The 44,620-nt window shown below is 45.8% G+C and carries 38 protein-coding genes and 1 rRNA gene; 21 read left to right on the forward strand and 18 right to left on the reverse strand.

The genetic code is table 11. From position 1 onward, the window contains the following. Nucleotides 1-197: 197 nt before the first annotated feature. Nucleotides 198-1,886: an NAD-binding protein gene (locus H6F66_RS16310; protein WP_190423184.1), complete on the forward strand. Its 1,689-nt coding sequence runs from the start codon at nt 198-200 to the stop codon at nt 1,884-1,886. Nucleotides 1,887-1,922: 36 nt separating this feature from the next. Here H6F66_RS16310 and H6F66_RS16315 read toward each other — a convergent pair whose 3' ends face one another. Further along, the gene (locus tag H6F66_RS16315) at nt 1,923-2,795 is read right to left on the reverse strand and encodes an MBL fold metallo-hydrolase (RefSeq protein WP_190423186.1); all 873 of its coding nucleotides are present in this window, start codon (nt 2,793-2,795) and stop codon (nt 1,923-1,925) included. Nucleotides 2,796-2,924: 129 nt separating this feature from the next. Here H6F66_RS16315 and H6F66_RS16320 point away from each other — a divergent pair, with 129 nt between their 5' ends. Continuing rightward, the gene (locus H6F66_RS16320) at nt 2,925-3,806 is read left to right on the forward strand and encodes an ATP-grasp domain-containing protein (protein WP_206755799.1); all 882 of its coding nucleotides are present in this window, start codon (nt 2,925-2,927) and stop codon (nt 3,804-3,806) included. Nucleotides 3,807-3,841: 35 nt separating this feature from the next. Here the strand turns inward: H6F66_RS16320 and H6F66_RS16325 are convergent, their stop codons facing one another. From H6F66_RS16325 to H6F66_RS16335, 3 genes are all read right to left on the reverse strand, one after another. Beyond that, nucleotides 3,842-4,549, reverse strand: a complete 708-nt coding sequence (locus H6F66_RS16325) for an SDR family oxidoreductase (protein WP_190423190.1) — start codon at nt 4,547-4,549, stop codon at nt 3,842-3,844. 181 nt (nt 4,550-4,730) lie between these two features. Beyond that, entirely contained in the window at nt 4,731-5,471 is a 741-nt protein-coding gene (locus H6F66_RS16330; RefSeq protein WP_190423192.1) for a carbonic anhydrase, read from the reverse strand. Between the two features lie 305 nt (nt 5,472-5,776). Beyond that, a complete protein-coding gene (locus H6F66_RS16335) occupies nt 5,777-7,390 on the reverse strand; it encodes an adenylate/guanylate cyclase domain-containing protein (RefSeq protein WP_190423194.1) in 1,614 nt (537 codons plus the stop codon). Between H6F66_RS16335 and H6F66_RS16340 the strand changes: the two genes are divergently transcribed. Next, nucleotides 7,389-7,622 (forward strand): hypothetical protein, encoded by a 234-nt coding sequence (locus H6F66_RS16340; RefSeq protein WP_190423196.1) that lies wholly within the window; start codon nt 7,389-7,391, stop codon nt 7,620-7,622. The genes H6F66_RS16335 and H6F66_RS16340 overlap by 2 nt on opposite strands. A 93-nt stretch (nt 7,623-7,715) precedes the next feature. Here H6F66_RS16340 and H6F66_RS16345 read toward each other — a convergent pair whose 3' ends face one another. Further along, on the reverse strand, nt 7,716-9,356 hold the full coding sequence (locus H6F66_RS16345) for an adenylate/guanylate cyclase domain-containing protein (RefSeq protein WP_190423198.1): 1,641 nt from the start codon (nt 9,354-9,356) through the stop codon (nt 7,716-7,718). Nucleotides 9,357-9,707: 351 nt separating this feature from the next. Between H6F66_RS16345 and H6F66_RS16350 the strand changes: the two genes are divergently transcribed. Then, on the forward strand, nt 9,708-11,153 hold the full coding sequence (locus H6F66_RS16350; RefSeq protein WP_190423254.1) for a protein kinase: 1,446 nt from the start codon (nt 9,708-9,710) through the stop codon (nt 11,151-11,153). A gap of 312 nt (nt 11,154-11,465) precedes the next feature. On the opposite strand, the gene ylqF is transcribed toward H6F66_RS16350, so the two are convergent. Both ylqF and H6F66_RS16360 read right to left on the reverse strand, forming a co-directional pair. Beyond that, nucleotides 11,466-12,335 carry a ribosome biogenesis GTPase YlqF gene (gene ylqF, locus H6F66_RS16355; protein WP_190423200.1) on the reverse strand — a complete coding sequence of 290 codons (870 nt, stop codon included), beginning with the start codon at nt 12,333-12,335 and terminating at the stop codon, nt 11,466-11,468. Between the two features lie 190 nt (nt 12,336-12,525). Then, complete coding sequence (locus H6F66_RS16360) at nt 12,526-12,936, reverse strand: universal stress protein (protein ID WP_190423202.1); 411 nt, start codon at nt 12,934-12,936, stop codon at nt 12,526-12,528. A gap of 177 nt (nt 12,937-13,113) precedes the next feature. On the opposite strand from H6F66_RS16360, the gene H6F66_RS16365 reads away from it, so the two are divergent. From H6F66_RS16365 to H6F66_RS16380, 4 genes are all read left to right on the forward strand, one after another. Next, a complete protein-coding gene (locus H6F66_RS16365) occupies nt 13,114-14,313 on the forward strand; it encodes a phosphoglycerate kinase (protein ID WP_190423204.1) in 1,200 nt (399 codons plus the stop codon). 337 nt (nt 14,314-14,650) lie between these two features. Continuing rightward, nucleotides 14,651-16,069, forward strand: coding sequence for a serine/threonine-protein kinase (locus H6F66_RS16370; protein ID WP_190423206.1), 1,419 nt, complete (start codon nt 14,651-14,653; stop codon nt 16,067-16,069). A 98-nt stretch (nt 16,070-16,167) separates the two neighbouring features. Further along, entirely contained in the window at nt 16,168-17,508 is a 1,341-nt protein-coding gene (locus H6F66_RS16375) for a type IV pilin-like G/H family protein (protein ID WP_190423208.1), read from the forward strand. A gap of 86 nt (nt 17,509-17,594) precedes the next feature. After that, on the forward strand, nt 17,595-18,791 hold the full coding sequence (locus tag H6F66_RS16380; protein ID WP_190423210.1) for a serine/threonine-protein kinase: 1,197 nt from the start codon (nt 17,595-17,597) through the stop codon (nt 18,789-18,791). Nucleotides 18,792-18,934: 143 nt separating this feature from the next. Here H6F66_RS16380 and H6F66_RS16385 read toward each other — a convergent pair whose 3' ends face one another. After that, nucleotides 18,935-21,157 carry a recombinase family protein gene (locus H6F66_RS16385; protein ID WP_190423212.1) on the reverse strand — a complete coding sequence of 741 codons (2,223 nt, stop codon included), beginning with the start codon at nt 21,155-21,157 and terminating at the stop codon, nt 18,935-18,937. Nucleotides 21,158-21,202: 45 nt separating this feature from the next. On the opposite strand from H6F66_RS16385, the gene H6F66_RS16390 reads away from it, so the two are divergent. Further along, nucleotides 21,203-22,576 carry a proton extrusion protein PcxA gene (locus tag H6F66_RS16390; RefSeq protein WP_190423214.1) on the forward strand — a complete coding sequence of 458 codons (1,374 nt, stop codon included), beginning with the start codon at nt 21,203-21,205 and terminating at the stop codon, nt 22,574-22,576. Between the two features lie 88 nt (nt 22,577-22,664). On the opposite strand, the gene hpsU is transcribed toward H6F66_RS16390, so the two are convergent. The 4 genes from hpsU to H6F66_RS16410 form a co-directional block, all read right to left on the reverse strand. Next, nucleotides 22,665-23,255, reverse strand: coding sequence for a hormogonium polysaccharide biosynthesis acetyltransferase HpsU (hpsU, locus tag H6F66_RS16395; protein WP_347269395.1), 591 nt, complete (start codon nt 23,253-23,255; stop codon nt 22,665-22,667). 1 nt (nt 23,256) lies between these two features. Then, nucleotides 23,257-24,207, reverse strand: a complete 951-nt coding sequence (locus H6F66_RS16400; protein ID WP_190423216.1) for a glycosyltransferase family 2 protein — start codon at nt 24,205-24,207, stop codon at nt 23,257-23,259. Nucleotides 24,208-24,280: 73 nt separating this feature from the next. Beyond that, nucleotides 24,281-25,210: a glycosyltransferase family 2 protein gene (locus tag H6F66_RS16405; protein WP_190423218.1), complete on the reverse strand. Its 930-nt coding sequence runs from the start codon at nt 25,208-25,210 to the stop codon at nt 24,281-24,283. Nucleotides 25,211-25,311: 101 nt separating this feature from the next. Then, nucleotides 25,312-26,031, reverse strand: coding sequence for a hypothetical protein (locus H6F66_RS16410; protein ID WP_190423220.1), 720 nt, complete (start codon nt 26,029-26,031; stop codon nt 25,312-25,314). Between the two features lie 213 nt (nt 26,032-26,244). Here H6F66_RS16410 and cobU point away from each other — a divergent pair, with 213 nt between their 5' ends. Both cobU and H6F66_RS16420 read left to right on the forward strand, forming a co-directional pair. Further along, nucleotides 26,245-26,847 carry a bifunctional adenosylcobinamide kinase/adenosylcobinamide-phosphate guanylyltransferase gene (gene cobU / locus H6F66_RS16415; RefSeq protein ID WP_190423222.1) on the forward strand — a complete coding sequence of 201 codons (603 nt, stop codon included), beginning with the start codon at nt 26,245-26,247 and terminating at the stop codon, nt 26,845-26,847. A gap of 304 nt (nt 26,848-27,151) precedes the next feature. Next, the gene (locus H6F66_RS16420) at nt 27,152-27,574 is read left to right on the forward strand and encodes a hypothetical protein (protein ID WP_190423224.1); all 423 of its coding nucleotides are present in this window, start codon (nt 27,152-27,154) and stop codon (nt 27,572-27,574) included. Between the two features lie 60 nt (nt 27,575-27,634). Here H6F66_RS16420 and H6F66_RS16425 read toward each other — a convergent pair whose 3' ends face one another. Next, complete coding sequence (locus H6F66_RS16425; protein WP_190423226.1) at nt 27,635-28,570, reverse strand: ribonuclease Z; 936 nt, start codon at nt 28,568-28,570, stop codon at nt 27,635-27,637. Nucleotides 28,571-28,839: 269 nt separating this feature from the next. Here H6F66_RS16425 and H6F66_RS16430 point away from each other — a divergent pair, with 269 nt between their 5' ends. Further along, nucleotides 28,840-29,973, forward strand: coding sequence for a SpoIID/LytB domain-containing protein (locus H6F66_RS16430; protein WP_190423227.1), 1,134 nt, complete (start codon nt 28,840-28,842; stop codon nt 29,971-29,973). A 365-nt stretch (nt 29,974-30,338) separates the two neighbouring features. Here the strand turns inward: H6F66_RS16430 and H6F66_RS16435 are convergent, their stop codons facing one another. After that, on the reverse strand, nt 30,339-31,658 hold the full coding sequence (locus H6F66_RS16435) for a hypothetical protein (protein ID WP_190423229.1): 1,320 nt from the start codon (nt 31,656-31,658) through the stop codon (nt 30,339-30,341). 75 nt (nt 31,659-31,733) lie between these two features. On the opposite strand from H6F66_RS16435, the gene H6F66_RS16440 reads away from it, so the two are divergent. The 3 genes from H6F66_RS16440 to tnpA all read left to right on the forward strand — a co-directional run bounded on the left by H6F66_RS16440 (nt 31,734) and on the right by tnpA (nt 34,688). Beyond that, on the forward strand, nt 31,734-32,303 hold the full coding sequence (locus H6F66_RS16440; RefSeq protein WP_190423231.1) for a pentapeptide repeat-containing protein: 570 nt from the start codon (nt 31,734-31,736) through the stop codon (nt 32,301-32,303). A gap of 317 nt (nt 32,304-32,620) precedes the next feature. After that, nucleotides 32,621-33,841: a caspase family protein gene (locus H6F66_RS16445; RefSeq protein WP_190423233.1), complete on the forward strand. Its 1,221-nt coding sequence runs from the start codon at nt 32,621-32,623 to the stop codon at nt 33,839-33,841. A 403-nt stretch (nt 33,842-34,244) separates the two neighbouring features. Next, a complete protein-coding gene (gene tnpA / locus H6F66_RS16450) occupies nt 34,245-34,688 on the forward strand; it encodes an IS200/IS605 family transposase (RefSeq protein WP_190423235.1) in 444 nt (147 codons plus the stop codon). A 406-nt stretch (nt 34,689-35,094) separates the two neighbouring features. On the opposite strand, the gene H6F66_RS16455 is transcribed toward tnpA, so the two are convergent. Next, on the reverse strand, nt 35,095-35,571 hold the full coding sequence (locus tag H6F66_RS16455) for a hypothetical protein (protein WP_190423237.1): 477 nt from the start codon (nt 35,569-35,571) through the stop codon (nt 35,095-35,097). 15 nt (nt 35,572-35,586) lie between these two features. Here H6F66_RS16455 and H6F66_RS16460 point away from each other — a divergent pair, with 15 nt between their 5' ends. The 6 genes from H6F66_RS16460 to H6F66_RS16485 all read left to right on the forward strand — a co-directional run bounded on the left by H6F66_RS16460 (nt 35,587) and on the right by H6F66_RS16485 (nt 41,476). Continuing rightward, nucleotides 35,587-35,739 (forward strand): hypothetical protein, encoded by a 153-nt coding sequence (locus tag H6F66_RS16460; protein ID WP_190447399.1) that lies wholly within the window; start codon nt 35,587-35,589, stop codon nt 35,737-35,739. Between the two features lie 257 nt (nt 35,740-35,996). Next, on the forward strand, nt 35,997-36,611 hold the full coding sequence (locus H6F66_RS16465; protein WP_190423241.1) for a Uma2 family endonuclease: 615 nt from the start codon (nt 35,997-35,999) through the stop codon (nt 36,609-36,611). A 9-nt stretch (nt 36,612-36,620) separates the two neighbouring features. Then, nucleotides 36,621-39,266 carry a CHAT domain-containing tetratricopeptide repeat protein gene (locus H6F66_RS16470; protein WP_190423243.1) on the forward strand — a complete coding sequence of 882 codons (2,646 nt, stop codon included), beginning with the start codon at nt 36,621-36,623 and terminating at the stop codon, nt 39,264-39,266. 182 nt (nt 39,267-39,448) lie between these two features. Continuing rightward, complete coding sequence (locus H6F66_RS16475; RefSeq protein ID WP_190423245.1) at nt 39,449-39,970, forward strand: photosystem I assembly protein Ycf3; 522 nt, start codon at nt 39,449-39,451, stop codon at nt 39,968-39,970. A gap of 142 nt (nt 39,971-40,112) precedes the next feature. Then, complete coding sequence (gatC, locus tag H6F66_RS16480) at nt 40,113-40,403, forward strand: Asp-tRNA(Asn)/Glu-tRNA(Gln) amidotransferase subunit GatC (protein ID WP_190423248.1); 291 nt, start codon at nt 40,113-40,115, stop codon at nt 40,401-40,403. 86 nt (nt 40,404-40,489) lie between these two features. Next, the gene (locus H6F66_RS16485) at nt 40,490-41,476 is read left to right on the forward strand and encodes a glutathione S-transferase family protein (protein ID WP_190423249.1); all 987 of its coding nucleotides are present in this window, start codon (nt 40,490-40,492) and stop codon (nt 41,474-41,476) included. 96 nt (nt 41,477-41,572) lie between these two features. Here the strand turns inward: H6F66_RS16485 and aroA are convergent, their stop codons facing one another. From aroA to rrf, 3 genes are all read right to left on the reverse strand, one after another. Beyond that, entirely contained in the window at nt 41,573-42,919 is a 1,347-nt protein-coding gene (gene aroA / locus H6F66_RS16490; RefSeq protein WP_190423258.1) for a 3-phosphoshikimate 1-carboxyvinyltransferase, read from the reverse strand. A gap of 87 nt (nt 42,920-43,006) precedes the next feature. Continuing rightward, a complete protein-coding gene (locus tag H6F66_RS16495; RefSeq protein ID WP_190423252.1) occupies nt 43,007-44,332 on the reverse strand; it encodes a hypothetical protein in 1,326 nt (441 codons plus the stop codon). 178 nt (nt 44,333-44,510) lie between these two features. Further along, nucleotides 44,511-44,620 (reverse strand): 5S ribosomal RNA (gene rrf, locus H6F66_RS16500); the annotation flags it as partial.

Here is a 44,620-nt window from a genome sequence, read left to right on the forward strand (position 1 = left end):
AGAACTTTAACTAATGCGACTGCCAAGGTTAATCTTTGTTTTATTCGCTTGATGATTAAGAGGCTTGCAGCACCTTCTTAGATATCAAACTTAGATGTCAAATGGGTTCTATAAGGCGGTGTATTCAGCTACAGTCCTCAACAGCCGTAGTAAGTCACAATATGCAGTTGCACGATTAGAAGGCAGCGATCTGGTTGATGAAACCTCGAATCATCGTCTGTGGCTTGGGTTCTACTGGGTATAAAATATTTTGTTTACTAAGACAGCAAGGTGCAAGCGTCGTGGGCATCAATGCCGCGCCTTTACCTGGTGAAGAATATGATGTCGTAATTGGAGAATTACGAGCAGCTTCTACTTTAAAAGCAGCCGGGATTCAGGAAGCACACACATTAGTGCTATCTGGGGAAGACGAGGCGCTGAATTTAGCAATCCTCACCCAAGCAAGAATTCTCAATCCGAAGATTCGGATTATCAATAGATTGTTTAATACTAGCTTGGGCGATCGCTTAGACCATACGCTCCCCGAACACGTCACCATGAGCGTTGCTGCCCTTGCTGCGCCCGTCTTTGCCTTTGCCGCCTTGGGAAATCTAGCGATTGGACAGTTGCGGCTGTTTAACCAAACTTGGCCAATCCACGAAGAGTATATTCATGAAAATCACCCTTGGCTAGGTCGCCGATTGAGCGATTTATGGGAGGATCGCGCCCGGATGCTAATCTACTATTTGCCAGTAAATAGTCAGATGGATCTGGTTTCTGCGGTAGTGTATGGGCAAGAATTAGAAGTAGGCGATCGCTTAATCGTTGGCACCCAGCCCAACGTCGCTAGAGAACGCAAACTGGCGCTGCCAAAACTGCTCAAAGTCTTTACCAACCTGCGACAGTTTCAGCAACACGCTCAGCCAGTTTTAATGATGACTCTCGTCCTACTAATCACAATTTTCATCGCCACCCTTACCTTCATCTGTTTCGAGCGACACCATTCTGTTGTTGATTCCCTTTATTTCTCCGTCGGTATGATTACTGGCGCAGGTGGACAAGAGAAAGTAGCAGAAAATGCTCCCGACAGCATAAAAGTCTTCACAGCCATAATGATGCTAGTGGGCGCTGGTGTAATTGGGATTTGCTATGCCCTTCTCAACGATTTTGTCCTAGGAAGCCGTTTCAAACAATTTTGGGATGGCGCACGAGTTCCCCAGAAAAATCATTACATCGTCTGCGGACTCGGCGGCATTGGTGTAAAAATAGCCCAACAACTCCATACCCACGGACATGAGGTTGTCGTAATCGAACGCGACTCCGACAATCGATTTCTCAACACCGTCCGCGCCTTGGGAGTACCAGTAGTTCATGGAGATGCCAGCTTATCTGCCACCCTGGGTGCTGCCAATATCCACAAAGCAAATGCCCTGTTAGCCGTCACCAGCGACGACATGGCAAATTTAGAAATTGCCTTAAGCGCCAAAGGCATTGCTCCCAAGTTGCAAGTTGTCGTGCGTACTCAAGACCCGCAGTTTGCTACCCAAGCGCAACAAGTGTTTGAATTTGAGGCTGTGCTGAGTCCGACAGAATTAGCAGCGCCTTCCTTCGCGGCGGCGGCTTTGGGAGGGCGAGTTTTAGGCAATGGCATGACTGGCGATAGTCTTTGGGTTGCCTTAGCCACGATGATTACACCCGGACATCCCTTTTGTGGTAAGCGCGTTAAAGAGTCCGCAATGGATGCAGATTTCGTGCCTTTGTACATCGAAACCAACTGCCAAACCATCCACGGCTGGAATGTTTTGGAAACTGGACTCGGTGCTGGTGATATTTTATATTTGACTATGCCAGCAAATCGGTTAGAGCAGTTGTGGCGCGTGACACCCTCTCAACTTATAGCCACGTAATTTGGTAATTGGTAATTGGTAATTAAATCAAAACTTTCAATTTGCTTCCATCCAAGCAATACACTGCTGCATCTGCTGGTGCATTGTCTTTGCGTCCGCATGATATCTGCGTCCATGACCAGGTAACACCCACTCGAAGGAGTAGTTCGCCAGTTTTCGCATCGATTTAATCTGTTCTTGCCAAGAGTACCAACACACATCCCGGAAAGCAATCAGCTGATTGAGTCGGGAAGACCAAGCGAGATGATCTCCGGTGTACAAGAATTTATTCTTGTACAGCAAAACTGTGTGACCTTTGCTGTGACCGGGAACTGGGATAATCAATAGATCCGGTGTCAGCTGATAAGGCTCGGTACCAGTTAGCTGAATTTCCACATCACGAGTACCAGAAGTGATATCGTCGGTGTGGAGAATGCGCTGACACCCAAAATGCTCTCTATACTTTTTATGATCCGCCACATCATCTCTGTGGGTCAGGTACATATAACGAATTCCCCCCATCTCCTCTAACCGCTTAACTAAAGGTGGCGTAAACCGGGGAGAATCAACTAAAACATTACCTTCTGGCAGCAAAATCAAGTAACTTGCCGCACCATAGGAATCTTCCGAATGATAGCCGCAATGGTAGACATTTTCTGCGACTAAAATTGGAAAACTCTGCTGCGCTTCTTTGATATCCTTTGGCTTCTCGATTGTACCGATGGAAGCGGTAGGACAAGCGAGGAGAGCTTGGAGACTACGCAATCTTTCTGCCTCATTTTCTGGCTGATGATAAACCGCTGACTGCTCATCAATGCGAGAAAATACTTCTGGAACCATCCAGCGGCACGTATCGCAATCAATACAAGTGCTATCGACGTAAAAATCGCCGTTCACATTTTGGGGACGGCTTTGAGTTAAATGAGCCATAATTATACCTAACGGTGCCGCAATAGACTTTCTACTTTACTCCCCACTCTTGTAGAGACACTAAGCGATCGCGTCTCCCTCTATTTCCTATCTTACACAAACCTTTTCGGTGTCAGAGCGATGATTGTTTTGAGCGAATCATCAGAACAAATAAAGCCATCTGCCAGCAGCAGAGACCTAAAAATAGTAACTGAGACAGCTCTATTATTAGGATGCCAACTTTATTACATACCGCAAGATTTTGAACGATGCGGCACAGCAGAAAATGCTTTATACCACATTCCTAAATATCCCCAATATGCTGCTGGGATTTGGGTGGGATATATTCCTGAACTTTATCGTTATAAAGCTATCTACAACGCTGCAACAGCTAAAGGAATAAAATTGCTTAATACTCCCTGGCAACACCAGACAGCTCTAGAATTTGATTTATTTTATCCCTTATTAAAAGGGTTAACTCCGGAAAGTATTGTCATACACTCGATTAATGAATGTGCCAAAGCTGGCGATTTATTGGGATTTCCTGTATTTATCAAAGGGGCAATCCAGTCTGCAAAAAGGCTAGGTTGGGAGTCTTGTGTAGCAAATAATTATGAAGATTTCGTCAGGATTTCCAAGTATTTGTTAACACTTAAATATTGCTCAAGAGGCAGAGTTATTGTTAGGAAGTTAGTAAACTTGCGACACAACCGCCTAGCGCCAAATGGCTTACCTATGGGCAGAGAATTTAGAGTTTTTATTTATAATCACCGCGTCCTAAAATATGGCTACTATTGGGAAGGACGCGATGATTTGAGCAAGTTATCGCTAGAAGAAGAAAACGCAGTCTTAAATTTAGCAGTTTTGGCATCTGAACGTCTCAATGTGCCTTATGTAGCCATCGATATTGGGCAATTAGAAAGTGGAGAGTGGATTGTAATAGAGACAGCAGATGCCCAATTTGCAGGTTTTAGTCAAATTCCTGTAATTGAGCTTTGGAATAAGTTAAAAGACATCACATTAGAAGGATGACGAGTAGTAAGGTAGACATTGCTACCCTACTGAGCTTACCAAGGTATGGGTTGGCGATCACGCCAAAAACCACTTGTCGCACCATCATCAGGTAACGTAGCCAGCCAGACAATTGTATCAACGCCTTGCTCTAAAGTTCTCGGAGCATTCGAGCCGCCCATATCAGTTTTCACCCAGCCTGGACACACGGCATTTACTAAAATATTTGTGTCTTTCAACTCATTTGCAAAAAGCCGCGTTAGTGCGTTCAGGGCAGTTTTGGAAATTCGATATGCAGGGTATCCTGTGTTCATCTCCGACAATTGTCCCGCACCCGATGATACATTAACAACTCGTCCATAATTATGCTTTTTCATCAGGGGAATTAAAGCCTGAGACAGCAGCAATGGCCCGTATAAATTTGTCTCGATTGTTTCCTGTAAAGTATCAATTTTGGTATTAAATATGCTGTTTTCGGCATCCGTAAAATCTCTAGCTATTCCCGCATTGTTTACCAAAATATCCAGTTTCCCAAACTCATTGCGAATAAACTGCGCCAAATGCTCGATACTTTCTGCATTAGTGACATCAAGCGGATGATAAACAACATCCAATCCCTCAGCTTGCAGCTTTTCAACCGCTGCTTTGCCTTTAGTTTCGTCACGACTAGTAAGAACAACTTGGATATCTTTTGAAGCCAGTTGTCGGCAAGTTTCAAAACCGAGTCCCCGATTGGCACCTGTGACAATTGCTATTTTTTTCATTTTTATTCCCTGGCTTACATTTATAATTTTAGTTAAAAATATTTTTAGGTTGGGCCCGTGCGACTAAGCAAAACCTAATAAATGCTTGAAATGGTAGGTTGGGCGATTAGTACCAACCTACGCTCTAACTGGGGAGACGGGTGCGTTACGCTTACGCACCCTACGCATCTAGAAAAGTTTATTAAGTAACAATAGTTATTTCTCCAGCATCTAGATCGTAACGACAGCCGACAATTTTTAGTTTGCCTTCTTGGATCAGTTGAGCCAGCATCACAGAAGTTTCCTGCAACAATTCAACTTGATATTGAACATTGGCTACGACTGCATTCTCAACTGGATCGCCCGATTTGCCTTTTACCTTTGCTAAGGCTGGTTTGATGTCCTCAACAAAAGTGCCAATTCTACCAGGGAGTGGATCGCCTTTGACCGCGGCCGCTACTGCACCGCATCTTTCATGTCCCATTACCACGATCAGCTGAGCGCCTAATACCGCTGTAGCGAATTCTAGGCTACCTAAAGATGTCGGACTTACGACATTTCCAGCTAGGCGAACAACAAACAAATCCCCAAGCCCTTGATCAAACACAATTTCTGAAGGAACTCGTGAATCAGCACAGCTAAGCATGGCTGCAAACGGATACTGGCCTTTAGCAACTAATTGCAAACGTGCTATTGATTGGTTGGGGTTTTGACGCCTTTGCTGCACAAACCGTTTGTTCCCCTCCACCAACCTTTTTAAAGCTTCCTCAGGACTAACTGGTTGAGGATTGCTTTGATATTCAGCAGCAGCAGCTTGTGGAGAGATCGCTTCCTGTGCAGTCCAGAGGACACCGCCAGCAGCAGTAGCAGCAAGACCAGCTCCTCCCGCACCTACCAGTTTCAATAAATCGCGCCGTCCCACAAACCCATCAATTCGACTCATTCTAATACCTCAAGAAAACGTTATTTCCCGATCCCAAAAATGGATGTGTATCTCATTGAAGTATATTTTTGGATAGAAAAATTTTTTTTTTTAGTGGAACAGAAATAGAGGATAATGTATAGTGCCTCGGCGCGAAGAATGTGGCTGCGTGCCGCATCCAAAGATCGCGATCGCATTCATTAAGCTGTCATACATTTAATTTACAGATAGCTATAAGCACCCAAAGGTAAAAGTAACAATTGAGTTTTACAATTTTTAATTTTTAATTACTTGGTACCGCCAAAAAATCAGCTCAATAGCCCCGATTAATGCCTCTTGGTTTGATAAACTTGTATGGGCCGGTCAATGCCTTTGAAACGAAACTCTCCCATTGCGGACAAGCCTTTTGTTCGCTTCAGCATTGAATAGGTTTTTTCACTGATAACAAATTCACCAGGCGGACAGATTCCTTCCATACGAGAAGCAAGATTAATCGTTGTTCCTAACACGGTATAATCTACCCTCTGAGAGCTTCCAACATCTCCAACTACGGCTTTACCGCTATTGATGGCAATCCGCAATTGCAGGGGTTCTGGAAAGAAGCGACAAGCATTGAGACGATCTAAACGCTCCAGCATTCCCCAGGCGGAGGCTACAGCTCTCTCGGCATGATCTGGCTGCGGTTCGGGAGCGCCAAAAAATGCCATAATGCAATCGCCAATAAATTTATCTAACGTCCCTCCAGCATGAAAAATTTCTTGCAACATTTCCTCGAAGAAGTTATTAAGCAAATGGGCAATTTGTGTGGGAGTTAACTTTTCCGAAAGGGCAGTAAAGCCAACAATATCAGCAAAGAGAATGCTAATTTCACCTTCTGAGGGAACCAGACGACCGTCTTCTAATGCCCCTTGTGTCATGATGTGTTGCACAACTGAAGGCGAGTGATAGCGTTCTAGTCTGTGGCGAATATTTGCTTCGCTTCTGAGTTTCTGTGTTAATAACCAACGTTGCACAGCTGATGCTACTAGATTGGCTAAAGCTGAAAAAAAGCTGAGGTCTTCTTCTCCGCCTTTAGCATAATGGTTAAAAGAAAGATTGGCATCGCCATAAAGAACGCCTACCACATGATGTTCATCCCAGAGAGGAACAGCTAAGGCACTACGAATGCCTTTGGCTAAAATACTTTGTTCGCCTACAAAGCGTTCATCCCTTTGAGCATCAGCGGTTTTTACGGCTAATTTATCAGTAAATACTTTTTGACAGATGGTGCGGCTAATCCAACTGTCATCGGCTGTTATATTTTCCTGTTGAGAGATATCTCTGGCGGCTGCATCAAGTAATTCAAGTTTGCCGGAATCATTAATATCAACTAATAGTGCCAAACGTTCGATACTTTTTAAATTGCGAAAAACGATTTCCTGCACCTGAGCAAAAATCGCTTCTATAGATTCAGCAGAATTTAGACTTTTAGCTATATCCACCATGTCTTTGAGACGATCGATTGCTTTTTGGTGGTTTGAGGAGCGATCGCCATTATCATCAGCCTGTATCCACTGCTGTTGCAGTTCTTCGGCACTGCGAAAGATAGTCATTGCCTCATCAGCCAGCGGATATGTTACTGGCTTCTGCGGTTGAGGAGGATCGGCGAAAATAACATTTAGGCAAATATGCCCTAGCTGAATAACATCGCCGTGATTTACTTTTTGAGGGGAGGTCAAAAGACGTTCATTTAACCGGGTACCGTTGGTGCTGTGCATATCCTCAATCAGCCACCCCCGATCCGGTGCTTTCACCAAGCGGGCATGGTAGCGAGAAATCTCAAAGTATGGTAAGTACAAATCGCATTCTGGCAACCGCCCAATAGTAAATTCCTCTTTTTCTACTGTGATGTAGCTTTCGGTCTTGCCTTCAATTTGTTGGCGCAGCTTTAGTTCAGCCATGACTTCAAACCTCCTTGCACCACAGCGAACAAGAGGTGCTAAAAATCTCTTGCAAAGCAATATTCAAATAGCGCACCGACAAAAGCAATGGCATTTCCCCAGCGATAGCGTAAGCAGTAGTGCTTTTGAGCGCATCGCTGCAACCATCTTAACCTTGAGAAAATCCTTCTACCGACGATTAGCAATGTTGAAATTGGTGGTGACGCTAGAAAAATCGCACCTTTGGCATTAGGAGAGAGCAAGCGATCGCTTTGTCCCATTTTTCTTTTGATACTACACGCAGCTCCCCCTGATTAAAGGGGCTTTGTTGGATCTGCGTCTACCATCAAGAAACTGGTTTGGTACCATCCCTCTTGGTCTGATAAACCTTTATTGGGCGGTCAATGCCTTTGAAACGGTACTCTCCCATCTCCCCCAAGCCTTGCGTCCCCAAGGGAAGGCCCTTTTGGGGGGTTCGCGTCAGCATTGAATAGGTAGCTTCGCTGACAACACATCCACCGGGAGGACAAATTCCTTCCATGCGAGAGGCAAGATTAATTGTTGCTCCTAACGCAGTATAATCTACCCTTTGAGAACTGCCGACATCTCCAATTACTGCCCTACCGCTGTTGATAGCAATCCTGATTTGCAGCGGTTCTGCCAATACTTGATTCGCATTGAGATTTTCTAGACGAGTCAGCATTCCCATAGCCGCAGCAACAGCCTTGTCAGCATGATCAAGTTGCGGTTCCGGAGCGCCAAAGAATGCCATAATGCAATCTCCAATATATTTATCCAGCGTTCCTCCAACGGCAAAAACTTCTTGTAACATTTCCTCGAAGAAAGCATTTAGCAAGTGGGCAATTTGTGCTGGACGCAATCTTTCCGAAAGTGCAGTAAAGCCGACAATATCAGCGAAGAGAATGCTGATATCAACTTCGGCGGGAACCAAACGACCATCTTCTAATGCCCCTTGGGCCATAATGTGCTGCACAACCGAAGGGGAGTGATAGCGCTCTAGTCTATTTCTAATTGTTTCTTCGTTTCTGAGTTTGAGTGTTAAGAGCCAGCGTTGTACAGCTGATGCGACGAGATTGGCTAAGGCTGAAAAAAAGCTGAGGTCTTCTTCTCCGCCTTTAGTCCAATGGCTGGAAGGAAGTTGAGCATCGGCATAAAGTACGCCGACTACTTTATTTTCATCCCAGAGAGGGACAGCGATCGCGCTCTTGATGCCTTTGACGAAAATACTTTGTTCGCCTTCAAACCGTTTATCCATCTGAGCATCAGCGGTTTGAATTGCTACTTTTTCATCAAATACTTTTTGACAAATGCTGCGGCTAATCCAACTACCCGACTCGGTGAGATTTTGAGAGACATCTCTGGTTGCGGCATTGAGCAATTCAAGTTTACCTAAACCGTTGACATCAACTAACAATGCTAAGCGTTCAATACTTTTGAGGCTGCGGAAAACAACTTCCTGCACCTGTTCAAAAATGGCTTCTATTGATTCAGCAGCACTGAGAGCCTTAGCGATATCTACCAAATCTTTCAGGCGAGCGATCGCTTTCTCCTTATTATCGCTGGAATCTTTCGCTCCATCGGCTTGTATCCATTGCTGTTGCAGTTCTTTGACATTGCGAAGGATAGTAGTACCTTCAGGCGGTACCTCTAGCAAATCGGGTTTTATAGGAGCAGTTAAAACAACAACTACACCAACATCTCCCAGCCAAATAACGTCACCGTCATTTATCTGTTGAGGCGAGGTTACAGGACGTTCGTTCAATCGTGTCCCGTTTTTGCTACCCATATCCTCAATTGTCCAGTCTCCGGTCGCTGTCTTCAAAAATTGGACATGGTAGCGAGAAATTCCCCCAAAAGGCAAGCACAAGTCACATTCTGGCAAACGCCCGATAGTAAATTCATCCTGATTTACCGTAACCGTTCTTTCCGTATCTTCTTCTTTTAGGCGTAGTTTAAGTTCAGCCATGACTTAATACCTTTTTGAAGCAAAGCCAACAAAGGAGGCACAATTCCCCAGCCCGTAGTCTAAGTATAAATTTATGCAATTTAGATGCACAAAACATTATTAGATCCAATGCGATCGCGCCCTTTCTATGAAAGATTGAGGGGTATGACCCCTCATCCCTAGAACAACAGTATCATAGTATGGCTAGTTTCCCATACCGGGTCGAGGTTGTAGCTATACAACCGCAAAAGACACTGGAAATAAACCAGCGAATGACAGCAGAAATCGATTTTGTTAAAAATCCGGAAGACACTACTTATTTTTGGAAAAAAATCTATTATGTCAAACGGTTTACCTCCCAGCAGCGAAACAATGATAGGCACTTTACTAGACCAGCGTTATCAGGTGGTTCAAGTGCTAGGTCAAGGCGGATTTGGTCATACATACATCGCCCAAGACACTCGCCGACCAGGAAACCCCACCTGTGTCGTCAAACACCTTAAACCCGCTATTAGCAACCCGGAATTTTTGCAAACAGCTAGACGCTTGTTTAATAGCGAAGCGGAAACCCTAGAAAAGTTAGGAAATCATGACCAAATTCCCCGGCTGTTAGCTTACTTTGAGGAAAACCAAGAGTTTTATCTGGTACAAGAGTTTATCGACGGACATACTCTAAGTGTAGAACTTCCACCGGGTCAGCGGTGGAGCGAAACTCAGGCGATACAACTGCTGGCTGAAGTTTTACCTATTCTAGAATTTGTCCACGGTAACGGGGTGATCCATCGGGATATCAAGCCGGATAATTTAATCCGCCGTTCCTCAGACAACAAGTTAGTTTTGGTTGACTTTGGTGCTGTTAAGCAAGTGCAGATGCAGTCAGTCCTTGCGCCTGAAGGTGTAAACGAGACTGTAGCAATTGGCACCCCAGGCTATATGCCCAGCGAACAGGGACAAGGCAGACCCCGCCCCAGTAGCGATATTTATGCTCTCGGCACCATCGGCATCCAAGCATTAACTGGGTTAAATCCCAGACAATTATCAGAAGATCCTGAGACTGGGGAAATTCTCTGGCGACATCAGGCTCAAGTCAGCGACTCTTTGGCAGATGTTCTAGACAAGATGGTGCGCCACTACTTCAAATACCGCTACCAATCAGCAACTGAGGCGCTGCAAGCACTCACCTCATTGACCAATCCCTCCACTCCGGGGGCTTTGGCCGCAGTCTTCAGCCAGAAGGTGCGCGGCTACTTCAAAGATGGCTCTGAGTCTGCTAAAGAGGCATTGCGTAGGTTCTCCGCCGAGACGAAGCCCCACACCTTGTCAGATGACGCAACTGCCCCTGTATCTACGCCCCAGCCAGCCATCCCCCCGACGCAGAACACAGTAACAATTGCTACTGGTAATCCCCCGACGCAGAACACTGTGACAGTTGCTCCGGGGAGGGAAGCGATCGCGCCAGACACTTCACAATCTAAATCCCCCCAGAAATTGCCGTTGCTAATCGGGGTAGGCACCGCTATTTTTGTAGTTACAATCGGTGCAATTTCTGCAAATCGTCCCCCATCGCCTAATCCGGCGACGGCTAAAAACCAAATTGAAACAACAGCTAAAACTGCACCAAAACCAAGTTGTATTGTTGTTACTAGCTCATCAAATGTCCGCTCTTTGGATGGGCGTAAGAAAACTGGGGATGTTGTGAAATCAGGAACCAAAGTATCTGTTACTGGAAAAGAAGAAAGTGGCTGGATAGAGATTAATGCTCCCGTGTCAGGTTGGATTTGGAAAGGTCGGACAAAAAATACTTGTCCTTCTAAATAGAAAAACTGGGTTTTTCAGGGTGCATAGAAAAAAGTCTGAGGCGAAGCGATCGCACTTTTTTTTACCCTATACTGGTGAGCAATTTGGGAAGATTTACTGCATTCTGGTACTCTACCCCAAAAACGAATACGTCCATCTAACTGGATCTCTCTCGGTTCTGAACGGATTAGCTACCACCCCCTGGCACCACTCCCACCGGAAGTAGAGATGTTTGCGTAGTACCTGCTCTTCAAAGTAGCGTGTGGTCTTCATCCAAGGTTAACAATCTTGATAATAAAGTGGTACGTTTTTGTTGCAGTGAAATTCTATTACCTAGCGTGTATTTGGCGGCAACTCTAGGGGAATAGCACCTAATAAGCCTGTGCGAAAATCATTTAATATCTGCCGTGCTGTGCGTTCTACATCACCTTTATGACGGTGATTTGCCACAGCGTGTATATATTCTTCACCCGTTAGGGGTACTGGATCTATTCCGTAGCGAGACTCTAAAGACTTTACCAAAAATAAATCGGCATCTGGGCTGTTTAAATTTTTCAGAAAATCTACTAAAGCAGCTGCCACTCGTTGATTATCATAAGACGCATCACCGATATCATCGCAGATAGCTAATTTGAGGGCAGCAGATTGATTTTCTAACCTGGAAGGTAAAACGCCGGGAGCATCTAAAAGTTCAATTTGATCGGAAATGCGTATCCAGCGCAGTTGACGAGTCACGCCAGCACGACGCGCACTTTCTACCACTCTTTTTCCCAACAAGCGATTAATTAAAGCTGATTTGCCGACATTAGGAAAGCCGATCACAACGGCGCGGACTGGGCGAGGAAGCATCCCGCGATCGCTTCTTCGTTGATTCATCTGTTCCCCAGCTGCTTGCGCCGCCTTTGCCACTGCTACTATACCTTTACCATGCTGAGCATCAGTGAAGTATGGCATTTCCCCTCGTTCTCTAAACCACTCTGTCCACATCTGTCGCACAGAGGGAGTAATCATATCCATGCGGTTAAGTACCAACACCCTCGCCTTGGTACCCACCCACTCTGGCACTTGGGGATGGTGCGTGGAGAGAGGAATGCGGGTGTCTCGCACTTCCAACACCACATCCACACGCTTAAGCTGTTCTTTGAGAGACTTTTCAGCTTTGGCAATGTGTCCGGGATACCAATTAATATCGGGAGTAGTCATAGAATTTTAGATTTTAGATTTTAAATTTTAGATTTTAGATTTAATCCAAAATCATCGGAAGCCTAGAAACTCCTTCGCCCCCGCAAAATCACGCCATATTTTGAGAAGAACGGGAGGTTGGGGGAAGAACCAGTAATGGTTCAACTCCCTCATCAATCTCCCCAAAAATCGCTTCAAAATCCAAAATTGATTAAGGAACAACCAAAACTGGGCAAGGGGCAAGGTTAATCACCCGGTTAGTGACACTTTCGGAAACGCCTTCCTCAGTCAAACCGAGTCCGCGACACCCCATCACAATTAAATCGGCATCCATTTCATCAGCAACATCGCAAATTGTAAAAGCCACCTTACCTGTTTGCTCAATGATCTCAGCTTGGATGCCTAACTCAGCAAATAGATTTTGTGCAGTTTTAAGCAATTCGGCAACGGCTTGTGGTGAGTTCATCGCATCTGGACGAGGCGATTCCTCTACTTCTGGTTCTTCTACCACCGACAGCAACACTAAGCGGCTACCATACTTTTGCACAATATTGGCAACAACATCAGCCGCTTCGCGGGCTTCTCGACTTTGATCGACAGGAAACAGAACAGTCTTGAACATGGCACGCACCTGTAGGAACCCCTACTCCTGTAAAATGTGGACGGCGCTGGCTAGAAAAAACTTAACTTGCGATCGCACTTTGGTTTATCTAGCTTTTGAGGGAAAAAGGTCAAACGACCATTAACACGCTACTGGTGGCGAAATTTTTAACTAAGACGCAATTAGGAGGTTCACGCTGTGTCCAAGAAAACTGTAGCAAATTTAGCGGCATCTGATTTATCCGGTAAACGGGTACTGGTACGGGCGGATTTTAACGTACCTTTAGACAATGGCAGCATCACTGACGATACGCGCATTCGGGCAGCTCTGCCAACAATTCAGGATTTAACTTCTAAAGGCGCTAAGGTGATTCTCTCCAGCCACTTTGGTCGTCCAAAGGGTGTAGATGACAAATACCGCCTGACTCCCGTCGCCCATCGCCTCTCAGAGTTACTGGGTAAGCAAGTCGTCAAGTGCGATGACTGCATCGGCGAAGATGTCGCAGCTAAGGTGGCGGCGATGCAAAATGGCGACGTACTACTGCTGGAGAATGTCCGCTTCTACCCAGAGGAGGAGAAAAACGACTCGGAATTCGCGAAAAAATTGGCTGCAAATGCCGATTTGTATGTGAATGATGCCTTTGGCACCGCTCACCGCGCTCATGCTTCCACTGAGGGCGTTACTAAGTATCTTAGTCCATCTGTGGCTGGATACTTGATTGAGAAGGAATTGCAATATTTGCAAAGTGCGATTGAAAGTCCCCAGCGTCCTCTAGCTGCAATTATCGGTGGTTCCAAGGTTTCCAGTAAAATTGGTGTCATCGAAACGCTGCTGGATAAGTGCGATAAGCTGATCCTGGGCGGCGGCATGATTTTCACCTTTTACAAGGCTCGCGGGCTGAATGTGGGTAAGTCGTTGGTGGAAGAAGATAAGCTGGAATTGGCGAAATCTTTGGAAGCTAAGGCGAAAGAACGCGGCGTTCAATTGCTATTGCCGACAGATGTCATCCTTGCAGATAATTTTGCTGCTGATGCCAACTCTCAAACGGTCAGCATTGATGCTATTCCCGATGGTTGGATGGGCTTGGATATTGGCCCCGACTCCGTGAAGACGTTCCAAGATGCGCTTGCAGATTGCAAGACGGTGATTTGGAATGGGCCGATGGGCGTGTTTGAGTTCCCCCAATTTGCCAAAGGGACGGAAGCGATCGCGCGTACTCTTGCCGACCTCACCAAGACTGGCGCTACCACGATTATCGGCGGTGGCGACTCAGTTGCAGCAGTGGAACAGTTGAATTTGGGCGAACAAATGAGCCACATTTCCACTGGCGGCGGCGCAAGTCTGGAGTTGCTGGAAGGTAAGGAACTTCCTGGGATTGCAGCGTTGGATGAGGCGTAACGGCTAAAGTCGCCTTGAGCAAACAAAGCCCGCCTAAAGCGGGCTAATGTAGAGACGCGTTAGCGAAGCGGTGCGAAGCACAATTTCGCGTCTCTATGTTTGTGTGAATATATTGTCAGTTCTCAAAAATAGCGATCGCATTTGTTGAGTGAGATGAAGAAGCGATCGCTGTAGTTAACAATGAGTGTAGCAATCTACACTCAGGGGAAATCCCCAAGAAAATCTATGAGTAAGCTGCAAAGTCCCCCGGAAATATGGTGGACAAGTAGTGGTAGCGCTATACGCGATCGCTAGTTAAATTGGAGTAGATACAGCAAGTCGTGAATCCTTTCTCCAAATGCTGCAAGCACAACTATTGCAGGGGCGTTACCAACTCCAAGAGCAGTTAGGACACAATGCTGGGCGACAAACCTGGCTAGCAACTGATGTCAGTGTGTCGCCGCCAGAATTGGTCATTGTCAAACTGCTAGCCTTTAACCCGCAGATGCAGTGGGATGATTTTAAACTCTTTGAGCGCGAAGCTCAAGTTTTAAAAAATCTTAATTATCCCCAAATTCCCAAATATCGAGATTATTTTTCCCTGGACAAAACTATCGGCGCTGGTTTGTGCTGGTTTGGCTTAGTCCAAGAATACATTCCGGGGAAAACTCTACAACAACTTTTGCATCAAGGCAAACGTTTTACGGAAAACCAAGTACGTCAAATTGCCACAGATATTTTAAATATACTAATTTACCTGCACGAATTAAGTCCGCCGCTACTGCACCGCGATATCAAGCCGAGTAACTTGATTTGGGGAGAAGATGAGCAGATTTATCTAGTTGATTTCGGCGCAGTTCAAGATTCTGCGGCTGCTGAAGGTGTCACCTTTACGGTAGTCGGAACTACTGGCTATGCACCGCTGGAACAATTTTGGGGAAAAGCTGTACCAGCATCCGATTTGTATGCGCTGGGGGCAACTTTAATTCACTTATTAACTGGCACTTCTCCAGCAGATTTACCCCAGAAGAATTTGCAGATTCAATTTTCCCATCTTATAAGCGTTAATCCCACTTTTATTGGTTGGATTCAATCCCTCACCGAACCCGATTTAAGCCAACGTTATAGCACAGCCAGACTTGCCCTAAAAGACCTGAAAGCAGAACGCTATCTTAACACCCCTCTGCAAAAAGTTCGTCAGCCAACTGGCAGTCGGATTCAGATGTGGAAGTCTCCTACCCAATTAAAAATTAAAATTTCTGGAAGAGGGTTATTGTTTCTTGTAGATGTCCTGGGATTTGGAGGAAAATGGCTACTAGCAGCAGGCTCGATAATGTCTCTATTATCGCTACTTTTTATGCTATGTTGTCTGCTTTTATTCGTAGCCATTGGTGTTGTGTCATTATTTTACTATAAGTTTTTTCTTCTGATTTCCTTAATGTTGGCTGGAGTGTTAATCTTTGGAAATATTTGGATAGGAAATAATGTACAATATGAACTGGCAAAAATGTTATCAAAATTGCATTTAAACAACCTCAACTCCCTAGGCGATAATTACCTTTATTTAGACCAAGAAAGTTTTGTAATTGAAAAAAAACTTTTTGGCTTCTGCTATATTCGTCATCAAGGGCAAACTTCAGAAATTAAAAAGGTATATAAAATCGCTTCAAAACGGCTAAATATTCAAACTAATAGCTGTAACTATTCCTTGGGGCGTAATTTCACTGAGAACGAATGTACTTGGTTAGCTCAACAGATACAAGATTGGCTTAAGTAAGGGCAAAGTTGCGTATAAGAATTTACGACTCATCGAAATTGCAACGCGAATACTTCGCCTCTAATGGCAACAGATAACTTACAACTAACAAATAAATCATGCTGCAAACACAACAGGTATTACAAGGACGTTATCAGCTAGAACGGCAATTAGGGCAAAATGCGGGGCGACAAACTTGGCTAGCAACAGATTTATCAGTAGAACCCAACCAACAAGTAATTGTTAAATTGCTGGCTTTTAATCCGCAGATGCAATGGGAAGAATTGAAGCTATTTGAACGTGAGGCTCAAGTTTTAAAAAATCTCAACCATCCCAAAATTCCGAAATATCACGATTATTTTTCATTGGATGAAGAGACAGGCGGCGGTTTACCTTGGTTTGGATTAGTTCAAGATTACATTCCTGGTAAATCCTTACGCCAAATGTTAGATGAACGAAAAAAATTAACAGAAAGTTTGGTGCAAAGAATTGCCACAGAGGTGCTGAAGATTCTGATTTATCTGCACGAATTGAGTCCGCCAGTTTTGCACCGCGATATCAAACCCAGTAATTTGATTTTCGGCGAAAACAGACAAGTTTATCTGGTAGATTTTGGTGCGGTTACTGACCGCGCTAAGACTGAAGGAGTAACCTTTACAGTAGTGGGAACCAGTGGCTATGCGCCGCCCGAACAACTATGGGGACGTGCAGTTCCAGCATCAGATTTGTATGCACTGGGAGCAACACTCATTCATTTGTTAACTGGAACACCACCAGCTGAATTACCGCAGCATCAAATGCGAATTCAATTTGCTGACAAAGTTAACCTGAACCCCAGTTTTACCAACTGGATAGAAAAGCTTATAGAACCCGCTCCGGAAAAAAGATTCACTACAGCACGGGAAGCACTTGAGGCAATGGTAGCAGCTACTTCCCCCAGTTATATTAAAACAAATCCTCAAGAAAATGAAAATTCAGTTCGTTATGGCCGTCTAGCGTTTTTAGCTTCGATACCACTAATAATTCTCGGTTTAGGTGTTACTGCTATGCCAGATTTGCTGGATTCATCAACTAAAGCTAAGCAATCTGAAGCGAAACAATATGTTAGTGCAATGAACCTCGCCCAGCAAGCTTATTTTTTGGATAACAATCAATTTTCTAATTCCGTTACAGAACTAGGGGTTGGTATTAGCACTCAGACAGAAAACTACCAGTATTCAACTTGGGGGCCAGATAAAGCCGCATTTAACTATGGAATAACCCGAAATCGTAAACTCAAAAGCTATGTTGGTGGTACTTTCTTAGTACCTGTAAACGACGTTGGGGCTGCTAAGGGTGAAATGAAAACCTTGGCAATTATGTGCGAATCTAAGGCGACCGGAATAAGCGTAATTCCAAATCCAATCATTATAAATGGTCAACCAGCCTGTGGTGTTGGCACAACTAAAATAGGTAAGTGAAAATGTTAGTAGACACACAAGGCTGGAAATTCGGTAATTGGTAATTGTAAAACCAATTACTAATACCTAATGACTAAGGACTAAAAATGCTGCAAGCAGAACAGGTATTACAAGGACGCTATAAACTAAAACAGAAACTAGGACAAAATGCTGGGCGACAAACTTGGTTAGCGACGGATATCGAAACTGAAGAAAAAGAGTTGGTAGTTGTCAAACTCCTAGCTTTTGGTGGCGAGGTGCAGTGGGACGATCTCAAGCTGTTTGAAAGAGAAGCACAGGTACTTAAACAGTTGAATCATTCCCAGATTCCTCAGTACCGAGATTATTTTTGTATGGATGAGCGATCGCTCTGGTTTGCTATAGTCCAAGAATACATCCCCGGCGACTCTCTGAAGGAGTTGCTGAACTCCGGCAAAAAGTATACCGAAACAGAAGTTCGCAAAATTGCCTCTGATGTTCTCAAGGTTTTGATTTATCTCCACGAACTCAGTCCAACGGTGCTGCACCGAGACATCAAACCGAGTAATTTAATCTGGGGTAAAGATGGCAAGATATATTTAGTTGATTTTGGCGCTGTGCAAGATAAAGCGGCAAAAGAAGGAGCCACATTTACCGTTGTGGGGACTTATGGTTATGCGCCAATGGAACAGTTTGGTGGTAGGGCTGTACCAGGATCAGACTTGTATTCATTGGGAGCAACTTTGATTCATTTGTTAACCGGAACTGCACCAGCGGATCTGCCTTCTCGTAACTTGCGAATTCAATTTGAGCAGCAGGTGAGCATCAGTTCCCCAACGATTAGCTGGATTCAAAAGTTGACAGAACCAGCCCCAGAGGAACGGTTTAGCAGTGCGAAATCAGCTCTAAAAGCGCTGAAAGAAGGCACTCTAATCAACACTACCACAGGAATTCAGCCGTTAAAGCAAGCAGTCCCGTTTAATAATAATTCTGGGCAAGGCAGATTATTTGATTCTTCGGTGGAGGTGCCTGAAGAAATTAAGGGTTGGAATTGGGGCGCATTTCTGTTGCCTTATCTGTGGCCTTTCACAAATAATGTTTGGTTTGGACTTATATCTTTGATACCAAATGTTGGTTGGTTGATGGCGATCGCTCTCGGTTCTAGGGGCAATGAATGGGCGTGGAAAAGTAGAAAATGGCGCAGTATTGAACAATTCAAAGCGCATCAAAGAGGCTGGGCGATCGCTGGACTGTTTATTGGGGTACCGATGGCTTGGTTATATATCGCTTTAATCCGCGCTTTGCTGTTTGGCATTGGCATTTAAACTGGGTGCGAGTAAAACGCAAAACCATTACACCTGAATCTAGACAAGTGATTGAAATGGTGAACGGCTTATCCTGCATTCCCTCTAAAAACACCACATTTTTTGATTCCCAGCCTGGGACTAGGAACGAGAAAATAGCATTTCTAACTCATTGCATCAGGATTCACAGGAACCGAGGCATTTACTAAAGGCAACAGGGGGCCGCTTTGCTCCTGCCCATTTGTCGCCAATTCGCTATGACACAGATAAACTCGCTCCCCCACTCGCCCTAGTAAATCTAGTAAAATCCGCCGCAGCCTTTGCTCATCAGCTACTTGGGTATCTTGTTCCCTAATTGGCTCTCCTGACCAATCCTTGAGAAACAAAGGCGCACCAAATAGGGTAGCAGCACCGCCCTTTGACCACAGGGGAGAACCCGCATCTAGCCAAAATTGCCAGCGGTGGAACCGTCGAGAAGCTCGGTATTGAAAGATTGTAGCCAAAGTAACAGCGCGACTACTCAGACCTAGCCGACGAACTGGGTAAGGGTTGGCGGTAACAGTACCGCGACGCAACAGGCAGATGAAGCGTTCAATGGTGTCGCGATCGCTATCGCCTCCCCCGCTTTTTTGTCGCAGTCGTCCCTCGACTTCCCAGTAATGTTGCGCGGTTTCCATCAGTTCGCGTAAGGCTGCTAGCTGGTCGTAGGGGAGATTACTACCTTTCCACAAAAACTCCTGAATTGCCCGGTCAAGCAGGGCGACGTAGTTGGGAATCAGACGCTGTTGTTGCTGACTTTGCTGCTGCTCTATCCACCCCAAAATCTGCTCGTAGGCTTTACAGGCAGAGTGTCCCAGCCGATCCCATCGCGGGAAATTTGTCACAGGTAGCAAACGGGGTTGCTCTGGATCTGGGGAATAGCAGTAATCTGCCAACAAACCTGCCCGTACTGGATCGATGGCTGGGGATTGGTGATTAGAGATTGGTGAAGAGGCAAATTCTTCCCCCACTCCCCAGTCAAGAGTCAAGAGTCCCCAGTCCCTAGTCGGACTAAGTACGACCAACATTTCTGCTACGGCATCCCGGTTTACCAATCGCCCCAAGCCTGGATAAATTAGAGCTAAGAGTGTGAGCAATGCCCGGATTGTGGGGGAACTAATTAGGGGGCGCTGGTCGTTGAGGGACTCTACCGGGATACCTTTGCTTGTGAGAATTTCGACTAGGGTATAGCGGGCGATAGCATCCAAACCAGGCGCAATTACTGCCACATCGGAAGGCTGCACTTGTCCACTTTGTACCGCTTCGGCGATCGCTTCCCCAGTTTGCCGCAACAACTGAGCGCGGGACATGGTTTGAATCAACTGTACCGACTCCGGTAAGCTCAACATATACATCGGATCGCGCACTGTCTCTACGATTGGCTCTCCGTAAACTGCCCCTAGATTATTCTGGGCGCGATCGCTCAAAATTTCTACCTGACAGCGCGAAGCTAGACGGGCCAGGTAATTCGGATCGGCATTCAAACCCAATCGCACCGCTCCATCCGGATTATAAGTAAACGCCCCAACCGCTCCGTTATCCAAAAGAAAATTAAATAAATCGCCAGCTATAGCTGGGTAATCATCCACATCATCCGCCAACACCCCTTGATAGCGGCGAATTAAATGCTGCTGATAAGTTTCATCTGGCAGCAGATACCGCCAATAAAGTTCGCATATAATCCCATAAGTCAGCAAACCCCTCTCCAGACACCATCCCCGCCAGCCAAGCAGTAAATTCCCTACATCAGTCCAATTAATAGCTGAATCTTCAACGCTTTCCCCATCCTCCTCCCTCTGTGTTAATGGGAGTAAGATGCCTTGTTCAAGAATAGCGGGAATGTCCTCAAGTGGTGTCCCACTAATAGCCGCTAGCTGCAACAAGTCCAGAATCCGACGCACCACACGATACTCGCTTACTCCCAGCATCTGTAAGCTGCCTTTATCCAACTCAGAACGCCACAGCCGAGTAGCTAACTCCTGCTCAGTTTCCGGGCGTAGGCGGACTGGAAATTGCGCCCTTAAATTCAATCGCCCAATTAGCAAAGGCCAAAACAGTATAATTTCATCCTGAAAAAACCCTAAAGGTGTCTTAGATTGAATCGGATACCGCCCGTCTGTCGCAGCAGCCAAACGGTCAGCTAACTCGCTCCGGTTATCATCATTAGCAGCAAACACCAAAATCGATCTTTCGGAGTCCCGTCGCCTCCTCCTCCCCTGAGTTGACGGCGAAAGTCGGTTCTGTTGCGATCGCACCTCCACCCACTGACAAAACTGATTCACCAGGCGAGTTGTCTTACCACTTCGGGTTGATCCTCTGATCCAGTTTGGCTGAGATTGGGTTAACATTGCTAAACGCTGGGGATACTTTTAATTTAATACTCTGTTTCTGTTATGAAACTACCTTTCTTTACACAGCTCCGCTCGTCCTTAGACGCTGCCAGCCAGTGGTACATTCGGACACCAGAGAGAGCCTTGGAGCGGGCATACAAAGCAGCTTTAATGATTAAAGCAATTGAAGACGAACATTTTGACGGCAACAAAATATCTTCTAATTCCAAAAAATACCGCGAAAATGCCCTGTCTTATTTCATAATTAAGCTTAATAAGTATTTAAAGGATGCTAGGTTAAGTTTGTCAGAATTTCATTCTAGCACTTCAATTGTTAGCCTAGCAAATCAAAATAGAACCAGATCAACACTCGATGGCTCGGAATACAGAAACGTTGCCGAACTGGAAAATAGAGAAACCCAATCAATAACTTTAGAAAAACTCAAGTTTATTGACGATGTGATATCTAAATACCAGTCTCAACCAAAACGTTCTTCATCGCCATCACCATCGTCATCGTCAGCCTTGATGCCAGTTTCTCAATCTAAACTTGTAGAAGCCAACCTTGATAAAGGAGAATTATATAATCAGCCAATTTACTTTGATAAAAGCAAAGTAATCGGAGAAGCTGAGACAATGACTGATACAACAAGTTTTGTCCCCAGGTCAATTTTGAGTACCTTGGATCGGCTTAAAAGAGACTTTAACCCAAAATCAGAAGAGGAAGTTGTTAAAAACTTTCGGATATCTCAAACAAAAACAATAATTTCTATTAGGTTTATTTTAGTTTTGATTTTAGTTCCTCTGTTAACTCAGCAGGTAACTAAAACCTTTCTAGTAGCACCTCTTGTTGAGCGCGTCAGAGATGAAAACAAAACTGAAATTTTCTTAAATGTTGATTTGGAAGAAGAAGCTTTTCACGATTTGCAAAGATTTGAGCAACTATTAAAGTTTAGAACTTTGGTAGGTCTAGCTCCGAAGTTGTCACCGGAGGAGATGGAAGAGGAAGTCAAAGAAAAGGCATTTGAACTGACTGAAGAATACCGTCACAAAAGCGCTAATGCCATAAAAAATGTTTTTGCTGATATATTTGCGGCTGGGGCTTTTTACGTTTTATTGATTAACAGTCGTAGGGAAATTGAGATTTTTAAAGGTTTTATAGATGATGTTGTTTATGGACTGAGTGACAGTGCTAAAGCTTTTATCATTATTTTGTTTACTGATGTCTTCGTAGGATTTCACTCCCCTCACGGCTGGGAAGTGATTTTAGAAGGAATATCAAGGCACTTAGGCTTGCCGGAAAACAGAGACTTCAACTATTTATTTATCGCCACTTTTCCAGTGATTCTGGACACGATTTTTAAGTATTGGATTTTCCGTTACTTGAACCGAATTTCGCCTTCAGCAGTTGCTACTTATCGGAATATGAATGAATGAAGGGACTGGGGATTGGGGACTGGGAATGCGTCCTCAAGGGACTGGAGATTTCTCGTTACTAGATAGTCCCCTGAGAAAGAGGTAATTTTTAATTTTTAATTTCTCTTTGGTAGTGGGGACGGCAAGGTGTACCCCAGCAAACCTGCTGCGGTGGAATGTTGCCAAAAACGCTGCTGCGCGCGCCTATTACCGAATATGCACCGATTTCCACTCCAGGGGCAATGAAGCAATCGGTGGCAATCCAAGCACCGTTGCCAATGGTAATGCCGGATGTTATTAGGTTGAAAGTTGGATCGTGGATGTCGTGACTACCAGTGCAGAGGTAGCTTTTTTGGGAAACTACACAGTGCTGACCAATGCGAATCTGGTCAAGGCTGTAGAAAACGACATCATCGCCAATCCAACTGTAATCGCCAATTTCCACTTTCCAGGGAAAGGTGAAGCGGGCGGTGGGGCGGATAATCACACCTTTGCCAATTTTGGCACCGAACAGCCGCAGGAGGGAGCAGCGCAAGCTGTTGACGGGATGGGGAGTCAAGGGGAATGCGATCGCTTGCACCAACCACCAGAGCAACACAAACCAGCCTGGTCTTCCCCTGTCAAACCAAGATTGGTCGTAGCGGCGTAAATCTACCAATATCTCGTCTAAAGCTGGCTTTGACTCCCCTGGTTCCAACACTCTAGACGCTCCCTGTTAACGAATCCGGCTCTTTTACAGGCTGGGGAGGCGCTTTCGGTGTCGTCGCTGCTACGTTTAACTGACCGCCAAACTGCATCAATTCATACAGCTTGATGCCAATTTGATACTCGTACTGACTCATCAGCCGCGCATATATATATCCGGGTTTGCCATCCAAAAAGCCAAGCTGAATAAAGTAAATCAAAATAAACCGGATCAACGGTTTAAAAGGTAGCCTTACCCAGACTTTTTTCAGAAAACGCTTGCGCTGCACCGCGTCGCCAAATAAATTAGCGCCAATGGTACCGCTTTCGTCTTTTCCTGTGAGGATATTGAGATAAACGCGGGCTTCCCAGTTAGAGTAGCGATTATGCCTTTCCAGCCAGTGAAATACGTCCCGAAAGTCGATGTGCAGCATATCGTTTTTCAGATAGCCGACTGAACCTGGTAGCACAACGTGTTCGTGAACTTCGTTGTCGCCAGTGTTGCGAATTTCTTCTGTCCCCAAGTTTTCGTAGCGCCCGTTTTTGTGCTTAAACAAGCGTAAATTCCAGTCGGGATATCTACCCCCGTGCTGAATCCATTTGCCAAGAAAAAAGACTTTGCGGTTGAGGTAGTAACCCTCGTATTCGGGATTCTGAATCGCAGTAGCAATTTCGTCCCACAGTTCCGGAGTAATGCGTTCGTCACAATCGACAATTAATACCCAATCGTTGCGGAAAGGCAGATTGTCTAATGCCCAGTTTTTCTTTTTCGGCCAGCGACCGTTGAAGTGAAATTGGACGACGTTCGCGCCGTAACTTTCAGAAATTTCTATAGAGCGATCGCTACTTTGGGAATCCACCACAAATACTTCATCAGCCCTGGCAACGCTTTCCAGGCAAGCCGGTAGATTTGCTTGTTCGTTTTTAGCGGGAATCAGAACCGATACGGGGAGTTTGGAGGCATTCATAAGAAAAGACAACAGGTAATAGGTAAAACGCAAAAATGTAAAGGTAAATATTTCCCGCAGGATTAATTAAAGATTAAGTTTTAATCTTTTTTACAGGTGTAGAAATCATACCTTTAATCGCCGCTATCAAATAACCAATTTGACCGTAGGCATACACCAGACTGTCGAAGCGTTGGGCAGGATCGTCAAAGTTTTTTACGGAATTATATAAACCGCGCATTATTCGGTCGCTTCCTCTTAATAGCTGGGCTGGCCCGGCTTGACCGGAAAGTTGTTCGCGGTAACATTCACTAATGCCTTGCCACCAGCCTCGACTGAAAAACCAGGCTCGTTGAAGGCGTTCGGGGGAAACATTATGGGCAACTAAGGCATCAGGCAGATAGGCAACTTGCCAACCGAGTTTTAGCGCCCGTTCTGTCATGTGTAATTCTTCATTTGATAGCAGATTTTTACCGACTCGACCCAGATTAAGATCGAAACCACCAATTTCTTCTAGAAAGGTGCGCCGGATTGAGTAATTTAAGCCTCTGGGGGTCATACCGGGCTGTTTGATATAAATGACGTTCGCTCCTAGGTCGTATGCTCCCAGGTTGCCAGATAAGCCGGAGGAAAGCCACTGCGGGGCTTTTATGCCATCAGGCCAGAGTAAGGTAACTTTGCCCCCAGCAATGGCTAATTTTTCATTGTTTTGATAGGCATCATAGAGTGTCTTTAGCCAAAGCGAACTGGCAACAGCATCATCATCGAGATAGGCGAGAATATCGCTTTTGGCAACGCGCGCGCCAGTGTTCCGGGCGACGGATAGACCTGTGATGGGTTCGTAAACGTATGTCACGCCAACTCGTGCTTCTACGATTTCGCGAGTGCGATCGCTTGAGGCATTATCCACCACTACTACTTCAAAATCCGGGAAATCTTGCCCTAAACAGCTATCAATGGCGGCACCTAAATACTGCTCTCGATTGTGGGTACAGATAATCGCAGAAATTTTGGGTTTAGTCATTGCTCATTAGTCGGTGGTCAAAAAGTTAGCGGTCATGGGTCATTTATAACAAACAAATGACTAATGGCTACTAATGACATACGGACACAGGCGAGATGATGCTAAGAACTTGGGTCTTGTAGATGACCATGCAGAACGATGAGAGTTTCCGCCAATTGGCTAAGGCGGGTTTCTAAGTCTTGTTTGCGAACCAGCAACTGCCGCAGTTTTTGATAACGCGCGATCGCTACACTTACAGTAGGAACCTGTTCTGGTGGACAGGGACGCGACCACAATTGACCATCCCCGTCCAAACCTACTAAGCGGTATCCGGTACGGGGAGATTCACACGTCACATTGCCATCCGGTTGATTGCATTCTTCTATGTAGTCCATCAACTGGTGTACAGATGCCGCATGGCCCGTTTCTACTGCCTCGCGCAACACTTCAACGCCTACTTCCGGTTCGCGGGCATGAGACTCTAACCAACCGTCTACAATTGGCCCTTCCAGGTACAGGTCTTGAATTTGCCGCAGAATTTGATGTAATTCTTTCTGCCAACCACTGACAATTACTTCGATTTCTTGCAGTAGGGTTGTCGCTAGGGCAGGATTGGCAGCATTACGATGGTTGGTGAAGCTGGGAGCTTTTAATTTCGGCAACACTGGCGTTTTACCAGATTGCTTTTGGTCTGTCCAAGATTCTACAGTCATCGAAATGGATGGTGCCGCATCTGGTGTCGGGGAACGCCACCCCATCCCGTCCGGCTGATTGCCTATTTCAGGATTTTTATCCGATAGCTGGTGTAGTGTCGTCTCAATCCGTTTTAATTCTGGTTTCATGGTTATTTCACGCCTAGTAGTAGAAATTAAAACCCGCTCTTGTGCCGCTTTCCAGCTTTGGTTACTCGCTTAATTTTCTATTTTATTTGTATTATTGTTGTCTGGTCTTGAACGACAAAAAAAAAATTTTACATTCACTCTTAACGAATAGAGTACCTTGGACACTCTAGTGGTGGATAAAATATATTTTTTGGGCTGTTAAATTTAACTTTGATGCAGAACCCGCCTGAAATCAGTAAAACAGCCTTTGTGACACGAGTTGATTCTACTTCTAATAGGCATCTAATCTTGGTGACTGGCCCGGCGCGGTCTGGTAAAAGCGAGTGGGCGGAAACTCTAGCAATGCGTTCCGGTAAGCCTGTCGTCTACGTGGCAACGGCTCAAGTTGATCCAGATGATTTGGAATGGCGATCGCGTATTGAACAACACCAGCAGCGACGACCGTGCGAATGGCAAACGCTGCAAGTTCCTATAACTTTAGCAGTAACGATTCAAGATGCTGTTCAGTCTACTTGTCTGTTGGTTGATTCTCTGGGAACGTGGGTGGCAAATTTCTTAGACCAAAACGATGAAGCTTGGGAGATTACCTCTGTGGAGTTGCTAGAGTGTCTTTTAAACTGCCCTGCTGATGTAATTTTGGTGGCGGAGGAAACTGGTTGGGGGGTTGTCCCCGCCTATCCCATCGGTCGGAAGTTCCGCGATCGCTTGGGAACTCTGTGTCGTCGTCTTGGCGCGATCGCTAATCCCGTTTTTCTCGTCACTGGCGGTCATGTTCTTAATCTTAGTCTCCTCGGTTCCCCCTTACCAGATTCCTAATATACCTATTTGGTACTTTTGTCACCTACAAGAAAGTAAATTTTTATCAAAATTTTAGAAGATGTAAATCGAGGCAATTACAAAAGAGGGCAGAAGCCGCTACGGTGGAAATACCCGCTTTTTTAGCGTAGAGTTACCCAACTTGTAAGGCTAGAATTGTCAGAGAAAATTAATTATTTTGTCTGACGCACAATCAACCCAGAGCAAGAAATGCTGAAGAAAACGATCGCCTAGATTAGAAGTAAGCTTTCCGAGGGAGCAGTTCGCCTATTTCCTAGTGTTAACTAGGAGTCAAATTCAGCTTATGGCATCCAAACACCAAGTCAGACAATATATTGCCTATTGGTTTCAGTTAGGCAAAAAGGTTTTAATTCACAATGGCAAAGAAGCGCTGCTGCCGCAACCTGTAATCCAGGGCGATCGCTACAGTGAAGAATTTGAAAGCTGCTGGCAGAAAATTATCTCACCAGAGTCAGGAGATTGTTATCTCGAAGGCACCCAGGAAACAATTGCCCAACTGCTGACACCAGGGTGGGACGTTTCACCTTGTGGGCGTTGCGAAATGCCCGTACCCATCAAGACAGTGGGAATGCCGCCAGAGTTGTGTCCCTGTAACGATTTGCCCAACTGGCCTAACACGGAAGTTCCACAACCGCGATCGCCTGTTAGCAGCCAATCTCGCTTAATTGAAATACGCGATCGCCTTCAGAGAGCCAGCGGCCAGTAAGACTTTTGCGGAGCCGGAGACGCTCCGCCTCCGGAGTTGTGAATTATTAACTTCTAACTCCTAATTCCTATTCCTCTGCACCTCATAAGTCATAAAGTCATATGCCAATTTCGTGTTCGGGAAAATGGCACGAGCTTCAGTTAGCAAATCATCTAACACAATGGCATTACCAGGAGCATAGCGGGGGCTGAAATGGGTCATAATCAGCTGGTTGACACCCGCAGCATAAGCCACTTGCGCCGCCATCGTTGAGGTAGAATGCAAGCGATCGAAAGCTAACTGGGCATCTTGATGAGCAAAGGTGGCTTCGTGAATTAACACATCTGCATCCCGCGACAATTCCACCGCCTCGTCACAATAAACCGTGTCTGTACAGTAAACAATTTTGCGCCCGATCTCTGTCTCGCCACACAAATCGGTTCCGCTAATTTGCCGTCCATCTAGCAGCGTTACTGTTTCGCCACGCTTGAGTTGCCCATAGACGCGACCAGGTGGAATTCCCATTTGGGCTGCTTTTTCCACATTGAAGCGCCCTGGACGGTCTTTTTCAGTTACTCGGTAGCCAAAAGCAGTCACCCGATGTTTTAGGGGAAGACAACTGACGATATATTCTTCATCTTCATACACTATCCCTGGTTGTACGGCGTGAACTTGGACGGGGTAAGAAAAATGAGTTGAAGAGTATTGTCTAGAAGCACGCAGGTATTCATTAAGACCAGCAGGGCCGTAGATATCCATGCGTTGAGTATTGCCAGCCAAACCACAGCTTGCTAAAAGACCCATTAAGCCGAAGATATGGTCTCCGTGCATATGGGTGATAAAAATGCGGTCTAGTTGACCCATTTTCAGGTCACTCCGCAAGAGTTGGTGTTGGGTGCCTTCGCCGCAGTCAAATAGCCAGAATTTTCCCCTCTGGGGTAGACGGAGAGCCACGCTGGAAACGTTGCGCGATCGCGTTGGCACACCTGAGCTTGTCCCTAAAAAAGTAATCTGCATTCTGTTCTAGACAACGATCACAAAGTCTGAAAATAATCCAACTATAACTATCAGCATACAATTTCAAAACAATGGCTGACACTGAAGTGGCAAACGTGATAAATATATCTACTTTATAGAAGATGTACCCGGTTGCATATACCAAACCAAGCGGATATGCTCTGGGGTGTTTTGAATTAAAGACTTTATTGTTGCTCTCAAAGCGGCTCAGGTTTAACGATCGCCATAACTAGAACGACCTTTATGTATAGTGTGAGGAAATTTCTCAGATGGTAACTCAGCGTCTCCAATTGCTCTTTCAAAGACTACTCCATCCTTCTTCATCCGGACTGACTATCTTATTGTGGATTGCCCTAGTTGCCCCTGCTCAAGCTGCGCTGGAATTGCGCGTAGCAATTCAACAAGGTGTTAGCAAGATTACCATAGGCAGTTCTACCAAAGCTGTAATCCGCGACGGTGCTGGTCGAGTTGTGGGAGAAATGGCACCAATGGATGGCAAAGAAGCCCGTTCATCTGGCGGTAGCGTGGCGATGGATGGACGGAAAGCCACGGATCTATTGATTGAGCCGACCAGTGGCGGATATGTTTGGATAGGCGATCGCTGGTATCGGGGTCGCGCCCGCATCGTTCCCTCAGGCAAAGGACTCACCGCCGTTAACCAAGTCGATTTAGAACAATATCTCTACAGCGTCTTAGGGGCAGAAATGGGCGGCAACTGGCCCTTGGAAGCGCTGAAGGCGCAAGCTGTCGCCGCCCGCACCTACGCCCTTTATAAACGCCAAACTTCTGGCAATGGCGTTTACGATCTTGGCGACACCCAAAGTTCCCAAGTTTACAAAGGTCTTGATACCGAAACTACAGGGACGCATCAAGCTGTAAATGCCACAGCAGGGCAAGTGCTAACTTACAACAACCAGCTGATTCTCGCCGTCTTCCATTCCTCCTCTGGAGGACACACGGAAAATGTGGAAAATGTTTGGACACAACCGCTTCCGTATTTGCGCGGTGTCGCAGACTACGACCAGGGAGCGCCCCCCTACCAGTGGCAGAAAACTTTCTCCAAGAGCGAACTCAGTCGCCTTCTCGGTGTGAGCAATATCAAAACCCTAGTCCCAGAGCGCACAACGCCTACGGGACGCATAATGACTATGAAAGTAGTGGGTAATGGGAGTACGCGGCGGATGAGCGGTAGTCAGTTGCGTAGCGCATTGGGACTTAAGAGTACCTGGTTCACCGTTAGTTCTTCCTCAACAGGTTTTCAGATCAATGGTCGCGGTTTCGGTCATGGTCTTGGTTTGAGCCAGTGGGGAGCTTATAATTTAGCTCAGCAGGGAGTAAACTATCAGCAAATTTTGGGACACTATTATCAGAACACGTCCCTTACTAGCCTTCAGGTTAAGTAAAAGTTAGGACGTGATGCAACTCAAAGAATCCCTGTGCAAAAGTGGGTATACATCTTTGTTCGATTTGACTACAGCAATTCAAGGGTTGGGTGCGATACATCTGTAGGGATATGGCAATGCCATGTCCCTATCAAGGTAGCTCTAACGTCAGAACCGCGATATATTCCACTGAACTGAGAAACCCTATATTTTGCGGGCGTCCGACCACAAAGCGTCAACGAAAAAGACTTGCAAGACAAAAAAAAGAAATCCCTCCTCTCTATGAATTCTCTAATCAACTAGGAGAGGAGGGTTGGGAAGTAGTGGGTTTGAATTACACCCCCTGTTGTGAATACGGGTTCTTCTTCAGACACCCAAAAGAATTGTTATGAACCGCTTTGATTGAGGCGCCGCTGCCATTCTGCATCAATTTTGTCAGATTGCTCAATTTCCTGTTCTATCAAGTCGTTTTCGGTGGTGTAAGCTAAATCATCACGACCGAGGACAGTTTTAGCAGCAAACTGTTGGGCATAGATGATTTTTTTCTGCAAGGCAGAATTGGCTTGATTTAACAAGATGGCACGATCTTGCCGCTTTTGATTCCTGCTTTCTACCCTTTTATTTTTGAATTGAATCCAGAAATAGCGAATTAAGGGGATTGCTAAGAAAGCTGTGCCGTAGCCTAATAAAATCCAGTAAATGGACTGTACGAAGGCGATCAGTCCGCCGGATTGTGCTAACTGCACTCCAACCTCACCCCGCAATAGGGAACCCAGAACTAAAGCACCGACGATATTCACCGCACCTAGTCCAGCTGAGAGCATATTCTGTCCGCTAGTGGCTTGACTAAAGCGCCAAGGACGCTCTCGGAGATAAGCACCGACTGCTTCGGAATTTCGCTCTTGGGCTGTAATTTGCAAGTCTGGGAAGTGATAAACTATGTCTCCGTCAGGGCTAACTTCCGGTTTCCCGTTAAATTTGGTTAGCACTGGCAGCATATAGTCTTCGTATTCTTTAGCCCATCCTGAGCCAGTTTCGTCGAGATATGGGGCGATTTGTTCTGCTGTTACAGCACCGCCGTTGTTGCGAATTACGGTAGCGATCGCACTCCAGCGACGTTCTTCTAAATCGGCGTTAGGATTACCATCGCCAAACAGAAAAGAGAAGACACCTTCTAGGAAGTTCATCTGTTTCTTTTCTGGAGATGCTACCCGCCGCCGTTCATAGCGATCGCCATAGTCTGGATAGAAAAACCACCAGATGTCTGGCCCAAACCAGAAGCGAGGCATGAAGATCATACCGCCGCCGCCGGAGTCATGGCTACCAGAATCGTCGTCACGACTGGCAGAAGCCGCAATCATGATGGCAGCGATCGCTACAAATATCAGCACAATCGACGCTATCAAGATAATCCCGAAGGAAATCCGGATCAGGTAAAACAAAACCTTCCAGATTTTTTCCCACCATTCCTTCAGCCGCAGCCGCAAAAACTTGTTGTTCAGAATTGACCGAAAATTTTTCGGGAACAGGTAGACAATTTCACCTGTTTCTGCTACCTGCAAATGTCCCCCGGCATCGGAGGCTAAAGCGAGTAATCCAGCCTCCGTCATGTTGACGTTTAATCCAGCCTGAGTTGCCACGTCGCCAACGGTAACGCGGTACCCCAGATGTTCAACTGCTCGCATGATGGTGGGATTTGGAGCCATGTCCGTCCCTCAATAAAAAAACTATTTGTCAATAATCTAAGTATAGAATTTTGGCTAAATAGACCGAGGGTAGGAATGACACCATCAATTGTAGCGATCGCTCTCTTGTCTTCTGTAGCGTTAGCAACACGAGCCACAGCAGCAAATCCAGAACACGTTCAACAATTGCTGAACACCAAACAATGTCCGGGGTGCGACTTAAGCGGTGCCGAATTGCGGGATGTTGATTTAAAGGCTGCTGATTTGCGCGGTGCTAATCTCGCTGGTGCTAATCTCAGCGCTGCAAATTTAAGCGGTGCTAATCTCGTGGGTGCCAATTTGGGGGGCGCTAGCTTGATTAATACCAATCTCAGTGGTGCAAATTTGAACGGTGTAAATCTTAACTATGCCGGATTAATCAAAGCTAATCTTACTAATGCTAACCTTGCTGGTGCTGGTTTGGTAGCCGCAAAATTACCAGGTGCCGATCTTAGCAATGCTGATTTGAGGCAAACTAATCTCACCAGTGCTGACTTGAGTAATGCAATTCTCAAAGCCGCAGATTTGCGGGGTGCTGATTTGCGAAATGCCGATTTGGAATATGCGATTTTGGATGGCGTTCAGCTAGATAGTGCTATTTTGCCTGATGGCACTTTGTACTATTAAGTATTATTTGAACTACTATAACCATCTGATTTTATTTGTGAAACTTACCTCGGCATGATAACGAACCACGGAGGACAAAAAATACATAGAGAGAAGTTATAGGAGAGACGGATAATTTTTCTATAGCAATCCTTGCGGGAGTTGTAAAATTCTCTCTTTTCTTTCTGAAGCGCCCTAGAGCGGTTCGTTTTTTTCCCAAATCAAATAGAACTGCTATATAAAATATTACTGTTACAACTTTGGATACAAACTACTAGCTGTAGAAATAAACCGTTAAGGTAAAGGTACTTTGACAAGCAATTATAAATAGAACAGTTATGGCACAGATTTCTCGTCGCCAGTTCTTCCTATTCGCTGGATCTACTCTAGGAACGTTAGGATTAAGCCAGTTTAATATTCAACGACAGGCGGATTGGTACGGCAAAGTTCTGGCAAAAAGTACCCCTCGCAAACTTGCCTTACTCGTCGGCATCAATAATTATCCCGATAAACCTCCAATTACACCTTTGCGAGGGTGTGTCAATGATGTGGCGTTGCAGCGTCATCTCCTGATCCACCGCTTTGGTTTCAATCCCAAAGATATCTACACTCTGACTGATGCACAAGCAACTCGCAAAGGAATTCTAGAGGCATTTGAAGAACATTTGATTAAACAAGCCAAGCCTGGAGATGTGGTAGTGTATCACTACTCAGGACACGGTTCTCGTCTTTCCGATCCAGATCCAATTGTTGTTGAACCAGGTAGTAAGAGTGGATTAAACGGCACTTTCGTTCCGGTTGATGCCACACTACCCACCGGATACCCAGAAAAAGGCGGTGTCGTCAAGGACATTATGGGACACACATTGTTCCTGCTGATGTCAGCGTTGCAAACTGAAAATTTCACTGCTGTTCTAGATAGTTGTTACTCTGGTGGTGCTACCAGGGATCGTCGGGTGCGATCGCGAGATGGAGGCATGAACCTACAGATTTCTCCTGAAGAAAAAGCGTATCAACAAAGGTGGCTGTCACAACTGAAGCTTTCTGGCGAAGAATTTGTCAAGCGGTATCGGGAGGGAGTTGCCAAAGGAGTTGTACTCGCTGCAACAGATCCTTCTCAAACGGCGGCAGATGCACGTTTTAATGGCTTCCATGCAGGAGCATTTACCTATCTACTGACGCAGTATCTCTGGCAGCAAACGAGTACACCGGAGAGTGCGATCGCCCACGCAACTAAACACATGCTGGATGCAGATAACCAAACTCCCCGTTATGAAGTTAAAGTTGGCAGTGGGTATGAAAAGCAACCTATCTATTTCATCAACACCCCAAGTTCAGTAGCAAATGCAGTCATTACCGAAGTTAAAGGAAATAAGGCAACCTTGTGGTTGGGTGGTTTAGACTTGGCAACTATTGAAAATGGCACGGTGTTTACTATTATCGGTGCTAAGCGAGGTAGTGCAGGTAAAGTGACCCTCCAATCTCGTGAGGGCTTAATTGGAATAGCGACAGTTGAGGAGGTTGTTAAACCAGGGACACTGTTGCAGAAGATGGACTAATTGTGTTTTATTTGTTGTCCCTACATCCGCCAGCGATTTAAATCGCTGGCTCACTACGAAAGTCCTCTAAAGAGGACTAAACAATTCAAATAGAAATTTTGGCTTTTTTAGTCAGTTTAAACTGACTTGAGCTATTAGCCAGGGGTTTAAACCCCTGGCGGGTGAGTGGGCAAGCGAAAAATGCAGATAAATTATATTAAACAGCACATCCGCCTGCGATTTAAATCGCAGGCTCACAGCGAAAGTCCTCTAAAGAGGACTAAACATATCAAATAGAAATTTTGGCTCTATTTAGTCAGTTTCAACTGACTTGAGCTATTAGCCAGGGGTTTAAACCCCTAACGGGCTGGCAGACTAGCGAAAAGTATGCCTAAATTATGTTAGATAACAGCGAATAATTTGAATGGCTCTTTGGCGACTTTACTACCATCTTGTTTGGGGAACAAAACAGCGTGCGCCTCTGATTAGTCCTGACAGAGAAACTAGACTTTACCATTACATTCTTGGCAAAGCTGACGCTCTAGCTTGTATTGTTCATGCCATCGGTGGCGTAGAAGATCATATTCATCTAGTGGTTTCCATTCCCCCGACACTATCAATTGCTGATTTTGTTAAAAATATAAAAGGTAGTAGCGCCCATTATCTAAATCATGCATTGTCTGCTGCTCCAAATAAATTTGGTTGGCAAGAGGGATATGGTGTATTTTCTCTAGGAAGTAAGCAACTAGATCAAGCCGTAGCATACGTTCAAAATCAGAAAGCACATCATTTGAACGGGACGACCGTAACGTCTTTAGAAGAATATAATCATCAAGATGATTTCCCAAGCCGCTGGCATCCCAGATAAAAGACGCATCGAATTTAATCCAGTCCGCCAGTTTAAACCCCTGGCTAATAGCGAAAGTCCTCTTAAGAGGACTATTCAAAGATTTCAGTTTATTTTAATGGACTTTAGCTTAAACTATGGAGATTAATTTTTGGGCGGGTGAGCTTTGAAATTTGTGGGCGAGATTTTTATATTTGCTTACGAGTATAAAAATCTCGTTGACGAAATTCTATTACTCACTCTAGCAATTTTAATACTTGTCGATGAGACTTTTATACTCACTGACGAGTTATCAAGATTCATCAATGAGACTTTTATACTTACTTACGAGTTATAAAGACTCGTTCACGAAATGTTGAACTTTACCCGTGAGTTGCAAAGACTCGTTGCGGAGATTTTACTTTTGAGCAACGAGTCTTTTTGCATCCTACGAGACAGGCGTAGCTTTGGGAGACTTGGTGCGGATTGCCTTAAAGCGATCGCCTAACTGTTCGGCAAGGGTTTTTAGCCCAGGAGTCTTTTTCGCAGCCGTCTTTACGTAATCATAAACTGTCAAACTGCTGCTCATGGCTTCGCTGCTGACTGCCATCAGCGTATCATCCACCTGTTCGGTCAGTTGTTGAAGTTTGAATAAAATTTCGGTAAGTGAAGCGGTTAGCTGATAGTCCCGCACAAATTCCTCTATGTCAAAACTAGCAGGGAGAATGTCGCGGTTGGATTGGGCAGCAGTAAGACTATTGTTGACAAAAGTAAGGCTTTTAGATCCCATCTTAAACAGTTTGCGTCGTTCTTCGGTAGACAGGGTAATCAAGAAAGGCAGCTTTTGTTCGATAGTCTCAAGCGCTGCTTTGATTTCTTGGACATCGGTTTGTGAAAGGGAGGCAGAGATGTTTTGATAAGGCATTGGAGAACTCCGGCGATGATTTTGGTGGGTGATGGCGATCGCATTTGCCATCTATTCTTAGGATTCCCAGTCAAAAGCGCGATCGCACACCAGATTTATCTAGTTAACTCAAATATTGCTCCTGCATTATTCTTCCGCCGTGGACTTAAGTCCACGGCTTATAGCTGAAGTCCACTAAAGTGGACTCTGAAAAGCATTCGAGTCCTCTTTAGAGGACTTTTGCTATTAGCCAGGGGTTTAAACCCCTGGCGGATGTCTGGCGGATGTCTGGCGGATGTTTGGCGGATATCTGGCAGATGTCCGGTTAGCACCAGATGCAACTCGAACGAATCAACCCTACCTCTCCACCAGCAAACATCCCCTGAAAACTGCACATCGCCTATAACAGAAGTAACCCTTTCAATCTCTACCGAGGGAAAGTCGCCATGATTCAAACAGAATCCAAACTAATGACCCTAGACGACTTTCTGGACTGGTATCCAGACGGCTACGGTCGCTATGAACTACATAATGGAGTCGTTGTCGAAATGCAACCCACTGGAACTCACGAACGAGTCGGAGGAGAACTTGCCACCGACTTAGGAATCGAAATTCGACGGTTACAACTTCCTTACTTCATTCCTCGGCAATGTATCGTCAAACCTATCGATTCCGACAACTCTGGCTATATCCCTGATGTCATCGTTCTAGATGAAAATGCCCTAGACTCCGAACCGATGTGGAAGAAACGTTCCACAATTACTAAGGGCGAAACAGTACGCCTCATTATTGAAGTAGTCAGCACTAACTGGCAAGACGACTATTTAACTAAATTAGCGGAATACGAAAAGCTCGGAATTCCTGAATACTGGATTGTAGACTATCTCGGTTTGGGAGGTAGGCGCTACATCGGCAACCCGAAGCAACCTACTATTTCGGTTTACCAACTGGTTGATGGCGAGTATATCTTTAATCAGTTTAGAGAAAATGACCGGATTGAATCGCCAGCTTTCCCAGAGTTGAATTTGACAGCCGCACAGATTTTTAAATTTGGGCAATGATGAGGAGTTATGACTGAGATAGTAGCTAAACCCATTGAAGACATCGTGCCAAGAAAATCGTCTTTCCTGTTGCGCCTGGTATCGTTGCCAGGGATAGTTCATCAAAGTTTGGCGCTATTTATCGGTGTTCTCTTATTGTCAGAATCCGTCGCTGCCATACCAGCAGGGATAGGGGTAAGAATAAGCCAACAGCCAGCCGCTACTGAGGAAGACGCAACCCGCGCCGCAGCCGGGCGAGCCTATAAGGAAGGAGATCAGCTATATCAGCAAGGAACAGCAGAATCTCTGCGACAGGCAATTGCCAAATTGAACGAGGCACTCCCCCTTTATCAAGCAGTCGGCGACAAAAAAGGGGAAGCCGTCACCCTCTTGGGCATCGGCAAAATCTACGACGCATTAGGAGAAAAGCAAAAAGCCCTGGAATTCTACAACCAATCCTTGCCCTTGAGTCGGGCTACTGGGGACAAAGTAGGGGAAGGCGTTACTCTCAACAACATCGGTCGAGTCTACTCCGATTTAGGAGAAAAGCAAAAAGCCCTGGAATTCTACAACCAATCCTTGCCCTTGAGACGGGCTACTGGGGACAAAGTAGGGGAAGGCGCTACTCTCAACAACATCGGTCTAGTCTACGACGCATTAGGAGAAAAGCAAAAAGCCCTGGAATTCTACAACCAATCCTTGCCCTTGAGTCGGGCTACTGGGGACAAGGCAGTGGAAGCCCGTACCCTCAACAACATCGGTGGAGTTTACGACGCATTAGGAGAAAAGCAAAAAGCCCTGGAATTCTACAACCAATCCTTGCCCTTGAGTCGGGCTACTGGGGACAAGGCAGTGGAAGGCGTTACTCTCTATAATGTTGCCTACCTAGAACGCAACCGAGGCAATCTCAACGAAGCTTTCATTCAGATGGAGGCTGCCATTGAAATTTTTGAAAAACTCCGCACCAACGTTGCTAGCCAGCAACTCCGCGCCTCATACTTCGCTACAGTGCAGAATTATTACAAGTTCTACATTGACCTGCTGATGCAGTTGCACAAACAGCAACCCTCCAAAGGGTTCGACGCTCTAGCCCTAAATGCCAGCGAACGCGCCAAGGCACGCAATCTCTTAGAACTCCTCACCGAAGCAAACGTTAACATTCGCTCTCGTGGAAACTCTGAATTAATTAAACAAGAGCGCACCTTACAACAGCAACTCAATGCCGCCGAACAAAGCCGGGTAAAACTCCTCGAAGGTTCCTATAACAACAAACAGTTAGCCGAGATTAAACAACAAATTGAATCCCTTCTCACCGAACTAGATCGAGTCCAAGCGGAAATCCGCGTGAAAAACCCCGCCTATGCAGCAATCTCTCAACCGGGAGCCTTCACCCTCAACCTGCAACAAATTCAACAACAGGTACTCGATGACAATACCCTGCTATTGGAATATTCTTTAGGTAGCGATCGCAGCTATCTCTGGGCAGTCACCAAAACAGGCATCACCAGCTACGAACTCCCCAAACGCGCCGACATCGAAGCCGCAGCCAAAGAATTCTACAATCAACTCAAATCGGAAACAGGTAGCCTAGAATCTGGCATGAAATTGAGCCAGATTCTACTCTCCCCCGTAGCAAATCAACTAAGTAACAAACGCTTACTCATCGTCAGCGACGGCGCATTGCAATCAATTCCCTTTGCTGCACTGCCGATACCCCGCCCGGAGATTAATCTCCGGGCTAATAGCGAAAGTCCGTTAAAACGGACTAACTCTAAATTGCCAGTCGGTTTCAACCGACTTGAGCTATTAGCCAGGGATTTGAATCCCTGGCGGGTAACGGGTACAAACCAATCCACCTCCCCCACTCCCCTCCTCGTCCAAAACGAAATCGTCTCTCTCCCCTCCGCCTCAACCTTAGGCGTATTACGAAGTCAACTCAAAGGACGCGCACCTGCTGCAAAAACCGTCGCCGTCTTAGCAGATCCCATCTTCACCTCCGACGACAAGCGGTTGACATCCCAACCCCAGCAAAGCAACACTACAATTGCCAGCGACGCCAAACGATCTGCCGAAGAAGCTTGTCGCACCTCCGATCTCGAACGACTTGAGTACAGCAGTAAAGAAGCTGAACAGATTCTCAAACTTGTACCTGCTTCTCAACACCTACAAGCCTTGGGTTCTAAAGCTTCTCACGCTACAGCCACCAGTCCCGATTTAGCTCAGTATCGCATGGTGCATTTCGCCACTCACGGCTGCGTCAACGAAGATCAACCACAATTATCCGGCTTGGTGCTATCCCTGTTTGATGACAAAGGCAATCCGACAAATAATGGTTTCCTGCGTCTCCACGACATCTACAACCTCAATCTCCCCGCCGAACTCGTCGTCCTCAGCGCCTGCGAAACCGGACTCGGAAAAGATGTCAAAGGAGAAGGACTCGTTGGGTTGACACGCGGCTTTATGTATGCAGGTGCAAAGCGAGTCGCTGTGAGTTTGTGGCGCGTCAATGATGTGGCAACGTCAAAGCTGATGGAGAAATACTACCAACAGATGCTGGACAAAGGGCTAAATCCCGTAGCCGCCCTGAGAGCAGCACAGATAGAAATGTGGCAAACTGAGCAATGGAAAGCCCCCTACTACTGGGCGGCTTTTGTGGTGCAAGGCGAGTGGAGATAATTAACACGCGATTAAATTTAGCACTACCAAGTGGGTTGATTAAGGAAAAGATGCGATCGCATCTCTTCATCTCAACCCAGTTAATGACCAACCAAAGCGCGTTAAATTAGCTTAAAGAGCATTATTGAACGATACACTGACAGGCTACACTTTCGCATTAGCGCAGAATTACAGACACAGATATGCCAAGAACTCAACGCAACGACAACTTTATTGACAAAAGCTTCACGGTAATGGCGGATATAATCCTGAAGATCCTGCCAACCGATAAGAAGGCAAAAGAAGCCTTCGCCTACTACCGCGATGGTATGTCAGCGCAGGCGGATGGAGAATACGCCGAAGCCTTGGACAATTACAGGGAAGCCTTGACATTAGAGGAAGACCCTTACGACCGCAGCTATATCCTCTACAATATGGGGCTGATATATGCCAGCAATGGCGAACTTGAGCAGGCTTTGGAATACTACTATGAGGCGATTGAACTCAACCCGCGTATTCCCCAAGCCTTGAATAATATTGCCGTGATTTTCCATTACCAAGGAGAAAGGGCAAAAGAAGCTGGGGACATGGACAGCGCAGAAGCTTTATATGACAAAGCAGCCGAGTATTGGAAACAAGCAATCAGCATGGCTCCCAATAACTACATCGAAGCCCAAAACTGGCTCAAAACCACTGGACGCTCTACGATCGATGTATTCTTCTAGCTATTAGCTATAGCAGTCCTATTTGATTTGTGAAAACAACGAACCGCCCAGACACAGAGAAAGAGAAGTTTACAACTCATTTAGGATTGCTATATTAGCTATTAGCTACTAACCAATGACCACTAACAACTAAAGAAATCTGATGATTGACCGCGAACAAGTTCGTAAAGTTGCCCATCTCGCTCGTCTGGATATGAACCCTGAAGAAGAGGAGCAACTTACTACTCAATTGGGTAGTATTTTAGAATATTTTGAACAACTAAGCGAACTAGATGTCAGCGATGTGGAGCCCACAACACGGGCAATTGATGTCAGCAATGTGACGCGACCAGATGAAATGGAAGCCTATCCCAATCGGGAAGCTATCCTTACTGGTGCGCCAGATCGGGAAGAGGATTTCTTTAAGGTGCCGCAAATTTTAAGTGCTGAATAAACAGATGTTTATAAAGTGGATAGTACCCACCTTATAAACTTTGTTTCTAGTATTTTGATAAGTGCAAGCTGTCAAAGGAGAAAACTATGGGTCTGGGTGTTCTTGTTGATGGAAAATGGGTCAGCGAACGGGAACAAGAAGACTCCCAAGGAAAATTTATTCGCCCCTCGACGACATTCCGCAACAAAATTACAGCCGATGGTTCTAGTGGCTTTAAGGCTGAGCCGGGCCGCTATCATCTCTATATTTCCTGGGCTTGTCCTTGGGCGCAGCGAACCGCGATTATGCGAAACTTGAAGGGGCTGGAGGATGTTATCAGCCTCTCAGTTGTTGGCGCGGTAATCAATCAAAATAGTTGGGAATTTACTGATGAGCCAGGTACGATTCCCGATACTGTGAACGGAAAAAATTATCTTTGGGAAGTCTATCGGGAAGCAGATGAAAATTACAGCGGTCGAGTGACTGTTCCTGTGCTTTGGGATAAAGAAAATGCGACGATTGTAAATAATGAATCTCGCGAAATTATCCGGATGTTTGATACGGAATTCGAGGATTTCGCTAAGTCAAATGTGAATTTTTATCCGTCAGATTTACAGGAGGCGGTTGATAATACTATCGATGCTATTTATCAACCAATTAATAATGGCGTTTATCGGGCGGGATTTGCTACTAGCCAAGCAGCGTATGAGGAAGGCGTAACAGACTTATTCGATGCTCTCGACCATTGGGAAAAGGTCTTAGATAGGCAACGCTACCTTTGTGGCGATCGCATAACTGAGGCAGACTGGTGTATGTTCACAACGCTGTTGCGCTTCGATGCGGTGTACTATGTCCATTTCAAATGCAACTTGCGCCGCATTGTTGACTATCCCAATTTGTGGAACTACCTCAAAGACCTTTACCAACAGCCAGGGGTGAAGGAAACTTGCAGCCTAGACCACATCAAACGGCACTACTACAAAAGCCACCCAAAAGTCAACCCGACTCGAATTGTGCCTAAAGGGCCGTTAATTGATTTTGACGCACCCCACAACCGCGAACAGCGATCGCATACGCCTGCGGCAATCGCCTGAGATTCGCTGCTGTTAAAGTATGATTTCAACACAAGAGACGCGATTAATCGCGTCTCTTTATCTTTGTGCTTCCTTAAAAAAGGGGGCAAAGAGTATTTAACCGCAGATTTGTTGCAGTGTAGGGGTGAAGTCAGGGTAGGAAATAGCCGCCGCTTCGGCACGGTTAATTGTGGTAGTCCCAGAGGCGTTGAGGGCGGCAATGGCGAGGCTCATAGCTATCCGGTGGTCGGTATGACTATCAACATCGATGCCTGTGAGGGGAGTACCGCCAGTAATTTCTAGCCCATCTGGTAGTTCTGTAACCCTGGCTCCCATACGATTGAGTTGGGATGCGATGACAGCAATGCGATCGCTTTCTTTCACCCGCAACTCAGCTGCATCCCGAATTACGGTAGTTCCTTGGGCAAAAACAGCCGCCACTGCCAAAATCGGTATTTCATCAATCAGACGGGGAATCAAATCGCCAGCAATTTCGCACGCTTTAAGGGAACTAGAACGTACCCGTAAATCTGCCACAGGTTCGCCAGCAACAACCCGCTGATTTTCCATCTTAATATCTGCTCCCATCATCTCCAGAGCCTCCAGAATGCCGGTGCGGGTAGGATTAACACCCACATTTTCAACCCATAGCTCAGAACCCGGCACAATCGCCCCAGCGACCAGCCAAAAGGCAGCTGAACTGATATCGCCGGGAACAATAACATTTTGTCCTGTAAGTTGCGCTGGGCCAGTAATGGTGACACTGTTGGTTTCTAGGTCTAGCTTGATTTCTGCGCCAAAGGCTCGTAGCATCCTTTCGCTGTGATCGCGGGATAGCGCAGGTTCGGTAACAGTGGTTTGTCCCTCGGTCATCAACCCAGCTAGAAGGATGCAGGATTTGACTTGTGCTGACGCTATAGGCGACTGATAGTGGATTGGTGAAAGCTGCTGCCCTTGAATCGCCAGTGGGGCTAGAGAACCGCTTTGACGCCCCCAAATTTGTGCGCCCATTTGTTGCAAAGGTTTGACAACGCGGGACATAGGACGCGATCGCAGGGAACTATCACCCGTAACTGTAAAAAAATGCCCTGGATGAGAAGCTAGAAGTCCCAGCATTAGTCGCATGGTGGTGCCTGAGTTTCCAGCACTCAAAATATCAACGGGTTCTTGCAGTAACCCCAGTCCGATACCCTGAACCCGCACCAGTTCTGTGTTGAGTTCGGAAATTTCAGCCCCCATAGCCCGGAAACAGCTAGCGGTGCTGCGGGGGTCTTCTCCTAAGAGTAGTCCCTGAATTTGGGTTTCTCCTTGCGCGATCGCTCCCAACATCAGGGCGCGGTGAGAAATCGACTTATCCCCCGGCACCCGGATATGTCCTTGTAAGGATAGCCCGGATGCGGGTCTTTGCACGATCAAGTTATCCCGATCTTCAGTAGTTTTCAGCGTGACAACTGCGGTAGGCATGGGGATGGAGTGGGATAAGGTTGCAAATAGCGATCTTACCAAGGCAATGACATAGAGCGATCGCCTACTGCTTCCAAAGCCCAATAACTACCGCTGAAAGCCCATCCCAAGTTTCTTTTTACCCTTGCCCTTAGGCTTTGATTTATTGACTTCTGCCAGAGCTTCTTGAAACAGATTATGTAAGTGCAGTGGGACACTGGCAATTTCTGGTAAATATGGCTCTAGCGGCTTGTTGTATTCTTGCAGGAGAGCATCCAAATCGCTAATCTTAAACTCTGGACGCTGTAATACTGTTTGCAATAGCTTTTCCAACTGGTTTGGGTACGCTTTAGCTAACCGATGCCAGATGAAGACGTTAATCGCTGGATCTTCTAGATATTGGCGAACCAGTTTTTCTGCACCTTCGATGTTTTGCCAGTCTTCTGCTTCTAGCATTGCCTTAAAACGGCTGTAAGTTGGCAGAAAAAGCTGACCCCATCGGGGATGGGTGAGGGCTGTTAACTGTTCAGCTTTCTTCAAAGAAGCAGGTAACTCAACTTTGGGTGTCACCATTTTAGTTGGGTTTTTACTGTCAAACATTTTCGCGATCTCTTTTGAGTCAGCCCCCGCTTCTTCTGCCGCTGCTTTCATTTCCTCTTGTGTCATCCCAGCTTCTTCGGCTAACTCAGAAAGGGATTTGTTTTCATCAATGCCTGCTGCTGCGAAGCGCCGTTTGGTAAGTATCTCCTGAAATTCTTCAATTTTCTTATTCAGTTGATATCCCGGTAGGGTTACTTCGTCGCTACCAAAAAATTCCAGAAAATCTTGGTGATATTGCTCTACTGACTGCCAGGCCAGCTCTAGCAGTTCTGGAGCGTCGCTGTAAAGGGCGTTCTTGTAGTTGTCCTTAAAGTTGCCAATTGCCACTGCCAGCTTTGGTTTACCCAATCGACCCATTGGTATACAAGGGCCAGAGAACATCCAGTAGGTATCTGTTATCGGAGCAATGCGACTCAGTAAAATTTCCCCCTCCTTAAACCGCGTCATTTCTTCTAATGTCAGGGGATTGTTTGGCTTGACGATGTAGTGCTTTGCAGTTAGCCAATTCATCAGCTCAAAGCCATCCGGTAGCACTTGGATTACAGCAAATAGAGCAATGAAGCTCCGCCGCCAGTTGCTAACTAAGTTGCGATCGCTTGGTGACAAATCTGGCTGGTTTTCCAGAAAAATATCTAAAGTTTCTCTATCACCAACTTTTCCTTCTGTCAAGAAGGTATCAATTATCAAGTCTCTTTGAGCAATATCCTGACGCTCAGAGCGGGACTTTTGTGCCGCATAAGTTTCTAAGGATTCCGCCAGTTCTCCTTCTGCTTCCATAACAAACTCAATCAAAGCTTGTTTAAGAAAGTGCGATCGCTCCAGTATTGCATCCACAGCTCAATCTCTCTGTTCAACAATTCTAGATTAAAGGTTATTCGAGAAATCGCACCTTTCTCTGAAGGTTGAATTGAAGTCACTATATTCAAATTCAATTCAGTTTCAATTCATCAGTATAAAAATAAAAATAATAAAGCCCTCTCCTGCTAAGGATGAGGGCTTTATGTTAAGAATAACCTGGCACTGAGCTATTTTCCCAGGCAGTCACCCACCAAGTATCTTCGCCGCAGCCGCGTTTCACCTCCGAGTTCGGGATGGAGTCGGTGTGGTTCCACAGCGCTAATA

This window comes from Trichocoleus sp. FACHB-6 (assembly GCF_014695815.1).
Taxonomy (GTDB): domain Bacteria; phylum Cyanobacteriota; class Cyanobacteriia; order Cyanobacteriales; family FACHB-T130; genus Funiculus; species Funiculus sociatus.

Bases quoted from the DNA above. Each gene is read 5' to 3' on its own strand.
- H6F66_RS16420 (WP_190423224.1), top strand. From the start codon at position 27,152: ATGGCATCCAAACACCAAGTCAGACAATATATTGCCTATTGGTTTCAG.
- H6F66_RS16370 (WP_190423206.1), top strand. From the start codon at position 14,651: ATGCTGCAAGCACAACTATTGCAGGGGCGTTACCAACTCCAAGAGCAG.
- tnpA (WP_190423235.1), top strand. From the start codon at position 34,245: ATGGCTCTTTGGCGACTTTACTACCATCTTGTTTGGGGAACAAAACAG.
- H6F66_RS16315 (WP_190423186.1), bottom strand. From the start codon at position 2,795: ATGGCTCATTTAACTCAAAGCCGTCCCCAAAATGTGAACGGCGATTTT.
- H6F66_RS16470 (WP_190423243.1), top strand. From the start codon at position 36,621: ATGACTGAGATAGTAGCTAAACCCATTGAAGACATCGTGCCAAGAAAA.
- H6F66_RS16440 (WP_190423231.1), top strand. From the start codon at position 31,734: ATGACACCATCAATTGTAGCGATCGCTCTCTTGTCTTCTGTAGCGTTA.
- H6F66_RS16350 (WP_190423254.1), top strand. From the start codon at position 9,708: ATGATAGGCACTTTACTAGACCAGCGTTATCAGGTGGTTCAAGTGCTA.
- H6F66_RS16405 (WP_190423218.1), bottom strand. From the start codon at position 25,210: ATGACTAAACCCAAAATTTCTGCGATTATCTGTACCCACAATCGAGAG.
- aroA (WP_190423258.1), bottom strand. From the start codon at position 42,919: ATGCCTACCGCAGTTGTCACGCTGAAAACTACTGAAGATCGGGATAAC.
- H6F66_RS16335 (WP_190423194.1), bottom strand. From the start codon at position 7,390: ATGGCTGAACTAAAGCTGCGCCAACAAATTGAAGGCAAGACCGAAAGC.
- H6F66_RS16380 (WP_190423210.1), top strand. From the start codon at position 17,595: ATGCTGCAAGCAGAACAGGTATTACAAGGACGCTATAAACTAAAACAG.
- H6F66_RS16330 (WP_190423192.1), bottom strand. From the start codon at position 5,471: ATGAGTCGAATTGATGGGTTTGTGGGACGGCGCGATTTATTGAAACTG.
- H6F66_RS16455 (WP_190423237.1), bottom strand. From the start codon at position 35,571: ATGCCTTATCAAAACATCTCTGCCTCCCTTTCACAAACCGATGTCCAA.
- H6F66_RS16345 (WP_190423198.1), bottom strand. From the start codon at position 9,356: ATGGCTGAACTTAAACTACGCCTAAAAGAAGAAGATACGGAAAGAACG.
- H6F66_RS16445 (WP_190423233.1), top strand. From the start codon at position 32,621: ATGGCACAGATTTCTCGTCGCCAGTTCTTCCTATTCGCTGGATCTACT.
- ylqF (WP_190423200.1), bottom strand. From the start codon at position 12,335: ATGACTACTCCCGATATTAATTGGTATCCCGGACACATTGCCAAAGCT.
- H6F66_RS16460 (WP_190447399.1), top strand. From the start codon at position 35,587: ATGATTTTGGTGGGTGATGGCGATCGCATTTGCCATCTATTCTTAGGA.
- H6F66_RS16485 (WP_190423249.1), top strand. From the start codon at position 40,490: ATGGGTCTGGGTGTTCTTGTTGATGGAAAATGGGTCAGCGAACGGGAA.
- gatC (WP_190423248.1), top strand. From the start codon at position 40,113: ATGATTGACCGCGAACAAGTTCGTAAAGTTGCCCATCTCGCTCGTCTG.
- H6F66_RS16475 (WP_190423245.1), top strand. From the start codon at position 39,449: ATGCCAAGAACTCAACGCAACGACAACTTTATTGACAAAAGCTTCACG.
- H6F66_RS16375 (WP_190423208.1), top strand. From the start codon at position 16,168: ATGCTGCAAACACAACAGGTATTACAAGGACGTTATCAGCTAGAACGG.
- cobU (WP_190423222.1), top strand. From the start codon at position 26,245: ATGCAGAACCCGCCTGAAATCAGTAAAACAGCCTTTGTGACACGAGTT.
- H6F66_RS16435 (WP_190423229.1), bottom strand. From the start codon at position 31,658: ATGGCTCCAAATCCCACCATCATGCGAGCAGTTGAACATCTGGGGTAC.
- H6F66_RS16465 (WP_190423241.1), top strand. From the start codon at position 35,997: ATGATTCAAACAGAATCCAAACTAATGACCCTAGACGACTTTCTGGAC.
- H6F66_RS16410 (WP_190423220.1), bottom strand. From the start codon at position 26,031: ATGAAACCAGAATTAAAACGGATTGAGACGACACTACACCAGCTATCG.
- H6F66_RS16310 (WP_190423184.1), top strand. From the start codon at position 198: ATGAAACCTCGAATCATCGTCTGTGGCTTGGGTTCTACTGGGTATAAA.
- H6F66_RS16385 (WP_190423212.1), bottom strand. From the start codon at position 21,157: ATGTTAACCCAATCTCAGCCAAACTGGATCAGAGGATCAACCCGAAGT.
- H6F66_RS16425 (WP_190423226.1), bottom strand. From the start codon at position 28,570: ATGCAGATTACTTTTTTAGGGACAAGCTCAGGTGTGCCAACGCGATCG.
- H6F66_RS16430 (WP_190423227.1), top strand. From the start codon at position 28,840: ATGGTAACTCAGCGTCTCCAATTGCTCTTTCAAAGACTACTCCATCCT.
- H6F66_RS16325 (WP_190423190.1), bottom strand. From the start codon at position 4,549: ATGAAAAAAATAGCAATTGTCACAGGTGCCAATCGGGGACTCGGTTTT.
- H6F66_RS16340 (WP_190423196.1), top strand. From the start codon at position 7,389: ATGACTTCAAACCTCCTTGCACCACAGCGAACAAGAGGTGCTAAAAAT.
- H6F66_RS16390 (WP_190423214.1), top strand. From the start codon at position 21,203: ATGAAACTACCTTTCTTTACACAGCTCCGCTCGTCCTTAGACGCTGCC.
- H6F66_RS16400 (WP_190423216.1), bottom strand. From the start codon at position 24,207: ATGAATGCCTCCAAACTCCCCGTATCGGTTCTGATTCCCGCTAAAAAC.
- H6F66_RS16360 (WP_190423202.1), bottom strand. From the start codon at position 12,936: ATGTTCAAGACTGTTCTGTTTCCTGTCGATCAAAGTCGAGAAGCCCGC.